This is a genomic window from Companilactobacillus zhachilii (genome assembly GCF_003606365.2).
Taxonomy (GTDB): Bacteria; Bacillota; Bacilli; order Lactobacillales; family Lactobacillaceae; genus Companilactobacillus; species Companilactobacillus zhachilii.
Window position 1 is genome coordinate 1,844,062 of sequence record NZ_CP031933.2, and the last position, 57,671, is coordinate 1,901,732.

54 protein-coding genes, 1 tRNA gene and 2 other annotated features (1 of these 57 running past the window's edge) are annotated in these 57,671 nt (G+C 35.4%); of the genes, 18 read left to right on the forward strand and 37 right to left on the reverse strand.

Annotation, left to right across the window (positions count from 1 at the left end):
• Positions 1-50: 50 nt before the first annotated feature.
• The gene (locus tag D1B17_RS08410; RefSeq protein ID WP_120142115.1) at positions 51-1,091 is read right to left on the reverse strand and encodes an alpha/beta hydrolase fold domain-containing protein; all 1,041 of its coding nucleotides are present in this window, start codon (positions 1,089-1,091) and stop codon (positions 51-53) included.
• A 136-nt stretch (positions 1,092-1,227) separates the two neighbouring features.
• Here D1B17_RS08410 and D1B17_RS08415 point away from each other — a divergent pair, with 136 nt between their 5' ends.
• The 3 genes from D1B17_RS08415 to D1B17_RS08425 all read left to right on the forward strand — a co-directional run bounded on the left by D1B17_RS08415 (position 1,228) and on the right by D1B17_RS08425 (position 3,958).
• Positions 1,228-2,205: an ROK family protein gene (locus D1B17_RS08415; RefSeq protein ID WP_166806653.1), complete on the forward strand. Its 978-nt coding sequence runs from the start codon at positions 1,228-1,230 to the stop codon at positions 2,203-2,205.
• A 66-nt stretch (positions 2,206-2,271) separates the two neighbouring features.
• The gene (locus D1B17_RS08420; RefSeq protein WP_120142113.1) at positions 2,272-3,096 is read left to right on the forward strand and encodes a Cof-type HAD-IIB family hydrolase; all 825 of its coding nucleotides are present in this window, start codon (positions 2,272-2,274) and stop codon (positions 3,094-3,096) included.
• Positions 3,097-3,163: 67 nt separating this feature from the next.
• The gene (locus tag D1B17_RS08425; RefSeq protein ID WP_120142112.1) at positions 3,164-3,958 is read left to right on the forward strand and encodes a Cof-type HAD-IIB family hydrolase; all 795 of its coding nucleotides are present in this window, start codon (positions 3,164-3,166) and stop codon (positions 3,956-3,958) included.
• Between the two features lie 265 nt (positions 3,959-4,223).
• On the opposite strand, the gene D1B17_RS08430 is transcribed toward D1B17_RS08425, so the two are convergent.
• The 3 genes from D1B17_RS08430 to D1B17_RS08440 form a co-directional block, all read right to left on the reverse strand.
• Positions 4,224-4,826 carry a DNA alkylation repair protein gene (locus tag D1B17_RS08430; RefSeq protein WP_120142111.1) on the reverse strand — a complete coding sequence of 201 codons (603 nt, stop codon included), beginning with the start codon at positions 4,824-4,826 and terminating at the stop codon, positions 4,224-4,226.
• A gap of 182 nt (positions 4,827-5,008) precedes the next feature.
• Positions 5,009-5,617, reverse strand: a complete 609-nt coding sequence (locus D1B17_RS08435) for a sugar O-acetyltransferase (RefSeq protein WP_120142110.1) — start codon at positions 5,615-5,617, stop codon at positions 5,009-5,011.
• 11 nt (positions 5,618-5,628) lie between these two features.
• Positions 5,629-6,198: a cob(I)yrinic acid a,c-diamide adenosyltransferase gene (locus D1B17_RS08440; RefSeq protein WP_120142109.1), complete on the reverse strand. Its 570-nt coding sequence runs from the start codon at positions 6,196-6,198 to the stop codon at positions 5,629-5,631.
• A gap of 131 nt (positions 6,199-6,329) precedes the next feature.
• Between D1B17_RS08440 and D1B17_RS08445 the strand changes: the two genes are divergently transcribed.
• Positions 6,330-7,049 (forward strand): MIP/aquaporin family protein, encoded by a 720-nt coding sequence (locus D1B17_RS08445; RefSeq protein WP_120142108.1) that lies wholly within the window; start codon positions 6,330-6,332, stop codon positions 7,047-7,049.
• Between the two features lie 156 nt (positions 7,050-7,205).
• Here the strand turns inward: D1B17_RS08445 and D1B17_RS08450 are convergent, their stop codons facing one another.
• Genes D1B17_RS08450 through D1B17_RS08460 form a run of 4 tightly spaced genes read right to left on the reverse strand, consistent with a single transcriptional unit; the run spans position 7,206 to position 10,309 of the window.
• Complete coding sequence (locus D1B17_RS08450) at positions 7,206-7,877, reverse strand: ECF transporter S component (RefSeq protein WP_120142107.1); 672 nt, start codon at positions 7,875-7,877, stop codon at positions 7,206-7,208.
• Entirely contained in the window at positions 7,867-9,450 is a 1,584-nt protein-coding gene (locus D1B17_RS08455; RefSeq protein WP_120142106.1) for an ABC transporter ATP-binding protein, read from the reverse strand. The genes D1B17_RS08450 and D1B17_RS08455 overlap by 11 nt, the downstream gene beginning before the upstream one ends.
• A complete protein-coding gene (locus tag D1B17_RS12635) occupies positions 9,384-9,632 on the reverse strand; it encodes a hypothetical protein (RefSeq protein WP_166806654.1) in 249 nt (82 codons plus the stop codon). Before D1B17_RS12635 ends, D1B17_RS08455 begins: the two co-directional genes overlap by 67 nt.
• Positions 9,629-10,309, reverse strand: coding sequence for an energy-coupling factor transporter transmembrane component T (locus tag D1B17_RS08460; protein WP_120142105.1), 681 nt, complete (start codon positions 10,307-10,309; stop codon positions 9,629-9,631). The genes D1B17_RS12635 and D1B17_RS08460 overlap by 4 nt, the downstream gene beginning before the upstream one ends.
• Before the next feature lie 126 nt (positions 10,310-10,435).
• Between D1B17_RS08460 and D1B17_RS08465 the strand changes: the two genes are divergently transcribed.
• Complete coding sequence (locus D1B17_RS08465) at positions 10,436-10,816, forward strand: DUF4430 domain-containing protein (RefSeq protein WP_240704393.1); 381 nt, start codon at positions 10,436-10,438, stop codon at positions 10,814-10,816.
• Between the two features lie 198 nt (positions 10,817-11,014).
• Here D1B17_RS08465 and D1B17_RS08470 read toward each other — a convergent pair whose 3' ends face one another.
• The 9 genes from D1B17_RS08470 to D1B17_RS08510 form a co-directional block, all read right to left on the reverse strand.
• Positions 11,015-11,806, reverse strand: a complete 792-nt coding sequence (locus D1B17_RS08470; protein ID WP_120142104.1) for a DUF2238 domain-containing protein — start codon at positions 11,804-11,806, stop codon at positions 11,015-11,017.
• Between the two features lie 82 nt (positions 11,807-11,888).
• Positions 11,889-12,743 carry an AraC family transcriptional regulator gene (locus D1B17_RS08475; RefSeq protein ID WP_120142103.1) on the reverse strand — a complete coding sequence of 285 codons (855 nt, stop codon included), beginning with the start codon at positions 12,741-12,743 and terminating at the stop codon, positions 11,889-11,891.
• A 148-nt stretch (positions 12,744-12,891) separates the two neighbouring features.
• Complete coding sequence (dhaM, locus tag D1B17_RS08480) at positions 12,892-13,260, reverse strand: dihydroxyacetone kinase phosphoryl donor subunit DhaM (RefSeq protein ID WP_120142102.1); 369 nt, start codon at positions 13,258-13,260, stop codon at positions 12,892-12,894.
• Positions 13,261-13,264: 4 nt separating this feature from the next.
• Positions 13,265-13,852: a dihydroxyacetone kinase subunit DhaL gene (gene dhaL, locus D1B17_RS08485; protein WP_120142101.1), complete on the reverse strand. Its 588-nt coding sequence runs from the start codon at positions 13,850-13,852 to the stop codon at positions 13,265-13,267.
• Between the two features lie 13 nt (positions 13,853-13,865).
• The gene (gene dhaK, locus D1B17_RS08490; protein WP_120142100.1) at positions 13,866-14,858 is read right to left on the reverse strand and encodes a dihydroxyacetone kinase subunit DhaK; all 993 of its coding nucleotides are present in this window, start codon (positions 14,856-14,858) and stop codon (positions 13,866-13,868) included.
• A gap of 546 nt (positions 14,859-15,404) precedes the next feature.
• Entirely contained in the window at positions 15,405-16,730 is a 1,326-nt protein-coding gene (locus tag D1B17_RS08495; RefSeq protein ID WP_166806655.1) for an NCS2 family permease, read from the reverse strand.
• Positions 16,731-17,056: 326 nt separating this feature from the next.
• Positions 17,057-17,368 carry a type II toxin-antitoxin system RelB/DinJ family antitoxin gene (locus tag D1B17_RS08500; protein WP_166806656.1) on the reverse strand — a complete coding sequence of 104 codons (312 nt, stop codon included), beginning with the start codon at positions 17,366-17,368 and terminating at the stop codon, positions 17,057-17,059.
• Between the two features lie 130 nt (positions 17,369-17,498).
• Positions 17,499-19,592 carry an ATP-dependent Clp protease ATP-binding subunit gene (locus tag D1B17_RS08505; RefSeq protein ID WP_120142097.1) on the reverse strand — a complete coding sequence of 698 codons (2,094 nt, stop codon included), beginning with the start codon at positions 19,590-19,592 and terminating at the stop codon, positions 17,499-17,501.
• A 12-nt stretch (positions 19,593-19,604) separates the two neighbouring features.
• Positions 19,605-19,826: a hypothetical protein gene (locus tag D1B17_RS08510; RefSeq protein WP_041499243.1), complete on the reverse strand. Its 222-nt coding sequence runs from the start codon at positions 19,824-19,826 to the stop codon at positions 19,605-19,607.
• Positions 19,827-20,453: 627 nt separating this feature from the next.
• Between D1B17_RS08510 and D1B17_RS08515 the strand changes: the two genes are divergently transcribed.
• From D1B17_RS08515 to D1B17_RS08525, 3 genes are all read left to right on the forward strand, one after another.
• Entirely contained in the window at positions 20,454-22,172 is a 1,719-nt protein-coding gene (locus D1B17_RS08515; protein WP_120142095.1) for a DUF6792 domain-containing protein, read from the forward strand.
• Between the two features lie 62 nt (positions 22,173-22,234).
• Positions 22,235-22,466: a binding site (T-box leader), on the forward strand.
• 423 nt (positions 22,467-22,889) lie between these two features.
• A complete protein-coding gene (gene brnQ / locus D1B17_RS08520) occupies positions 22,890-24,287 on the forward strand; it encodes a branched-chain amino acid transport system II carrier protein (RefSeq protein WP_120142094.1) in 1,398 nt (465 codons plus the stop codon).
• A 1-nt stretch (position 24,288) separates the two neighbouring features.
• On the forward strand, positions 24,289-24,780 hold the full coding sequence (locus tag D1B17_RS08525; RefSeq protein WP_166806657.1) for a GNAT family N-acetyltransferase: 492 nt from the start codon (positions 24,289-24,291) through the stop codon (positions 24,778-24,780).
• 49 nt (positions 24,781-24,829) lie between these two features.
• Here D1B17_RS08525 and D1B17_RS08530 read toward each other — a convergent pair whose 3' ends face one another.
• The 3 genes from D1B17_RS08530 to D1B17_RS08540 form a co-directional block, all read right to left on the reverse strand.
• Positions 24,830-25,432 (reverse strand): L,D-transpeptidase, encoded by a 603-nt coding sequence (locus D1B17_RS08530; protein WP_120142092.1) that lies wholly within the window; start codon positions 25,430-25,432, stop codon positions 24,830-24,832.
• A 307-nt stretch (positions 25,433-25,739) separates the two neighbouring features.
• Positions 25,740-27,080 (reverse strand): glucose-6-phosphate isomerase, encoded by a 1,341-nt coding sequence (locus tag D1B17_RS08535; protein ID WP_120142091.1) that lies wholly within the window; start codon positions 27,078-27,080, stop codon positions 25,740-25,742.
• Between the two features lie 57 nt (positions 27,081-27,137).
• The gene (locus tag D1B17_RS08540; RefSeq protein ID WP_166806710.1) at positions 27,138-27,758 is read right to left on the reverse strand and encodes a VanZ family protein; all 621 of its coding nucleotides are present in this window, start codon (positions 27,756-27,758) and stop codon (positions 27,138-27,140) included.
• Positions 27,759-27,871: 113 nt separating this feature from the next.
• On the opposite strand from D1B17_RS08540, the gene D1B17_RS08545 reads away from it, so the two are divergent.
• The 7 genes from D1B17_RS08545 (at position 27,872) to D1B17_RS08575 (ending at position 35,280) form a co-directional block, all read left to right on the forward strand.
• Complete coding sequence (locus tag D1B17_RS08545; protein ID WP_166806658.1) at positions 27,872-30,022, forward strand: LTA synthase family protein; 2,151 nt, start codon at positions 27,872-27,874, stop codon at positions 30,020-30,022.
• Positions 30,023-30,478: 456 nt separating this feature from the next.
• A complete protein-coding gene (locus D1B17_RS08550) occupies positions 30,479-32,461 on the forward strand; it encodes an LTA synthase family protein (protein ID WP_240704394.1) in 1,983 nt (660 codons plus the stop codon).
• A 161-nt stretch (positions 32,462-32,622) separates the two neighbouring features.
• On the forward strand, positions 32,623-33,423 hold the full coding sequence (gene thiD / locus D1B17_RS08555; protein WP_120142089.1) for a bifunctional hydroxymethylpyrimidine kinase/phosphomethylpyrimidine kinase: 801 nt from the start codon (positions 32,623-32,625) through the stop codon (positions 33,421-33,423).
• A gap of 149 nt (positions 33,424-33,572) precedes the next feature.
• Positions 33,573-33,847 (forward strand) — a binding site (T-box leader).
• A gap of 127 nt (positions 33,848-33,974) precedes the next feature.
• Positions 33,975-34,157 (forward strand): hypothetical protein, encoded by a 183-nt coding sequence (locus tag D1B17_RS08560; protein ID WP_120142088.1) that lies wholly within the window; start codon positions 33,975-33,977, stop codon positions 34,155-34,157.
• 152 nt (positions 34,158-34,309) lie between these two features.
• Positions 34,310-34,579: a hypothetical protein gene (locus D1B17_RS08565; protein WP_166806659.1), complete on the forward strand. Its 270-nt coding sequence runs from the start codon at positions 34,310-34,312 to the stop codon at positions 34,577-34,579.
• 178 nt (positions 34,580-34,757) lie between these two features.
• Positions 34,758-35,045, forward strand: a complete 288-nt coding sequence (locus tag D1B17_RS08570; RefSeq protein ID WP_166806660.1) for a hypothetical protein — start codon at positions 34,758-34,760, stop codon at positions 35,043-35,045.
• A 164-nt stretch (positions 35,046-35,209) separates the two neighbouring features.
• Positions 35,210-35,280, forward strand: a tRNA-Trp gene (locus D1B17_RS08575).
• 52 nt (positions 35,281-35,332) lie between these two features.
• Here the strand turns inward: D1B17_RS08575 and D1B17_RS08580 are convergent.
• The 8 genes from D1B17_RS08580 to D1B17_RS08615 form a co-directional block, all read right to left on the reverse strand.
• A complete protein-coding gene (locus D1B17_RS08580; RefSeq protein ID WP_120142085.1) occupies positions 35,333-35,620 on the reverse strand; it encodes a hypothetical protein in 288 nt (95 codons plus the stop codon).
• Between the two features lie 363 nt (positions 35,621-35,983).
• Positions 35,984-36,676 (reverse strand): DUF554 family protein, encoded by a 693-nt coding sequence (locus D1B17_RS08585; RefSeq protein WP_120142084.1) that lies wholly within the window; start codon positions 36,674-36,676, stop codon positions 35,984-35,986.
• A 137-nt stretch (positions 36,677-36,813) separates the two neighbouring features.
• Positions 36,814-38,685: a pyridoxal phosphate-dependent decarboxylase family protein gene (locus D1B17_RS08590; RefSeq protein WP_120142083.1), complete on the reverse strand. Its 1,872-nt coding sequence runs from the start codon at positions 38,683-38,685 to the stop codon at positions 36,814-36,816.
• A gap of 457 nt (positions 38,686-39,142) precedes the next feature.
• Entirely contained in the window at positions 39,143-40,159 is a 1,017-nt protein-coding gene (gene trpS, locus D1B17_RS08595) for a tryptophan--tRNA ligase (protein ID WP_120142082.1), read from the reverse strand.
• Between the two features lie 423 nt (positions 40,160-40,582).
• Positions 40,583-41,530: a sugar-binding transcriptional regulator gene (locus D1B17_RS08600; protein ID WP_120142081.1), complete on the reverse strand. Its 948-nt coding sequence runs from the start codon at positions 41,528-41,530 to the stop codon at positions 40,583-40,585.
• A gap of 431 nt (positions 41,531-41,961) precedes the next feature.
• On the reverse strand, positions 41,962-43,830 hold the full coding sequence (locus D1B17_RS08605; protein ID WP_120142080.1) for an SLAP domain-containing protein: 1,869 nt from the start codon (positions 43,828-43,830) through the stop codon (positions 41,962-41,964).
• A 156-nt stretch (positions 43,831-43,986) separates the two neighbouring features.
• Positions 43,987-45,477, reverse strand: coding sequence for a sensor histidine kinase (locus D1B17_RS08610; protein ID WP_120142079.1), 1,491 nt, complete (start codon positions 45,475-45,477; stop codon positions 43,987-43,989).
• Positions 45,477-46,226, reverse strand: a complete 750-nt coding sequence (locus D1B17_RS08615) for a response regulator transcription factor (RefSeq protein ID WP_120142078.1) — start codon at positions 46,224-46,226, stop codon at positions 45,477-45,479. The genes D1B17_RS08610 and D1B17_RS08615 overlap by 1 nt, the downstream gene beginning before the upstream one ends.
• A gap of 98 nt (positions 46,227-46,324) precedes the next feature.
• Between D1B17_RS08615 and D1B17_RS08620 the strand changes: the two genes are divergently transcribed.
• Complete coding sequence (locus D1B17_RS08620) at positions 46,325-47,101, forward strand: Cof-type HAD-IIB family hydrolase (RefSeq protein WP_120142077.1); 777 nt, start codon at positions 46,325-46,327, stop codon at positions 47,099-47,101.
• A gap of 169 nt (positions 47,102-47,270) precedes the next feature.
• On the opposite strand, the gene D1B17_RS08625 is transcribed toward D1B17_RS08620, so the two are convergent.
• The 5 genes from D1B17_RS08625 to D1B17_RS12695 form a co-directional block, all read right to left on the reverse strand.
• Entirely contained in the window at positions 47,271-48,233 is a 963-nt protein-coding gene (locus D1B17_RS08625; RefSeq protein ID WP_120142076.1) for a 2-hydroxyacid dehydrogenase family protein, read from the reverse strand.
• Positions 48,234-48,256: 23 nt separating this feature from the next.
• Positions 48,257-49,252, reverse strand: coding sequence for a zinc-binding alcohol dehydrogenase family protein (locus D1B17_RS08630; RefSeq protein ID WP_120142075.1), 996 nt, complete (start codon positions 49,250-49,252; stop codon positions 48,257-48,259).
• 192 nt (positions 49,253-49,444) lie between these two features.
• Positions 49,445-49,720, reverse strand: a complete 276-nt coding sequence (locus D1B17_RS08635) for a type II toxin-antitoxin system RelE family toxin (RefSeq protein ID WP_166806661.1) — start codon at positions 49,718-49,720, stop codon at positions 49,445-49,447.
• On the reverse strand, positions 49,717-49,944 hold the full coding sequence (locus tag D1B17_RS08640) for a DUF6290 family protein (protein WP_120142074.1): 228 nt from the start codon (positions 49,942-49,944) through the stop codon (positions 49,717-49,719). Before D1B17_RS08640 ends, D1B17_RS08635 begins: the two co-directional genes overlap by 4 nt.
• Positions 49,945-50,261: 317 nt before the next feature.
• Positions 50,262-50,933, reverse strand: coding sequence for an RlpA-like double-psi beta-barrel domain-containing protein (locus tag D1B17_RS12695; RefSeq protein WP_202239613.1), 672 nt, complete (start codon positions 50,931-50,933; stop codon positions 50,262-50,264).
• Positions 50,934-51,248: 315 nt separating this feature from the next.
• Here D1B17_RS12695 and D1B17_RS08650 point away from each other — a divergent pair, with 315 nt between their 5' ends.
• Positions 51,249-51,797, forward strand: coding sequence for an NADPH-dependent FMN reductase (locus D1B17_RS08650; RefSeq protein ID WP_120142073.1), 549 nt, complete (start codon positions 51,249-51,251; stop codon positions 51,795-51,797).
• 150 nt (positions 51,798-51,947) lie between these two features.
• Here D1B17_RS08650 and D1B17_RS08655 read toward each other — a convergent pair whose 3' ends face one another.
• Positions 51,948-54,578 (reverse strand): glycoside hydrolase family 3 protein, encoded by a 2,631-nt coding sequence (locus D1B17_RS08655; protein WP_120142072.1) that lies wholly within the window; start codon positions 54,576-54,578, stop codon positions 51,948-51,950.
• Between the two features lie 626 nt (positions 54,579-55,204).
• On the opposite strand from D1B17_RS08655, the gene coaBC reads away from it, so the two are divergent.
• Positions 55,205-56,395: a bifunctional phosphopantothenoylcysteine decarboxylase/phosphopantothenate--cysteine ligase CoaBC gene (coaBC, locus tag D1B17_RS08660; protein WP_120142070.1), complete on the forward strand. Its 1,191-nt coding sequence runs from the start codon at positions 55,205-55,207 to the stop codon at positions 56,393-56,395.
• Between the two features lie 32 nt (positions 56,396-56,427).
• On the opposite strand, the gene lpdD is transcribed toward coaBC, so the two are convergent.
• The 3 genes in view from lpdD to D1B17_RS08675 are tightly spaced (at most 12 nt apart) and all read right to left on the reverse strand, a layout consistent with a single transcriptional unit that may run on beyond the window.
• Complete coding sequence (lpdD, locus tag D1B17_RS08665; RefSeq protein WP_120142069.1) at positions 56,428-56,838, reverse strand: prenylated flavin chaperone LpdD; 411 nt, start codon at positions 56,836-56,838, stop codon at positions 56,428-56,430.
• A complete protein-coding gene (locus D1B17_RS08670) occupies positions 56,838-57,410 on the reverse strand; it encodes a UbiX family flavin prenyltransferase (protein ID WP_120142068.1) in 573 nt (190 codons plus the stop codon). Before D1B17_RS08670 ends, lpdD begins: the two co-directional genes overlap by 1 nt.
• A 12-nt stretch (positions 57,411-57,422) precedes the next feature.
• On the reverse strand, positions 57,423-57,671 hold the 3' end of the coding sequence (locus D1B17_RS08675; RefSeq protein WP_120142067.1) for a UbiD family decarboxylase. The gene runs 1,224 nt beyond the window's last position; only the last 249 of its 1,473 coding nucleotides appear in the window; its start codon lies off the right edge, out of view — the gene reads right to left on this strand; it ends in the stop codon at positions 57,423-57,425.

Consider the following 57,671-nt stretch of genomic DNA (forward strand, 5'->3'; position numbering starts at 1 on the left):
CTTTCGTCGGTCCCCATAGCGACCTAATTTCTTTGCTCCTGGAGGCGGCACTAATTCAAAACATTGGCACACTCATTAAGTGCATCCTCAACTGCCGGAATCTTATCGACATAATTGAGAAATGCATGTGCTAGACCACCATAACGGATATACTTGGTTTCACATCCCGCCATACCAATCTTCTGAACGAAGGCTTCATCTTGTAAACGGAATGGATCGAATTCACCCGTCAAAACTAATACATGTTTAAAGTTCAAGGGATCAGCGTAAAGTGGTGACAAAATTGGAGCAGTTAAATCCAATTTTTGATGGTCGGTGTAAAAGTCAGTCATAATCGTATCGAGCGCTTTGAATTGGGTATAATTATTATGCAATGCTCGACGTTGACTTTCATTAATTGATATCGCCCGATCGTTCCAAAGTGAACCTTCATGGTCAGATCCATGAACTACCGTTGGATAAAATAAAACATGTTGATAAACTTCACAAATTCCCATTGAATGACATAATTGACTGACGCTCAAAGCAATTGCTGCACCGGCAGAATCGCCTGATAAGGATAATTGTTGATACTGATCTTTTATAGCAACTACTACTGACAATACATCTTCAATTGCTGCTGGATAGGGATTTTCTGGGGCAATGCCATAATCGACACTATAAATTACTCCAGCAAATTTCGTGGCTAAAAGTTTTAAAAATGGTAAAGTATCTTCTGGTGAACCACCATAATATGCCCCACCGTGCAAATAAATTACGGCTTTAGTGGAATCTATGTTAGCCTTTTGATAAATTTTTAAATAACGAACATGTCTATTTAACGTGTCAGCATATTCATCATCAACAGCTACATCAAAATATTCTCTTTGAGAAATATCGTCGTGGCTGTTACCGCCTCGCAATTGAGTTAAGTCATTTGGCAAACTAGGCTCATCAGATAAACCTTTCAAATGATCATAAATTATTGGTTCATACGAATGGGTATCAATTCGGTCTTTAATTATCATTTGAACATTTTTTAAATTGGGAACATCAGTTGTTCCGATTTGACTTAAACGATTCAATTCTACGTTATAATCATTTTTAATCATAAGCGTCACCATCCTTTTTGGATATTAGACTAATCATCTATCTAAGTTCATTATGAATTATGTTTAAACATATTGTAAAGCAAAAACAAATAAATTTTTTTATCTATCTTGAAATATTCATTTGAGGAGGAACATTTTGAAAACAGATACCAGACTATCCGCCCGCCAACAAAATCTTCAAATCATTTTAAACTTGTTGGACGAAAATGATCAGCTATCAGCCAAAGAATTATCCAATCTGACTGGACTTAGTATTGTCAGTATCAATAAATTGCTCGATATTTTGATTTCTAATACTGAAATTATTACGATTGATTACCTCAATACCCGCGGCCGTCGAGCTAAAATCTATAAATTAAACTACACAGCTTATCACTTAGGCATCGTCCAATTAGTTGAAACTGGTGAAAATATTAAGTCTACTTATTTTTTAACTGACTTAAGTGGCAAAGTTCTTTTTAAGAAGTTCAATGACCGACCAATAACTTCAGTTGAACAATTAACTAAATTCATTAAACAACAAACACTTAACGATCAGCCTGCAAAAATTATTATTGGTGTCCCAGGAGCCGAATTACAAGGTTATTTGCAGATTAGTGACATTGAATCACTCAAGGGAATTAATTTATCCCAAGCCATTGAAACAGCTACAAATATTAAGACGTTAGTTATTAATGACGCCAACGCTAGTACTTTCGGAGCTGCTACCGAGTTAAAAGAAAATCGCAATATTGCTGTTGGAATTTATTTGCCAAACAACTTTGCTCCAGGTGTAGGCATCGTTATTAATAATCGTCTCATTAACGGTGCCGATGGACTTGCTGGTGAAATTGAATATAGTACCATCGACAATCAATTACCCATTACCCAGCAAATAATTCAACATGTCCAAAATATTATTAGTTTTTTGGACCCTAATTTAATTATCGTCTATGCAGAAAAGCTCAATCTGTCTAATCTACAAGTCGACCAAATTAAACAAACGATTCAAAGAAATTTACCGTTACATGAAAAATATCAAATCGATTTCGAGCGTAGCTTTGAACAAGATTATCGAATTGGACTCGCGATAATTGGGCGACATAACATTTTGAAGAATATTATCACCAATTGAAACCGCTTTACCAATTTGATACAATATCCCTAGCTTAATTAATTAAGTTAAAAAAGGGAGACTGCCATGATTAAATTGATTGCTTTAGATATTGATCAAACATTATTAAACTCACAAAGTGAAATTACTGCCGACACTAAAAATTCTTTACAAAAGGCGTTACAACAAGGTATCAAAATAGTTCTATGTTCTGGACGTCCCCTAGCCGGTGTCAGTCCCTATTTAAAAGAAATTGGCATCACAGGTGACGAACAATACGTCATAACTTACAATGGCGCCTTAGTAGAATCTGTCTCTGGAAAAATTTTATCGCGACAAACGTTAGATAACGCTGATTACCGCCGTATCGTTAAATACGTGACTGAACATAACATGCAATATTATGTTTTAGGCGACGATAGCAAAGTCTATACATCTAATCACGATATTAATCGAATCGCAGTCGTTCAAGCTTGGGAAAACAGTGCTGGAATTTACGTCCGAACACCCGATGAATTACCCGCTGACTTTGAAATTCCTAAGGCCGCAATCGTTGGTGAAAAGGAAACTTTGGATAATTATGAAGAACCAGTAAAAAAAGAATTTGCTGATGATTATTATGTCGTCCGTGCTGCTGACAATTTCTTAGAATTAATGCATAAAGATGTCAATAAAGGTAGCGGTCTAACTAAGTTAACAACGATATTAAATATCAAACCTGAAGAAGTCATGGTCTTTGGTGATGAACAAAATGATTTACCGATGTTTGATTTCGCTGGAACTGCCATCTGCATGGGTAATGGTTCTGATCTTGCCAAAGCACACGCTGACTATGTAACAGATACCAACGACAATGACGGCATTGCCAAAGCTTTGGACAAATTTATTTTTTTAGAAACTTATCAAAATTGATTGCTTTAAATGAATATTAATAGATAAAATCATCAATATAACGTATGAACTTTGAGAGGAATTTACTATGACAATAAAGCTAGTTGCAACAGATATGGACGGTACTTTTTTAACTGATGACAAGCATTTCGATAAAGAACGCTTTAGTCATGTTTATGACTATATGACTAAAAATGGTATTACTTTTGTCTCTGCCAGTGGTAATCAATATTATCAATTAAAGGATTTCTTCAAAGACTTCCCTAAGACTCTTTTCGTTGCGGAAAATGGTGCTTTAGTTGGTAGTCATGACAAAATTTATAAGACCGATACTTTTTCTCACGATGTCGTTCAAAAGACTATCAAGGTTTTAAACAGTCTTGACGATGTTCAATCAATCGTCTGTGGTGAAAAGTCCGCTTATATTGCCAAAAATGTAACACCTGAATTTGCTAAAATGAGTAAATTTTATTTTCCTGAAATCACTAGTGTCGATAAACTAGAAGATGTGACTGACAATATTTTGAAATTCTCAATCAACTGTCCTCCTGATGAAACTGAAGCATATATGGAAAAATTAGCCGATATGATTGGACCAACTGTCTCAGTCGTAACAAGCGGTCATGGCGATATCGACGTTATCAGAGCTGACGTAAACAAAGCAACTGGTTTAGATTACTTATCCGATAAATTAAATATTGAACCAGAAGAAATGTGTGCTTTCGGTGACGGTGGTAACGACTTAGAAATGTTACGCTATGTTGGACATGGCGTGGCAATGAAAAATGCTTCCCCAATTGTTCATGAGACTGCTCCTTTTGAAACCGTTGATAATAATCAACAAGGGGTTATCCAACATTTGGAAGAATTATTTGAAATTTAAATATCAATAAAATCACTATTGTCTTTAAACATGCTACATAAACGTGGAACAAACCATAGCTTCTTCCGCTTAAAACAAAAGACACCAGCAATCCCAAGTCGGATTACTGGTGTCTTTTGCCTTAACACTCGGAAACTGAATGTGTTTTGTCCCACTCTCTACAATAAAGAAGTTAATTTATCCTTTTCTGCTTCAGTAGTATGTCGCAAAGATTTTATTCTACGAACAGTTAATTTAGCAACTTTCGATTTAGAATCTTCAGAAATTATTTGATATATTTTTCTTGGTCATACGGAAAAGCCGTGGAGAATAACCAGGCTTGTGCCATTTGGACATAATATTCTTCACTATTTATTGCCGAAGCTAATCTTAACATTTCAGCTCGATATTCATTGATATTATAAAACTTCAGTAGAAAGACTAATCCCGTTCGTTGTAACCAGAAATTATCACTTTGCAAATATTCTTTAACCTTATCCAAAAATTCTGGCAAAAATTTCTTTACTTGCTTAAAATGAACTACCATATCACAAATTGACCAAGCATTAACTTTTGCTAAATAAGCATCACAGTAAGTTTCAAATTCCAATAGCGATAATTTTAAATTACTAATAACAAAACCTTCAACAATGATAACTTCATAGTTCTCTGAGCCAACGACTTTCAAGAATTCTTGCGGATTACCCTGGCTGATTTCTTTTCCAATCGACTTTAGTTGCCCCATAGAAATGCCTAAGAGGTCATATGTTGTTGGAACAATTTTTTGGGCTCGTGCCCGATATTTTTCATCACTTAAACTATCTAATTCTACTAAAAATTTTTGATAATCAGTCTTAGACCAAGCCAAATTCTTTAAATCTAATAACATTGGTAATCATCGCCTTTTAAGATATTTAATCACATGTATTACTAGTTGATTTATTGACTACTACTTTGATTCTTTTTCAATTTTAACTGAAGATTGAAAAACACTTCAACCCACAACTCTATAATTACCAGTAACATAAAATCGACAAAAAAATCGTTGTGATTTCTCACAGCGACTTTTCCTTAATTTTCATAATAACGTTGCTTTTCTGCTTCCCAATACTTCTTATCTTCATCATTGATTTTACGTAAAACTCGACAAGGATTACCGACAGCAATCACATCATCAGGAATATCTTTAGTTACGATAGCGCCTGACCCGATAACAACATTATTACCAATTTTTACACCCGGATTAATTACCACATTGGCACCGATCCAAACGTTATCACCAATCGTAACTGGCTTACCATATTCAAATGCTTCGTTGCGAATAACTGCATCGATCGGATGTCCTGCTGTATAAATACCCACTCGAGGCCCAAACAGCACATTATCGCCAATTGTTACGTTGGCAATGTCTAAAATAATACATTCATAATTAGCATAAAAATTATCACCCACAACGGTATTACAGCCATAGTCGGTATAAAATGGTGGCTCCAAGTAAACACCTTTACCACTCTTTTTAAATAAATTCTTAATGATTCGTTGGCGCTCTTCAGGTTGATGTTCAGTTGTATGATTGAACTCTCGGACTAATTCCTTAGCCTTTTCAAAATCCTTACGTAACTCGGGATCATGAGCAATGTACAAATCTCCAGCTAACATCTTTTCTTTTTCCGTACGCATTAAAAAAGCTCCTATCTAAAGACTGGTCTACTATTACGATATTGAATATCTTCAACACCATCAAGCACATTGCTATACCGAGCTGCGGCGAAGAAGTAGTCCGATAAACGATTGACGAATTTCAAAACAAAATCATTAATAGGTTCTTCTTGCATCAAGCCAACAATTTCACGTTCAGCCCGTCTAGTAACAGTTCGTGCCATATGCAAATTAGCCGCTGTCTTAGAGCCACCTGGCAAAATAAATTTTTGGATCTTAGGCGTCTTTTCAGTATATTCATCGATTTTTTTCTCTAACCAATCAACCGAACCATTGTCAGCTTTGAAAATAAATTCATGCTTTTTATCAGTTGGTGAGATGGCTAAATCTGTCCCACAATCGAATAAAAGTTGTTGGATTTCCTCAAGTTCATCTTTCAAAATACTTGTCTCATCAGATAGATTAGCAATCACGACCCCTACCAATGAATTCAATTCATCAATTGTTCCATAAGAATTGATTCGTGGAGCTGATTTATAAAGTACATCATTTCCAATAATTCTTGTCTGACCTTTATCGCCAGTTCGTGTATAAATCTTCATTTTGAATACTCCTCATACAATATGTCTAGTAAAATCACGCTTTCACAACGTAAATTCATGGTGTTATGCAAAGTAGCTATGTATAATAATAGCATGTAAGCGTAGTCATGCAAATTTATGGAGGGAAGCTTATGCAAGATAGTTTAACATTACAATTGGTCGGTGAGTTCATCGGAACCCTAGTTTTAATTTTATTGGGTGATGGTGTTGTTGCGGCCGTTAGTTTAAAGAAATCAAAAGCCGAGGGTGCTGGCTGGATTGCCATTGCTTTAGGTTGGGGATTAGCTGTTACTTTGGGTATTTATTGTTCTGCTTTTCTAAGTCCAGCACATTTGAATCCAGCTGTAACACTGGGTATGGCAATTGCCGGGGTCTTCCCTTGGTCATCAGTCATCCCTTACATTATTGCTCAAACATTAGGAGCAATCGTCGGTGCTATTATCGTCTGGCTCAACTATTATCCACACTGGCAAGAAACTGATGATCCAGCAGCCATTTTAGGCGTTTTTGCGACTGGACCTGCCATTAGAAATTATTTCTTCAACTTTTTAAGTGAATTTATTGGTACATTTGTCCTTGTCTTTGCCTTATTAGCATTCACACGTGGTAAATTCACCTCAGGATTGAATCCAATTGTTGTTGGTCTCTTGATCACAGCTATCGGTTTCTCACTTGGTGGGACAACCGGTTATGCTATCAATCCAGCCCGGGACTTGGGACCAAGAATCGCTCATCAAATCTTACCAATTGCCAATAAAGGCGACTCTGACTGGTCATACAGTTGGGTACCAGTTTTAGGACCTTTAGCTGGTGGCGCAGTTGCCGCTTTTGCTTACTTATTGATTCCTTAAAGAGTGTAAAACATGGTCAGCTTTCGAGCATTAAGGCAAATAAGACCCGTAATCCGATTTTGGATTGCGGGTCTTGTTTGTTTTAAGCGGAAAAAGCTATGTTTTGTTGCACGTTTATGCTGCATGTTTAAGGTAAAAACAGTTTTGTCGCACTCTCTACTCTTTGAATAAATCGTATTTAATCTTGTAATTATTAAATAATTTTATCCATCGCTTACCAACAAATAGTAACAATACTGCCGTAAACAATGCGTGGACAAAATCAAAGTAAAAACTAGCCAGAATAGACGTTAAAATACTTTTGACCGTTATCGGATTAACAAAACCAATAATATAATAAATATCCATAATCCAACCTAAGATAAAACCACTAGCAAAGCCCCAGATAACTAACAACCACGTGGGAACATTTTTATTCATCATCAATCCTGAAACTAAGCCAATTACACCTAAGCCAAACATCTGCCATGGGGTCCAGACACCTTGACCAAAATACATATTAGAAGTTAAGGCAATAATCGTCCCCATCAAAAAGCCAGTCTCCGGTCCACTGACAATGGCACCCATAATCAAAATAAATAACTCTGGCTTGACCGCTGGCAATCCTGCGAAGATAATTCGACCAACAACCGCCAAAGCACAAATAATGGCAATAAAGACAATTTCTCGCGAATTATGCTGGGACTTTTCAAAACGCCAAAAATATATTCCTAACGTTAAAATTAAAAATCCAAATGAAAATAATAAATAATTTTCACTAGCAAAAATGACCATCAATCCCAAAACAGCCACTGCTAATACTAATAGCGAAACAGATTTACGATTCAAAATATTTAATATCCTTCCATGTTAAAGCTTGTGGGAAAATATCCCGCAAAGATTTGTTGATTTCGGTCGTATAAAAAAACTTATCACTGAAAAATTTAACTGGTGTCGCAAAATCACTCAATTTGCCATCAAACATCATCGCTATTTGGTCAAAATAACTGGCAGCAAATAACAAATCATGACTCGTAGCCAAAATTGTTCCACCCTGCTTTTGAAACTGTTGCAATAATTGTCCCAGAGCTACTCGTTTATTCGGATCAAGACCCTTAGTCGGTTCATCCAAAAATAATATCTCTGGGTCTTTAATAAATCCCAATGCTAAGGCTAAAAACTCTTGCTGACCACCACTTAAATCGTAGGGACTCTGCTTTTCCAAACCTTCAAGTGAGAATTTTTTTAAAATTTCTTCAATCACTAGTGAACTGTGACTCTGTTGCCGTTGATAATCTAATTCTGCTTCAACCGTATCTTTCATAAATAAATTAGCCGGATTTTGGGGAAGTACAAAAACTTTCTGATAAAAATCACTGGTCAATTTTTTATCATGAAATTTTAACTGTCCAGACTGTTTTTTTAACTGCTGGGTCAAAATTTTTAAGAGCGTCGTTTTTCCCATGCCATTCGGTCCAACAATACAGTATGACTGGCCTTGCGCTAACTCTAAATCGACATTGTCAATAATCTGGCGACCATTGAAACTGAATCGAAAGCCTATTTTTTTAGCTTTTAATAAAACAGTTCCCGACGTTTCCGTGATATCTCTATCTCTACTTTGTATTACAGCAATATTATCCGCAATCAATTTATGTAAAGTTTGATTGTTCACTGGTAAAGCGGCATTAAATTTCAATTCTGAAACTAAACGGTCATTCGACGTTAAAAAATTCCGATATTTATCCGACTTGAATAACGCCTTTAATCCTTGAACAATCTTCTCATCTAAAATTAACTGGCCATTCTCCATTACAACCAAACGATGGGTAAATTTGACCGCCTGCTCAAGTTCATGTTCCACCAAAATAATCGTCATATCAAATTCAATATTTACCTTATGAACTAATTGTAATAATTTTTCGGCAGCAATTGGATCAAGTTGCGCTGTTGGCTCATCTAATAACAATACTTCCGGTTTCAAAATCAACGCGCTGGCTAAATTAACTAGTTGCTTTTGCCCACCGGATAGCTGTTCAACGGGCTGGTCTAGCAATCCAATAATACCCAAAAAGCTGGCTATTTCCGTAATCCGCAATTGAATTTCATTGGTTGAGTAACCTCGATTATCCAAAACGAATTTCAGTTCATCCCGTGGCGTTTCCATAATCATTTGGTTATCAACAAATTGAGAGACGTAGGCAAAATTATCAGTCTGTTTAATTAATTCACCCGATAAAACTTTTCCAACAATCAGTTTCGGCAACATTTGTTTTAAAAAGGTACTCTTGCCACTCCCTGTTGCCCCAATCAAAGTCACGAATTCACCCTTTTGTAAGGTAAAGTTCACGTGGTTTAACGATAATTTTTGGCTGTTATTGTATCGGAAACTGTAATCTTTGAACTGTAAAATCTCCACCATAAGTAATTTATGCCTCCCATCAATAACGGCAATAAAATGAACAAACTATCGACAATCAAAATTGCGCTGACACCTTGCGACGATATATGTAAGTTTGCCGAACCAAAGTTGATTTTGCCAAATTTTCTAACTGACATGATTGTGTTAAAGACAATCACCCCAACCGTTAAGCACAAAATCAACCAGTCCCCCGCTTAAATTCAGTCTTGCCAAGTTTAGATTGCCGCTGATCATAACCTTTTAAAATCAACGTGTCTGATACATTCATAAAACTAGCAATCGCTTTATTCAAAACAATTTCATTCAAATCAATTGTCTGTTTAACTTTTTTCAAAAATTTATCGTTATAAACTTGCTTGACTCTAAATTTACTAATGTTTTTAGTTTCAGTATAAATTTTAATAATTTGCGGAATAAATTTGACCGTTAAAATAAAAATGATTGCGATACTCTTAAATACGTTGGCCAACAATTCAAAAATGGTTTTAATTCTAATCAGCGCATCATATAAACTAAATGCCCACAACAAATTAACAAATGACAGCCCCAAAACAGCCGCATTTATTAATGATTCAGTCGTTATTTTCAACCATGGCACTTCTAATAAGACATTGGTCCCCCGCTGATTCAAAATCAAATTAAATATAACAGTTACTAAAAAAATTATACTGGCAAATTTAAGTGACACTTTGATTTTTTCACGTCGAGTTACTACCAGCATAATGAATAACGAGATACTCAATCCTATCAAAATCAGAGGATTATTAAACAGTAATGTTATCAAAATAACTGTGATTAGATAAACAAACATTGCGATGCTATTAATATTTTTCTGGAAATTAACAATTAATTTGTTCATCTCGTCACTCCTTTGATAGTTAATATTCTTATTCTAACTTACTGAGCAAAAAAATCTAATTGATTCAGGTTGTTTTTTCTCTGCTATAATAAAAAACGTTGTTTAAATATTAGGAGGAAAACTATCGTGAAAAAATTTGCCGCATTTCTAGCTTCACTGTTAATGTTGTTGGGCGTATTCGCACCAGCTGCTGCCACAACTGTTCAAGCTAGTTCAACCAAAACTATCAAAGTTACTTACACTTTGAAAAAGAACAAGAAACAAATTGCTAAAAAGACTCTTAAACTTAAAAAAGGTGCCACTGTTACAACTGGCTTGAAAAAAGGCTGGAAAGTAACTGACAAGAAAGGTTTCATCTCTGAAATCGACGGTCACAAACAAAATAATAAGAAAAAAATTTATTGGACTTATACAGTTAACAAGAAACAAGTTAATGTTTCTGCTGACAAGAAAAAATTAAAGAATAAAGATCACGTGGAATTTAAGTTATCCAAGTATAACGGCTAATTCCCGCTTCCGGGTTTGAGTGATTCTACCTGCTGTGGGACCGCTTCGAGCCAAGGTCTCGAAGCGGTCCCACAGCAGGTAGAATCACTCAAACCCTCCAGCTATTTATTAACTTATAAATTTTAAAAAATAACTAAACACAAAAAATCCCAACAACAATCTGAAGTTAAATATTTCTGATTATCGTTAGGATTTTTTTTAATGCTCTTCTTTAGTAACCATAAAGTTTCGAATGAATTTGTACCGCCGACTATGACTGGCCGAATAGAAATATCCAAAGATACTGAAAAAAATAGCTCCGATTAGATTAACGAATAAATCTTTCATTGTATCTATCAATCCAATATCTAAATAACCACCTTTTACCACTATATTCTTCTTATCCTTTGTATGAATGGTTGTACGGTCAATCTTCTTCACATGCTCAACTGTATTAGCTTTGTCCGCTAGTTCTACACTATTAACTTTCTGGACGATTCTGTCTTTTTGCATATCGGTATTCAACCACTGATCAGCTGTAAACTCACCAAACTCCCACATCACACCAATTGTCATGGAAAAGCAAAATGATGTTAATGCAATAAATATCGGTGTCAAACGTATTGAGGTCATCCCTTCATTTAGTAAATAAATTGATGAATAACCGACACCGGCGGCCAAAAAGCCATTGAGGACGTGTAATCCTGTATCCCACAATGGTAAATGTCCATAAAAATCACTCAATTCACCAAGAATAGTTGAACTAAATATAAACGATATAATCACAAATTCTAGGATGTCAGGTATCATGATTTTAAATTTATTTTCAATAATAGCCGGGATTTCAAACAAAACTAAAGTTAATAAAACAATTAGTATATTATTGCCACGGCCTAACCAGGCTTGACTTACTAGCATTCCTAAAGCTATAACCCGATACAAAAGATAGATAAATTTAACAAATTTACTGGCATCGTTCGTTGAATGGGTCAAATATTTAACTATTATCATTTTGTCCCCCAGTGACTACGGTATTTATTTATAATAATAGTCTCAACTTGCTTAATTCACCAGTTCAAAATTAGGTATTCACTTATTGTACCGGTATCCAAATTTCCGAATAAACATCTTGCTGGCTGTCCTTCAAATCTGTAAATGAAAAATTAGGTAGATCCCTCAACTGATATTCTGAAGATGGAAGCCATTCTGAGTAAATTCTTGCGGTCGTTTCCTGCATTGCTTGCGGAAAATCTCCTGTGACTGAAAATACGGCCCAAGTACTGGCTGGAATTGCTAGTGTTTCTAGGTCATTAAAGTCATTTTCACTCGTGGTTGCCATACCTATCATATGAGTCAGCATTCCTTTTTCCTGCAAATATCCCTCGTCAAAATCATATGACACATTTAATGGCTGATTTGGTTCCATATTAGCCAGTTCGTGCATCTCCTTTCGTTGCTCTGGAGTAATTGTTTTTGCTAAAGCAACGATTTCTTCATTTACGCCTTCAACTTGAATCGGTATTCGCTTAGAAACACCAACAATATTAAATTTTGGTAATCGCTTAATTTTGTAATCCAAAGTAGTTCCTCCTCTAACATCGATGAAAAAATTAAATTTAGGCAACATTTTTTGAGCCTGATTTTTCATCACTTCGGAAGGTAAAAAGCCACTCCAATCTTTGAAAGCTCTCGTAAAACCATCAATCGATTGGTAATTATATTTGAAAGCCACATCAGTTACTCGTTGGCCTTGCGCCAAATCAACATTTGCTGATGATAAGCGCCGACATTTGATATATTCATTTAACGTCATCCCAGCTAAATATGAAAACATTCGCTTAAATTGATAACTTGAAATACCGGTAATTTGCGTAATTTTCTCATCAGAAATATTTTCAGTAATGTGTGCTTCAATATAATCCATCAATAAGTTGAATTCTTTTAGCATTTGCTTACCCTCCGTGATTCCTATGTTAGAAGAGATTGCTCTATCTCACTCGACATTTTCGATACGAATTTAGTCGAATTGATTTGTTGATTTAGAAGTCTATTAAAAAATGCCTTATAATCGTTAAATTATAAAGCATTTTGATTAACTATTTAATTTTTAAACTCTTCAAATTATCTTCAATCGTTGCTAACGGAGAATCAACTTCTGCCAAAGTGGCTGCTGTATAAGCTCCTTCAACTAAAGCAACATCATACTTATGAATTGTCTTGTCTGTCATTTCTAGTAACATTTCCAAATTCATCTTGGAACTGCCAAGGTCATAAAAGGCTAAAATTTCATCACCTTTATTATCATCAACTGCTTGCTGAATCTTTTCCAGTGATGAACCAATGCCGCCATCTTCAGTTCCGCCGGCAGTTGTAATCGACAAATCAGGTGCAGCTTGGGAAATCAAAGCTTTGACACCTTTGGCAATGTCTGCTGAATGTGAAACAATTAAAATTCCATATTTCATAAACTTATTCTCCTAAAACTTCAATTAATGATTCAAACAAATAAGCACTTGATTGGGCACCCGGGTCAATGTGTCCTTTAGATTTTTCTTCCAAATAACTTGCACGTCCCTTAGTAGCGACCAATCCTTTGACATTTTCCAAAGCCGAATCAATGACACTTTGGTCAAATTTATCAGCCTTCAACGCATCGCTCACTGGTTGCCAGACATCAATCATAGTCTTCATACCAGTATCGGATTCACCACGGCGCTTGAGTCCATCCGTTCCAATTTGAATCAAGTCGGCCAATTCCAGATTATCCGTCTTAACTGCTTTTGACATATCAAGAAAAGCTGTTCCGTACAAAGGACCAGAAGCTCCCCCAACTTTTTGAATCATTGCAAAAGCTGTAGCCTTGTATAAATCAGCCAATGTTTCTGGATCTTTTTTCTCAAAAGCGGCGGTTACAGCTTCGGCACCACGTTTCATATTTGTACCGTGATCACCGTCACCAATCGCTGTATCCAATTCGTTCAAAGTTGTTTGATTATTCTCTAATTTTTCAACAAATAAAGTAATCCATTTTTTAGCATCTACTAATTCTAATTTCATCAAATTTTCCTCTCTACCAAGCAATTGTTGTAACTGGTTCCTTCAAATATTTAATCCAATCGGCATCTGCCTTCATAATAGTCAAAGAAATTCCTTGCATATCCAATGATGTTACTAAATTACCAACTTTACTGAAGGATACCTTGATTTTCTTATCAGCCAATTCATTCAAAACATCATTAGCAAAAATATATTGTTCCATCAAAGGTGTGCCACCCATACCGTTAACTAGAATGGCAAAGTCACCACTTTGATCAGAGAATTCCTTGAGAATCTTTTCAATTAATTCATTAGCTAGTTTTTTAGAAGGTTGAATTTTTTCTACCGCATAACCACGTTCGTTATGAATACCAATACCATATTCAATTTCATCATCGCCTAGTTCAAAGCCGGGATGACCAACAGCAGGTACAGTAGCCGCATGTAAGGCAATTCCGATTGTCTTAGTATTATCGATCACCTTTTGACCAAGCGTTGCCAAATCGGCTAAATTCATTCCTGAACGAGCAGCAGCACCGACAATTTTTTCAACTAAAGCAGTTCCGGCAACCCCACGTTTACCTTGTGTAAATTCACTGTTTTTCACTGAAATATCATCATCAACGACAATTGTTTTAATTTCGATATCATCAGCTTCAGCCATTTCTTTAGCCATATCAAAATTCATAACATCGCCAGAATAGTTCTTCACAATCAACAAGACACCTTTACCTTGATCAACTGCCGTGATTGCTTCATAAATTTGGTCCGGAGTTGGAGATGTGAAAACTTCCCCAGCAACAGCAGCACTAAGCATCCCATCACCAACGTAACCAGCATGTAATGGCTCATGACCACTACCACCGCCGGAAACAATGCCGACTTGCTTATTTGCTTTGAATTTTGAATCATTTCTAACAACAGCAGTTGTCCCATCAATCTGCTTAACTAGATCCGTATTAGTTCTCACGAGACCAGAAATCATTTCTGGTACGATATCCTCGACGTTATTAATAATTTTCTTCATTCCTCATTGCCCTCCTTGTAAGCGATTACCCATATATTATATACCATTAAAGTAGTTGTTTAAATTTATAAAGTTGGTTATTGAAAAATTCCGTCTCCAGAGTTGGACAGTGGTTACTGGCAATGCGGAACGGCTCGAGCCAAGGTCTCGAACCTCGGTTGAAGCCTTGCAAGTTCGGCAAGTCTTCAACACGCCCGGTGCTGTAAGAACGACAAGACCAGTCGTCCTAACACCACTTTCACTGCCAGTAACCACTGTCCAACTCTTCCGACTAGTCCTTCGTTCATTCGATAATAATTTTCAGACGGATTCTTGCTTATGATTTACTTAAAAAAAAGTCAACATGTTATTGTCTAGTCTTGTTACTTTGGTTCAAAACCGACCCAAATACCAGAGATTCAAGCATGTTTTTTGAATCTTTAATCACTCAGATATTTAGACAAAAAAATCTCTTTCTAGAGAGAAATGAAATCTGATTGACTTCACTTTCTCTCTAAAAAGAGATTACGTAAGATTCTTACTATTTAAAATTTAAAAGCAGAATAATTATGCCAAACTGGCTTTTGGCAAGATATTAATAATGTAAAGCAAGATAACAAAGACTACAAACAATCCATACATAATTGGATTGATTTCTTTTCTCTTACCTGCTGCTAGCATTGTGATTGGATAAACTAAGAATCCAAAGGCAATACCGTATGAAATGTTATAAGTTAGTGGCATACCAACGATTGTTAAGAATGCTGGAAGCGCAATTTCAAATCTATCCCATTGTATACCTTTCATTGATTGAGCCATTAAGGTTCCAACAATGATTAAAACTGGTGCGGTAACGTTGCTTGTTACGACTGTCAATAATGGTGAGAAAAACATTGATAATGCAAACAACACACCAACAGTGATGGAAGTTAAACCGGTTCTACCACCCACAGCAATACCGGCTGATGATTCAACGTAAGCAGTTGGGGGTGTTGTTCCAAAAACTGCTCCACTGACCATTGAAATGGAATCGGCCATTAAAGCATGACCAATTCTTGGCATTTTACCATCTTTATCTTGCATGATATCGACTTGTTCTGCCAATCCGATTAAAGTACCGGCTGTATCAAAAAATGCAACTAATAAGAAGATAATCACAACTGCCCAAAGTTGTGGTTCCTTGATATCAGCAATATGTGCAACACCAACACCAAAGGTTGGCTTCAAACTAGGAATACCTGACACGATATGTGCTGGTGCTGGAATTAATTTAGTAACTAGACCAGCAATTGTTGTAAAGACCATTCCGATAAAAATAGCACCTGGAATTTTACGAGCCATCAAAATAGCTGTAACTAATAATCCGGTAATTGTTAACCAAGTTGTTGGGTTTGCGAATGAACCGATGGCAACAAGTGATGATTTACTTGCTGTGATCAAACCCCCGCCTTGCAAACCAACAAACGCAATAAAAATACCTAACCCAGCGGCCACCGCCAATTTCAAATCTTTCGGAATCGCATTGATGACGATTTCACGAATTTTCATTAATGAGAGCACTAAGAAAATTAAACTGGCTACGAAAACACCAGCCATCGCTGTTTGCCAAGGAATACCCATGGCGATAACAACTGAATAACTGAAAAAGGCATTATCACCTAATCCTGGAGCAATTGCAATTGGGTAATTAGCTAAAATACCCATCAACACTGAACCAACTACGGCAGTCAAAGCTGTAGCTGTGAACAGTGAACCTTTGTTCATCCCTGAGTCTCCCAAAACCTGCGGATTAACAAACAAAATGTAAGCCATTGAAACAAATGTCGTCAAACCAGCTAAGATTTCACGTTTTACATTTGTTTGAGCTTCTTCTAGATGGAATAAACGTTCCATAAAACTTAAATTCCCTCTATTATCTAATGAATTCACTATAAACGCCCCTTAGAAAAAATAATCTCTTTTTTTGACTTATCTAGTATTACAAATAATTCGGATTTTGACAAGTGTTTTAGAAACATTTATGTGTTTTAATATAAATATAGTTCGTGTTTTGCTATAATTTTATTAATTTAAATAGCTAAACAGGTACATAAAAGCACATGAAGATATCTAAAGTTCGGTTTTTGCTATCTTCTAATGATTTATATTTATGAAATATTCATTCTTGAATTTTCTGAAATTTTTACTAAATGGACTAAAAAGAATCAACAACATCATTCTTATTCATCATCTTCAGACGTCTCCTTTAACCAATCTTCAACATCCTTTTGATTATTTAAATTTTTCACTGGAATATCTTGAGTTGCTTTTAGCAATCTTTGGTTGGCTTTTTCTAGATTCGTTAATTGAAGACTGACTGGGAAGGAATCTGTTGCGACGATTCGTTTAAATAACATGGTAACTGCATCGGTAAGGGTCATTCCAAGATTACTTAATACTTTTTCGGCATCTTGTTTTAAAGTCTTATCAACTTGAATTCTAACTTTAGACTTAGAACTGTCTTTTTTAGCTAAATTATTTTGAGTAATCAATTTTCCTCCATGCTTATTTGTGCATAACATACTATATATCAAATCACACTGTAAAATGCACAAAAAAAGGTTCAAATACAATTAAAAATTCCAACTGTATTTGAACCTTTTGCAAGCTTATAATCTCTTTTTATTCACTTGTAACAGCCGATTTCTCAGAAATTTTAATAGTTCCATCAACTAAATCAGCTTTCAAACTCTTAACATCAATATGATCAAGATAGAATTCAGCAACTTTATCTCTAATTTGTTGTTCAATCACACGACGTAATGGTCTTGCACCCATCGCTTCATCGTAACCTTCATCAATCAACCACTCTTTAGCTTCAGGAGTTACTTCCAAAGTAATACCCTTTTTAGCTAAGTTACGGTTAACATCATTCAACATAAGTTCAACGATTTGATTCAAGTCATCCTTTGATAGATGGGTAAATTCAACAATTCCATTGAATCTATTCAAAAACTCAGGGCTGAAGTATGGTGCTAATTTGTCCATTAACTTCTCATCTTTACTACCATTGCTAAATCCAGCATTAGAAGTTGCGATGATAATTGTGTTCTTAAAGTCAACCACGTTACCTTGACCGTCTGTTAAACGACCATCGTCCATTACTTGAAGCAATAAGGTCAACACTTGAGGGTTAGCTTTTTCAATTTCATCAAGTAAAACAATGGAATAAGGATTACGACGAACTTTTTCAGTCAACGTATTACCGTTATCCTCATAGCCAACATAACCTGCTGACGTACCAATCAACTTAGAAACAGCCGTTAAATCAGAATACTCACTCATATCCAAACGAATGATTGATTCCTTAGAGCCAAACATATCTTGAGCCAATTGTTTTACTAATTCAGTTTTACCGACACCAGTTGGACCAACGAATAAGAAACTGCCAATTGGGCGATTTCCTTCATCAAAGCCAGCACGGTTACGACGAATAGCTCTGACAACCATATCAACAGCTTCGTCTTGACCGATAACCTTGCCTTTCAAACGCTTGCCCATACCTTTAAGTCTTTCAATATCACTAGCACCCATTTGTGAAACAGGTACACCAGTTAATCTTTGGACTGAATCGGCAATATCATTGACTTTTGCTACAGGTTCATCACTCGACTTGTCATCTTGATTCAACTTGGTTTGAATATCGTCAATTTGTTTCTTCAGACTAGCAGCTTTTTCATAATCTTCCTTTGCAGCAGCAGTTTCCTTGTCTTTTTCAGCTTGCTTCAAATCCTTTTCCAAACTTACTTTATCGGTTACTGGATTCTTAGCGGCCAAATGAGCAGCTGTCATATCAATTAAGTCAATTGCCTTATCTGGCAATGATCTTTGTGGAATATATTGAACTGAATAATCCACCGCAGCCTTCAAAACATCATCAGGTAATTCAACATGATGGTGATTTTCGTATGCCTTACGCAAACCTTTCAGAATAGCGAAGGTGGTTTCCTTGCTAGGTTCATTGATCGTAACATCATTAAATCTTCTAGCTAAAGCAGCATCTTTCATAATGGTATTACGATACTCATCTTGCGTTGTCGCACCGATAATGGAAATTTCACCACGACTCAATGCAGGTTTGATGATATCAGCTAAACCTTTACTACCAGAATCTGAACCAGATGAACCAGCGCCAATAATTTGGTGGATTTCGTCGAAGAATAATACTACATTGCCTGCTTTTTTAACTTCTTTTAGCAAGTTTTGAATATTTTCTTCAAAAGAACCACGATATTGGGTACCAGCTTCAAGTGACGATAAATCAATGGAAATAATCTGTTTATCTTTAATTGCTTCTGGTACGTTACCTTTAACGATTGCTTGTGCTAAGCCTTCAACAACCGCAGTCTTACCAACACCAGCGTCACCTACAAGGATAGGATTGTTCTTTGTTCTACGGCTTAAAACTTCTGCCGTTTCTTGAATCTCTTTATCACGTCCGATAACTGGATCAAGTAGGCCATCCTTTGCCTCTTGAGTTAAGTTACGTCCGAGTTTCTCTAACATAGTGCCATTTTTTTTATTGCTATCACTAACCGGAATATTTTGACCAGCAGTTCTAGCTTCTTGATATTTTGCTAATTCTTCAGGAGTCAATTCCTTGCCATTCACATAATACTTGGCTTGTGAATCACCGTTTTGTTGACTCATTAATCTTCTAAACATTTCGTCCATATTGCTGTTAAATGGATCGTCATCCCAAAATGATCTTGCCATATAAAGACCTCCTCACTTTAGATAATGCAATTCCAATTCACGCAGAACTCTCCACATTTCGATATCCTGCGCTTTGGCAATTGCCTCTATATCGCGCAAATTGATAGATGTGGCGGAAGATTGTTTTTTGTTGAAAGATTTATGTAGCGTCGTATAACCATACCCGCTCTTCTTTGCTATAACATATATCGTTAAACCGTTATCTTCTAAGTATGATTTAATATCTATTCTCATCTTTCTCCAACCTCCACACTTATAGTATAGCACAAATGTGACATAGCACAAGCGTGAAGTACCACAAATGTGCTATATTGTCAAAAAACATTCTAAATTACTTATATATCAACAATTTGTTAAAATGAAAGTGAAAGTAAAAAAGCTGAAGGTTTTCTGTAACTGCCGTCTTCGGGGTCAAGCGACAAAGCCTGCTGTGGGACCGGCTCGAGCCAAGGTCTCGACCCTCGGTTTTGAACTTCGCACAACCCGCGAATTTCAAAACACGTCCTGTAATGTAAGGACTAAAGTCCTAACATTACTGTCACTGCTGGCTTTGTCGCTTGAACCCGAAGACTAAACTATTAATTGTCATAAATAATAATTATGTCTATTTTTTTATTATTGAAAGATAAATAAAAATTAGTTGGAAGAGCTGAGAGTATTCATCTGCTGTGAGAGTGTTGTTAGGACGGCGGCTTTTGCCGTTCTTACAACACCGGGCGTGTTTGGAGACTTGCTGAACTTTGCAAGGCTTCAAACCGAGAAGCGAGACCTTGGCTCGGTCCGGTCCGCATAGCAGATGAATACTCTCAGCTCTGGAAACGGCAGTTATAGAAATACCTTCAGCAGATGAGAGGTGATCAAATGAGGGAACTTTTAAATAACTTAAACCGCTTAAATCATGTTTATGATCAACTCGACTTGCTAAATTTTCGAGCCCATAAAAATCTTCCTTTAACATTTAACAAAGAAGACAGCAAAAAACTGTTGCCCCAGAACAAACGACTTTATTTCAGTTATTCATATCTAAATAAAGAAAAAAAGCGCCTAACTAATTTGGTTTTAAACCAAGTAATCGATTTACGTGCCCCACAATTTATTAAAGATTCAACAATTCATCCACAATTAATTGACAAGGCACTTCGACTGAAAAACCTTGATCAAACACACCAAAATAATAATTTTGAACTCCCTTCACGGAATCGTAAAATCAATAAATTAAAACAATTGATTGCAATGATTGAAGATGAACACATCAATCCTTGTCGTGGTTATTTGAATCAAATTTACGTCATTTTATTACTAAATAATCTGATGCCATTAGATATTCGTCATGAACCATATCAGGCTGGTGAACTGTTACATAATGCTGATTTTCGAACAAAGCTTTTACAATTTGATTATGATCGTTATCTTTATCAAGAATTTCGTCCAGAAAATTATTTAAAGTTTTTGATTTATAGTTTAATACACCGTTTACCAACTTATATTCGTTCATATGATGTTCGTGATATCATCCCTGAGGCTGCTGAATGTGGTTTTTCAAGTATTGCCTACGAAATAGTTATCGATGGTGTGAAAGAATGTTACATCACTTTTAAAGGCACTGAAGCTAATGTGGATAAGTCGATTAAATCAAGAAGTAAGCGGTTTGAAAAATCTGTTCTTGAAAATTATAAAGATTGGAACTACAACGTTAACTCAATTTTAATCGGCAGCACTAAAGATGACCGCCAGTTACTCGTTGCTCGTGAATTTATCCGTTATCTGAATAGCCAAATCGCCTCGCAATCCCTGATCTATGGGATTGGTCATTCGTTAGGTGGACACTTTGTGCAAACTTTGCAATTGATGGATTACTGTTTTGACGCCGGCTATACTTTAAATTCAGCTCCAATTAATTTGAATTTAGTAAAAAATGTCAAACCGGAGTTATTCAGTCCCGAAACTTGGAAAAAGCTCTTCGATCTGACTGGCGATTCAGACGGTACCAAGTTCATCACACCTGCTTTAAACAACGAAATTAAACGACTTTTGCCTCATGACTATTCAGAAATTATCAACGAATGTTTTGAACAAGACATGACACAAGTCTTTTACGAATTGCCACAGACTATTTGGATTGGTCAAAAATGGGAATACAATCTTAGCAATTGGAAATATCCATTCAAAAATCATCCTCGAGCTTATTTGAGTAGCGGTGAAATTCATGCCTATCAGCATTTTTTTGAAGAATTATTTGCTTACTTATCAAGTTCCGACAATAGTCGCCAAGTTGTTCGAAATAGCCTTAGTTTTATCAATGCTCGGACAAAGATTTTACGAGAAACGATTGGCGAACAAAAGACGGCCAAATACTTTTTCGACTATTCTAATTATCTTTATCAATCCGGTGTCTTCGCTGATCGGCCACAAATGGTCAGTAAAAAATTTATCGAACAAAATAATTCTCTTTTCCGTGGATCATTACGCGAGTGGCCATTTCTTAAGAGTATAAACTTTGATATGTTCGGCTTAGCAACCTATTTCCACGTTATTGACGGCGCTAAACATTTTCTCAATCGAACACCTAACAAATTATAAAAATTGTAATTTTATTAAAAAAATACTTGCTATTTATTTTTTAGGTGCCTATAATACGAACCAACAAAACGTTGAAGAAAAAAGTAGAAATCTCAAGTACGCTTAGTGAGTCATGTTGAGTGCAAAGTGACCGTCAAGAGACTATCGAAAATCATTTCTGAGTTTGGTACCGACAAGTAGGTTACCATGGTTGCCACCATTACCTGGCTAGCAGATAGATTTATTGTCCGTTAAAAAAGTGAGTATTTTTGAAATACCCAAAAAAGGTGGTACCGTTCAACTTGAGCCCTTTTCCTTAGCTGGAAGAGGGCTTTTTTTGTACCAAAATCAACGTGAGTTATATAGGATTGTTGACTTACCTAGCTATTTACGTCTATTGATTGAACAAATTAACCATTAATTTTGAAAAAATAATGAGTTATTCTTCAAGGACTTAGCTGGAGGTTGTACGTGATGATATTGTGCCGTGAAGGTGGCGTTAGGACAACGAAGTTGTTCTTACACCACGGACGAGTTTTGAAATTCGCGTATTTTGCGAAGTTCAAAACCGAGCCTGGAGACCTCGGCTCCAGGCGGTCCCACAGCACAATATCATCACGTACAACCGGAAGCGGCAGCCCATCATAAAAAATAAAGAGGTGGTAAAAATGGATTCTGATATTAGTGGCATTAAAAGCCCAGCCCAGATTAGAAACAACATTTTTAGGAGGATTACTTATGAAAGACGATTTAGATTTAACAGGAGAAAAAAATAATAAAAAGAAAGTTCTACACTTACTTGTAGTCAGTTCCCTAATCTTTGGAATGTTCTTTGGCTCAGGTAACTTGATTTTCCCAGTTCACTTAGGACAATTAGCTGGTAACAATTGGTTCTCAGCCGCCTTGGGATTTGCAATTTCCGGTTCCCTCTTCCCATTACTAGCAATCATGGCGGTTGTTGTCACAAAAAGTGATGGCCTATACGACCTCGCTCGTCCCGTTGGCAAATTTTATGCCGCTTTATTCCTAGTTTTGGTCCACCTCACGATCGGACCTCTGTTTGGTACACCACGTACCGCTGCAACAGCTTTCCAAATGGCCGTTCAACCATTTCTTCCAGCTAAATTTGACACCGTCGGGATGTTACTATTTACTGCCGCTTTCTTCGGCCTTGCATATACTTTAACTGTTCATCAAAGCAAATTATTGAAATACGTTGGAAAGTACCTCAACACTATCTTTTTGGTATTATTAGCCGTAATCTTTGTTGTCGCATTCTTACATCCAATGGGTGGTTTGAATCATATGCCAACACAGGCTTATCAAACTAATTCAACTGTCAGTGGGTTACTTGAAGGTTATAACACAGTCGATGCCGTTGCTTTACTTGCTTTAAGTGTTACTTTTGTCCACGCTGTTAAAGGACTTGGTTACAAAGATCGTGAATTATCTGTTTTAACTGCTAAAGCTGGTTCACTAAGTATCGCTGTCGAAGTTCTAGTCTACTTTGGATTAGTTTTATTAGGTGCCTTCAGTTTAAGCAAATTGACACTATCAGCTAACGGTGGTATTGCTCTTTCACAAATCGTTGCTAACTATTTCGGTCGATTTGGAGCTGCCTTCCTAGGTGTCTTAGTTACCTTAGGAGTTTTCACAACTGCCATGGGATTAGTTGCTTCATTCTCACAAGATTTCCACAAATTGTTCCCTAAAGTTAGTTACTTAGCTTGGTTAAGAACCACTACTATCTTGTCTTTCGTTGTTGCTAATGCTGGACTCGATAACATCATCGCATGGTCATTGCCAGTTCTAATGCTACTTTATCCACTATCACTTGCTTTAATCCTTGTTTCTTTAACTGTTCACGCAAAACCTTACGCTGGAGTCGTTTATAAGATGACCATCGCTTTCACCGTCTTGCCTGCCGTCTTTGATATGTTGAATGCTTCTCCTGCTGCCGTTACTAACATGAACTTGGTCAAAACTGTTTTAGCCACTTACCATCAATACGTACCTTTCGCCAGTTTGGGACTTGGTTGGGTCGTTCCCACCTTTGCCGGTTTCTTCTTAGGATTAGTTTTAGGAAAATTAGGCGTCTTTGCTAGTGCCGATGAAGCAGTCGAAAGTCGTAACTAAAATGAAAAATTATCAAATTGTTAAAACCAATCAATCTACTGATTTTGACAGTATTAGGCAAGTCTATTATCAAACTTGGACGTACTCTTATGCCGGTCTAGTACCACAAGCTCTCTTGGATAATCTCGATACCAAAAAAAATTGGAATCCAGAAACAAGAGTCGATAACACATTAGTTGCCTTAACTAATGACCAACAAATCGTTGGTGTCTGTACTTATGGACCTGCTCGTCGTCAAAAATATACTGGTTTAGGTGAAATATATTCACTCTATGTTTTGCCACAATTTCAACATCAAGGTATCGGTCAAAAATTATTTCAATCAGCTTTGGATATTCTCCAAAAAGATTTTGATGATTTATATCTCTTAGTGCTAAAGAATAACTTAATTGCTCGAGCATTTTATGAAATGTTCGGCTTTGAAGCCAGTGGTGAATGTATTGCTGATCAAACAAAATATGGAATTTTGCATGAGATGGTTTACGTTAAATAATTAAAAAAAGTCGTTTCTTAACCTAAAAAATAGATTAAGAAACGACTTTTTATTTAACGACAACTTTCATCCCATCAGGAACAGAAGAATTGATCCATTTAGCATCTGGAATTGTTAAACGAACACAGCCATGACTAGAAGGTGTTCCTAATTTATGAGCTTCACTTTCAACATACTTACCATCTGCATCGGTTGGTACAGAATGGAACAAATAAACGCCCCAATCTTTGAATGATGTCCAATAATTAGCACCCTCCTTAGATTCTTCATTGTAAAATGAATCGCCACGATTTTGAATTTCAAAATTACCCTTAGGCGTTGGTGATTTTTTCTCACCAGTAGCGGCTTTCATCGTGTACAAAGTATCTTTACCATCTTTAACATAAACTCTTTGCTTAGGAATCGAAACTTCTAAATAAGCAGTTTTGTGCTTATTTAAATCTGGATAAGATTTTGCTTCTGAAGGTTTTTTCCACGCATTAAAAGACTTTTTCTCTTTAGCGGCTTGTTTGGCTTTCTTAGCCACCTTAGCAGCTCTTTGTTCTGCCTCAACCTTTTGTGTATTATTACTATTTACCGCAAACGCTGCAATTACAATCATCACAATTCCAACAAGTGCAATAACTGCTGCAATTATTTTCTTATTTTTCATCAATAAATTCCCCACATGTATTTAATAATAATACATATGTTTAAAGTGAACAACGGATTTTTGACTATAATTAGGAATTTATTCTATTTGAGCGAGTTTTATATTTATTGTTATAAGCTTAAAAAAATCTCTTAATAAGATATATGAAAAAAGGGGTTGTGACATAACTATTTTTGTCTTAAACGTGCAACAAAACATAGCTTTTTCCGCTTAAAACAAAATGACTCCAATAATCCGATTTTGGATTGCTGGAGTCATTTTCCTTAATGTTCGAAAGCTGAACATGTTTTGTTCCACTCTCTAAAAATTATAGACGTTTGTTTAATTCTTCGCCTAGTTCTTCATAGCCAGGACGACCTAGAAGACCAAACATGTTCTTCTTGTATGCTTCAACACCTGGTTGGTTGAATGGGTTAATACCGTTCAAATAACCAGAAATACCAACAGCAATTTCAAAGAAGTACATCAAGTAACCTAAGTTAAAGGCATCTTGTTTTTCAATGTGTACTGACATAACAGGAACGCCACCGTCAGTATGTGCAAGAACAACACCTTCGTAAGCCTTCTTATTAACAAAGTCCATTGACTTGTTTTCCAAGTATTTCAAACCATCAAGGTTATCTTTTTCAGCAGGAATCTTAACATCATGTCTTGGTGTATCAATTAGGACAACTGTTTCCATAAGGTTACGACGACCTTCTTGGATATATTGACCTAATGAGTGCAAGTCAGTTGAGAAGTTAGCTGATGATGGGTAGATACCCTTTTGATCTTTACCTTCAGATTCACCCATCAATTGCTTCCACCATTCACCAAAGTATTGAACGTTTGGTTCGTAGTTTTCTAGCAATTCTGTTGTGTAACCTTTACGGTACAAGATATTTCTCAAAGCAGCATACTTGTAAGCATCGTTCTTTGTAAGGTCAGCTGATGAATAGTCTTCACGTGATTGTGCAGCACCTTCCATCAACTTGTCGATGTCGATACCAGCAACGGCAATTGGCAATAGACCAACAGCTGTAAGAACTGAGAAACGACCACCGATATCATCAGGAACAACGAATTCTTCATAGCCTTCAGCGTCTGATTCAGTCTTCAAAGCACCCTTAGCACGATCAGTTGTAGCATAGATACGGCCCTTAGCACCTTCAACACCATACTTTTCAATCAACTTAGCTTTCAAAATACGGAAAGCAATTGAAGGTTCTGTTGTTGTACCAGATTTTGAAATAACATTGATACTGAAGTCACGGTCACCAATAACTTCAATCAAATCAGCAATGTAATTTGGAGAAATTGAGTTACCACAGAAGTAAACTTCTGGGACATCTTTATCATTCTTAACGTTATAGAATGATGAGCTTAGGAAGTCAATTGCAGCACGGGCACCTAAGTATGATCCACCAATACCAATTCCGATAAATACTTCTGAATCAGATTGGATCTTTTTAGCAGCTTTCTTAATGCGAGCGAATTCATCCTTGTCATAATCAACAGGCAAGTCGATGAAACCACGGAAGTCAGCACCAGCACCGGTACCCTTACGTAATTCGTCATCAGCAGCTGTAACAAGAGCTTGCATTTCGCCAAGTTCGTTTTCATGAACAAACTTGCTTAATTTTGAATCATCAAATTTAATTTGTGACATTTTCTCTCTCCTCCATATATATCGTCAAAACTAGATTAATCATTTTCGAAGAAAATTTCAAATTTTTATCAACTTTTTTATCCATTTTCCAACAAAATATAATAAATATCCGACCGCAGCTCCAAGAGTATTGAATATTACATCATCAATATCAGTGACTCCGGTGTTCAAAATGAACTGCAAAGTCTCAATTGACGTTGAAATCAAGGCACCAAGCAAGACAACTTGGAAAAATCCAAGATGTCTTTTCGTCAGCGCGGGAATAAATACTCCCATTGGTACGAACCACACAATGTTACCATATAAATTATAAAAGAAGTCAACTAATGACTGACCTTTTGACAATTTAAATGTTTCAATGAGCGGAATAATGTTAATTTGGGATAATGGTCGATGAAAATAAAACTTGAATTGCCATAGAAAATAGCCATCCCGAAAAACTGTCAAAGCAAAAAGTAGGAAAATATAAAAGGCGAAAACGGTCAAACCAAACTCCCGACCAAAATTCGTCTTCTTTTTCTTAAGTTTTACCCAAATAAATCTCAAAACGATAAAAAATAAGGTGTACAATATTGCTTTATCAACAGCATAAAAGGAAAGCCGAATCAATGGAAAATGATTAATTTTCATTGCATATAACCTGTATATATAATCATATAACGGTCCTAAAAATATCATTTTGCTCATTCTTTCCCACTTTTCACTTATAACGTATTATACTAACAATTAAGTCTTTTATTTAGACTTTAACTATAATTATTAAAGAATTTTTATAAACAAAGGATTTATTTATGAATAAATTAAAAAACATTTTGGATAAAAGACTAGGCTTCATGGGACTTCTAATCTTTTTCCTATGGATCAAAACAGTCATTGCCTATTATGCAGATTTCTCATTAGGCGTTTCAGACCCGTTACAACATCTAATTCTAATAATCAATCCAATCGCTACAGCTGTTATTTTACTCAGTATAGCGTTATACATCAACCGCCCCAAAATTTCTTATATCGTTATGGGCGTTATCTACGTTCTAGAGTCAGCTTTGCTTTACGGTAACATTCTGTACTACCGTGAATTTAGCGATTTTCTATCATTTAACACCATTGCCGGCGTTTCAAAAGTTTCCAAAGGGCTTGGTGGCAGTGCCGCTAATATGATGCAGGCACATGATTTTATTTATGGATTAGATTTCATTATTATCGCTATACTGTTACTTACTCATTATATCAAAATTGACGACCGACCAATGAGAAAATTAACAGCAATTGCAACAACTTTTTTAGGAATCTTTTTCTTTGCTTTCAATTTAACTATCGCTGAAAGTAATCGTCCCCAATTGCTTGGTCGAACTTTTGATCGAGCATACATCGTGAAATACTTGGGACTCAACACTTTCTTAGCCTATGATTCAATTAAGACAGTTCAGAATAATCAAGTTCGTTCCGAAGCAGTAGGAACTGACATGGATGATGTACTTTCGTATACAAAGCAAAATTATGCCAAACCCAATCCCAAGTATTTTGGAAAAGCTAAGGGCAAAAATATTATCATTATTCATTTGGAAAGTTTCCAACAATTTTTGATTAACGATAAAGTCAATGGTCAAGAAGTTACACCATTTTTAAATAGTCTTTATAACGATAAAAATACCATGTCCTTTGATAATTTTTATCATGAAGTTGGCCAAGGTAAAACTAGTGATGCTGAAAACATGCTAGAAACTGGACTTTTCGGTTTACCAGAAGGTTCCCTCTTCTCAAAACTTGGTAGTGACAACACCTTCCAAGCTGCTCCAGCTATTTTGGGTCAAAAAGAAGGTTACACGAGTGCCGTTTTCCACGGTAATATCGGTAGCTTTTGGAATCGTGACGATGTTTACAAAAACATGGGTTACAATTACTTCTTTGATTCTAGTTATTTCAATAAAACTAATGATTCCAGTTTGGAATACGGTATGAAAGATAAATTGATGCTGTCCGAAAGTGTTAAGTATCTGGAACAGCTTCAACAGCCTTTTTATGCTAAGTTTATTACCGTTACCAACCACTATCCTTTCCAATTACCGGATGAGGATAACGATGGATTTCAAGCTCCTAACACCGATAGTAGTGCGGTTAATAACTACTTTGTCACTGCTCACTATCTTGATAACGCGCTAAAGGAATTCTTTGATTATTTGAAAGCTAGCGGTATTTACGATAATTCAATGATTGTCCTCTATGGTGATCATTATGGCCTTTCAAATAGCCAAAATCCTGATTTAGCACCGTTATTAGGGATTGATAGTAATGATTGGACTGACTTCAATAATTCACAAATGCAAAAAGTTCCGTTTATGGTCCATATGAAGGGTCTAAAAGGTGGCATCAACCATACCTACGGCGGTGAAATTGATGTCTTACCAACTATTTTGCATTTAGCTGGTATCAACACTAAGCAATACGTTCAATTAGGAACTGATTTACTATCCAATCAACATAATCCAATTGTAATTTTCCGAAATAAAAACTTTATCACACCCCATTACACTGTTCTCAAGGATAGTGATGGTAATCCTGAAGTCTTCAAAAATAACACTGGTGAACAAGTTGATTTGGATCAAGACCCCGAATTGAAACAAAAAGTTGCTAAATGGCAAAACTATGTCAATACAAAATTAAAATTATCAGATACCATCAATAATAAAAACTTATTGCGTTTCTATACACCAACTGGATTTATGCCAATCGACCCCAAAACTGAAAGTTATCAAAACGAGATTCAAAAACTCGTCCAAACCCGTGATGACTTAGGATTGAAATCAACGAGTGTTTACTCCAAGAATGGCAATAAATCAACCACTGATCTTTATAATACAAATGCTCCAGAATTAAATGGCGACCGTTCAGTAATTGACAGTTGGTCTACCATTCTCAAAGGCAACAACGATACTACCAAGTAAGTCAGCGTAAGCTGGCTTTTTTTCTTTTCCCAAATAACGTATTATTAAACCAGTGAACACGCGTGGTGCTAGTTGATTTTTTGATAATGAGTTTGAAATTGTTTTTAATCCAAAGTTTCAAATATGCTCTATATCCTATCGCTCTTGTCATTAATGACATAATAATACTTATAATTATTCATTATTGATTAAACGAACTAGCCGGAAAGAGCAAGAAATCTTGGAGGTGGAACATTTAACTAGCGCCACGTGTCATTGAACTAATTTAGTTATGAGGAAAATCATGAAAAAAATTCAATCCATCCTAAACACCAGAATCGGTTTTATGAGTTTGCTGATTCTTTGTTTATGGTTAAAAACAATCACAGCGTATTACGTTGATTTTTCGTTGGGATTAGAAAATTTACTACAACATTTTTTGCTTTGGTTAATCCCTTCGCTACGATTGTTTTATTAATGAGTTTAGCTTTATACATTAATCGTGCTAAATTTTCCTATTTAGTTATGGGCATAATTTACTTGGCTGACTCTATTTTCATCTACAGTAATGTTTTATATTATCGACAGTTTTCGGACTTTATTTCTTTTGGATCAATCACTGGTGTCAGTAAGGTTGCTAAAGGCCTGGGCACCACAACTATGGGGATGATTCAAGCTCGCGATGCAATTTATTTGATTGATTTTATTTTAATCATTGCCTTATTTACAATCCATTTCATCAAAATTGATAAACGACCCTTTCGAAAGATCAATGCTGTGGCAACAACATGTTTAGGCTTAATGCTCTTTTCAGCTGATTTAGCAGGTTCTGAAGCTAATCGGCCGCAATTGCTTGGGCGAACTTTTGACCACTCTTATATCGTTAAATATCTTGGTATCAATAGTTTTTTGCCCTACGATTCAATTCGTTCGCTACAAAATGATCAGGTCCGTTCCAATGCCACCGAAACGGAAATTGACAATGTTCTAGATTACAACAAAAAAAATTACGCGGCTCCAAATCCTGCTTACTTTGGCAAAGCTAACGGCAAAAATATCATTATTATTCATCTTGAGAGTTTTGAACAATTTTTAATCAATTTTAAATTACCTAATGGTGAAGAAGTTACACCGTTTTTGAATAGTCTCTATGGCGACAAGAATACTATCTCGTTCGACAATTTCTTCCATGAAGTCGGAACAGGACGAACTAGTGATGCTGAAACAATGTTAGAGTCAGGACTATTTGGACTGCCATCGGGAACTTCGTTTTTCACCAAACTGGGAACTGAAAATACTTTCCAAGGAGCTCCGGCCATCTTAGCTCAGAAAAAGGGTTATACCAGCGCCGTCTTTCATGGGAATACTGGTGGTTTCTGGAGTCGTAATATTGTTTACAAGAATCTTGGTTATAATTATTTCTTTGATCAAAGTTATTACGACCATACAACTCCTGACACTCAGTCGCTCAATACATACGGCATCAAGGATAAGATACTTTTCTCTGAAGGCGTTAAGTATCTTGAACAAATGCAACAACCGTTTTACGTTAAATTTCTAACGGTTACTAATCACGAATCTTATCAATTTTCCGATGAAGATAATGGTGATTTTCAATCGACTGATAATCCTGATTCTAAGGTTAATCAATATTTCAAAACAGCACATTACTTGGATAAATCAGTTGAAGAATTTTTCAACTATTTGAAAGCTACTGGTCTTGATAAAAACAGTATGGTTGTTCTTTACGGTGACCATTATGGACTAGGAAATGGTCAAGATAGTAAGGATCGAAAGCCAGCTTCAGTGCTTTTTGGTAAAACTCCCGAGACTTGGACCAAATTTGATACAACTCAAAAGCAACGTGTTCCCTTTATGATTCACATGAACGGACTAAAAGGTGGTATTAAACATACTTATGGCGGTGAAATTGACGTCTTACCAACCTTATTACATTTAGCCGGCATCAATACTGATCAGTATATCCAAATGGGAACCGACCTCTTCTCTAAGAATCACAGTCAACTCGTCGCTTTCAGAAATAAAGATTTCGTTACACCAAACTACACTGTTTATCGAAACGGTGATACAGCACAAGTCTATTCGAATAAAACTGGCGAAGAAATTGATATGCGTAATAATCCAGAATTATTAACCAAAGTCGACAATTGGGAAAAACGAGTGGATTTGAAGCTAAAGACTTCTGATAATGTCAATAACAAGAATTTACTACGTTTCTATACCCCACTTGGATTTATACCGGTCAATCCAACTAATTACTCCTATCAGGATCAAGTCCAACAAATGGAAAAGTTACGTGATGACTTAGGTGATAAATCAACCAGTCTCTATTCTCAAAATGGAAACAAATCAACGACTGATCTCTACACCACTGATTCGGTTCAATTGCAAGATGATCGCACACCGATTGATAGTTGGTCATATTTAAATAAAAAGTAGATATTAAAGAAGAATCAATCATTAATTTAACTTTATATTAACGATTGAGCCCTCAGAAATTATGTTAAGTATATAATGAAATTATTTTCGTTGGAGTAAACCTTTTCATCCACATTGTTGGTACAATTAGTATATGAAACTAAGTAGATGAGGTGACCAAAGTGAATAATTTTACTCAAGTATTAACAATCGCCGGATCAGATTCCGATGGAAGTGCCGGAGCACAAGCTGATCTAAAAACATTCATGGCTCGTGGTGTATATGGAATGTCCGTTTTAACTGCAGCCGTCGCAGGTAACTCCTATGGAATTCATGATAGTGTGAACATGCCTGTTGAATTTATAAAAAATGAAATTAACGATATAAAAAAGGATTTCAAGGTGACTGCTTTTAAAACAGGTATGTTATCAGATTCAGAAATAATTCACACAATAGCTGAGGAGATTAAAGACAAACCATTTGGTATATTTGTACTGGACCCTGTCATTATCACTAAGCATGGCGCAATGTTACTCGAAAAAGATGCATATCAAAGTTTGATTAATGAATTATTTCCACTTGCAGATTTAATAACACCAAACTTTTACGAGGCAAAAAAATTAACCGGTCTAGAATTAAAAGATAAAAGTGAAATCATAAAGTCCGCACAAATTTTACAAAAACTTGGACCTAAAAACATTTTGATCAAAGGTAAGCATTCTGCTAATACTACAAACAATGTAGAGGATTATGTACTACTGGAGAATGGTAATTCTTTTTGGGTATCTAAACCATTTGTCAAAACAACTCATATAAATGGTTCTGGTGACACACTTTCCTCTTGCATCGTGGCAGAGATAGCTAAAGGAAAAAGTATGGAGCAATCAATCCATATTGCCAAATCCTTTACTTACAAAGCAATTAAAAATGAAATTGATGTTGGGCATAAATTTGGTCCTGTAAATCATTTTGTAAAATATTAAAAAGAAATAATCTGATTAATCACTGTCATATCAGCGATTAATCAGATTATTTCTTTTTAATATACGCACTGTAATTAATTATTATGATTTATTTTGTTGACAAAAGGTTATTAAGGAATTAGTATAAGACTCAACAAAATAAATTCGTCCATAAACCAATGAGATGGAAGTCAAGATTATCGTGCACGCCCAGAGAGTTGCCGGTGCTGAGAATGGCAATCGAACGCAGATAGTTAAATGGACCATCGAGGGTCTCTCCGAAAAGTTATGAGTACGAGAGAACGTTAGGCATACGTAAGTTGTCGGAGAGATGTTTGTCTCTCGCTAAGAGTAATGGATTGATAGGATATGAGTATTTCTTTAGTGTACTCTCAAGCTATTAATTCATTAAAATAAGGTGGCACCGCGGTTATCCGTCCTTAAACGTTGTATATACGTTTATGGGCGGATTTTTTTATTCTCAGGAGGTCCCTTATTATGACAGAAAAACGATGGCAAATTTCAAATTAATATATACATAAACACCAAAAATTAATTTGGAGGAACTAAAAATGAACAAATTAAAAAATGAAACAACAAATCTAAACGAATTGAATTTGGCTACGGAATTGAAAAATTTGGCAAAGAATTACGACGAATATAAGAATGATGCAACATTTGTCTCAGAATTACATGATTTAATTAACAAACATGCGGACCACTCTTCCCTTATTTATTATGTTTTACATAGATGAAGATCGTTAAATGCTAAATGCTTATTACGGAGGACTTCCTTATGACAGATATTAAACGATGGCAAAATATAAGTTAATTAAACTTACGAAACAATTTTTCTAACTTAAACTTTTCACAAGTAAAAATATAAATGGATTTGGAGAAAACTATTATGATTAAATATACTATTAAAAAACTTAACGAAAACACAAATTTGAACTACAAGGAAACAAAGCAAACATTTGATGAAATATTTAGTGGAAATGCTTCTACGGATCAAATAAATGATTTTATCACCTTATTAGGACAAAAACGGGAAACTCCATCCGAAATTGCTGGTACTGCTGATTCTTTAAGAACTCATTCATTATCCACCCCTAAAAAGGTTGTCCTAAACAGACTGGGACTACGCAAAGATTACTCAAATTCATTGAATTTCTAAAAAAATCTATTATTCATATTAAACTGGAGAAATCATTATGAAAAATTATAACAATAAAAACACTACCAAAGATATTAATTTACATAGAGACGCTGTTAATAAAGATGGATTACGTTCCAACTCCTTGAACTTCTAAATGGCAGCTATTAAATACCACATATAATAAAATAAAGAAAAATTGGAGGAACCAACTATGGTCGAAATGATTTTAAACAAATTAAATAAAAATGAAAATCTAACATATGATGAAGCTAAACAGTTATTTACAGATATTTTTAACAACAAAGTAACCTCTGATCAATTGGATGATATTATATCCACATTGGGATTAAAGAAAGAAACCCCTTCTGAAATTGCGGGTATAATTGATGCTATCAGTGAATATGCTTCAAAATCAAATAATAATGAAACAACTTTGAACAACAAAGGGTTACGTAAAGACTATTCAAACTCATTAAACTTTTAATAAAAATTGAACACTGAATCCAATTACATAATGATTGAATTCAGTGTTTTTATGTTTACCCAAATTAATTTTATATTGGACTTGCAAATAATTTAATGAATGGATAGAATGAAACTATGTTCATAAATGGTTGAGCATTATTTCCATACAATATATCCAAACATAGGGATATAGTTTAAAGGTAGAACTACGGTCTCCAAAACCGTCAGTGTGGGTTCAATTCCTACTATCCCTGTCAATTATAAAAAGAGTATTCAGAATCATAAGAGGATTCTGAATACTCTTTTTTAGTTTCGCCACTTATCTAATGAAATTTCGTTAATTTTTTCAAATAAATTTAATGAAATTCCAACCCTATTTCCTGCAATATCTAGAAATCTTAGAACACCATCACTATTCAAATTTATTTCTGGTGAATCAGATATTTCAAATGTCACCTTTCTGTTCCAATAATGATTTTTTCCATTTTCTTTAACTATAAAATTAAGTTCGTTTATTTTAACTTCACTGGACTTTCTAATTTTTAATACTAAGTCAGTATCATATACTATCATTTTAGGGCTAATTTCAGACATCGTAATTCCCCCTTAATTGGATAAAATTATTATTATTTTAACCTACTATCAGTGTAAAAAAGATACACGTCAGGTAATGCAAATTCTCTTATTCTCTCGCTATTTTGTTTAGCGCTTATCTTATGATTATCACATATAAAAAGGAATCATATAACTCAGACATGATTCCTCATAAAGTTCAATCTAAAAGTTGAATATATTATACGTATAGCTGATTTTTAATTAAATGTTTAAAAATAATAACAATTATATCTATTTAAATAATATATCTCGAAGGAAGAATTTGTACTTTTCTACTATTGTATATAAACCGTTACCTATTAACATTCACTGAACAACTATACCTAACTAAATATTCAAGCACTAAAAATGTAATAACGCTTTAGCCGCGAAAAAGATAATTGGAATTAAAAGAGCTGGCATCATATTCGCAGCTTTTAAATCCTTTAGCTGTAATAAGCTAAGCCCTGATGCTGCAACCATAAATCCACCAAGAATTGCAATTTCTGTAATAAATGGATCTGATAAAGCACCTCTTGCAAAGGTAGCAACTAGAATAATAACAAATTGATAGATGAAGATAATAGGAGCACAAATCATCATACCCATACCATCAGCAGCCGCCAAAATTGTTACCATAACAAAATCCAACGAAGCATTAACAAACAAAAATGTGAAATCATGCGATGTGGCCGCCATGATACATCCAACAATTGGAAGAGCACCAAGTGTCGACAGAATCACTTCGGTTGTTATTGACTTACCTAGTCCCGCTGATTTACCAGCTGTCAATCCATTTATACGATCTTCCAAGTCCCAATGTGTACCTAGAGCAGTACCTAAAACCAATGCAACAATAAACAGAATTGCGTATTTTGATTTAGGCATATATACAGCTAAACTTTCAAATCCTACACCGAAAGCAATAAATCCCAGTATGGCAAGCAGGATTCCTTTGTACTTGTCATTCATTTTCTTTCCTATTAGACTACCTAAAATTGAGGCAATGATAACGCCCCCGGCATCTACAAATGTACCAGTTAAACTAGCTAACATAATTATCCCCAACCTTTGTATTTAAGATTTAAATAAACCAAAATTAATACTAAAAAAGGAGAACTCCACATTAAGAGCTCTCCTAAATTATTTATTCTGAGCTACTATTCAATATTAATAATTATTTTTCATGTAAATTAAAGAATGTTTTCATGCTCTGAAATCAATTCAAATTTACCTTGAATAGCTTTAGTAATTCTTGGTGCCCAGTAATCAAATGATTTATCATCATAAATCCAAGGGGACATCATAGAAGCACGCAAGATTTCCATCTTACCTTCTGTATGATATTCAGATCCATCGATTCCTAATGATTCGATAAATTTAACAGGAGCATCACCATATGTTTCGGGACTAAAGTTACTATCTGAAGTCAATAAATCAAGGTTATATAGGTCTCCACCCTTTGATGATGAAGTATATTCAAACAAGGCTTGCGTCAAATCATTCATTGATTTGAGACTATTATTACCTTCTTCTTTATATACCCAATCAATCATATTGTAATCAGGCTCATATACTACATGAGAAACAATTGTCTTTCCTTTGACTTCAAATTTTTGTCCATCAAATAAATCTGCAAATCTACGTGCAGCAAATAAAGTTCGAGCCACTAAACGACCATAACCTGAAATATTAAGTGGAATCATACGATTTACTGTCCAAACGGCAGCAGCAGAACCTGCAGCCTTAGAACCTTCAAGAGTAAATTGACCAATTGAAGCTGGCACAGCAACTCCTTCTTGAAATGCATAAGGTGCGTAGTATGTAAGAGTATCTTTCATTCTCGTATCTGCAATTGCCAATCCACCAGCATCATATGGTACATATCCCATCTTATGAGGATCGATAGTAACAGAGTCAGTTTCTCCGATTGCCTTATAGGCGTTATATACATCTTTCTTCAAGAATTGGTTATTTTCAGTAAAGATTCCGTATTTCTTGAATGCATCTTCCAATTGATCATATGGCATGAATTCACCGTTTTCATCAATATAAACAGTTCTACCATATCCACCATAAGCAGCATCAACGTGAACAACAAAATCCACACCCTGTTTACGGAACTTATCTCTAATTTTCAAGAACTTGTCAACATGATCCACAGCTCCTTCTTCAGTGGAACCAACAACAGCTACTACACCCAAGATAGGAATATGCTTATCTACATTCTCTTGAATAATGCTTTCTAATTTATCTGTATCAACTCGGTAATGATCATCTACAGGTAATACGATAAGGTTGTCTTCACCAACCCCAGTAATATCTAGTGCTTTTTGCCATGAATAGTGCATTGTTGACGGTACTAACCATTTACCCAATTTTTGTAGGTTTTGGCCACTACGTGCAGAACGTGATTTAACATCATTCTTCTTATCGCCAGTCTTATCTAATAAATCAAGACACTCTTTAACAGACATGTTCTGAAGTTCCCATTCAGACTTACCTTCAACAAGTTCCGGACAAACTTCCTTAACAGCAAATGGAATTGAAGCAACGTTTCTAGCCATCCATAAGGCACTAACATTAGCAATTGAACCATCAGTTGCAACGTAACCCCAACCATTTTTCTTATATCCATTTAATTTAGCAAGATCTTGACCAACTTCCTCTTCCATAAGAGTTGATGCAGGACTACCTGCCCAGGCAACTCCGTTACCATTCCATAAAATCGCAAAATTGTAAGCTAAAATAGCGGGCATCAATGTTTCATTATCCATTTGTGCTAAGTAACGACCAGCAGTTGTCCAAGGAATTGAACCACCACGCATTTTTCTGGATAATTCACTCAAGGTTTCTTTCATATTTACAACAGCGTTATTGAATTCTGGTGTAATCTTTTCGGATTCACTAATTGAATTTTCATCGTCAGAATTAAAGTTTTGACGATAACCAACATGTTCATTAATTAACTTTTCAGTAAGTTCTTTGAAAAGATCTGCATTTTCCCCTTTTGGACCAATGAAGTAAGCAGATAAATCCATATCTTTATAATCTTTTTTTTCCATAATACAATCTCCTCTTTTTAAACTTCTCTCTGAAATCGCTTACGAGTAGAATATTATCACTTTTATTACATTAGTCAATGCCACTGATGAAAATAATTTCTTAAGTAATAATAACAAAAAACATTCTTACCTATATATGTCCATAAATTTGCTCATAAAATTTTTATTAAAAAAATCAAAAAAGAACCATACCAGTTTATTGGTATGGTTCTTTTGTTAATCCTACAATTCCAACGCAATTATGATTTTATCTAACAATTACTCATAAAGTGCGTATAACAGAAGGTTGGTGAAGACAACCTTCATATTGTGCTTACCTGTAGATGATCATTACCGAATTGATACACATAAGGCTGAAAGCATTATTCAGGAGAATATAGATAAACTATTTTAACTGTGATATCATATTAAACGTTGGAATTATCCATGTAGAATCACTTATTACTTCACTTATTTTTTATTTTTTGAAGTAATTAATACCCATCGCTTCCTTTACTTCTTGTAAAGTTTTATTAGCAATCACATTAGCTTGGGCGCTACCCTTCTCTAACATTTCATATACGGCAGTGGGGTCCTTAGCATACTCGGCACGTCTGTTACGAATTGGCGTTAATTCTTCGTTTATTACGTCAAACAAATAATTTTTGATTTTAACATCACCAAGACCACCGTGGCGATATTCATCTTTCATTTCTTGAATCTTTTCCTTATCCTTACCAAAGATATCTAAATAAGTAAAAACAACGTTTCCTTCAACTTTTCCTGGATCCTCAGCATGAACGTGATCAGGATCAGTGTAAATTGACATAACCTTTTGTCTTAACGTATCTTCATCATCAGAAAGATAAATAGTATTTCCAAGTGATTTACTCATCTTAGCATTACCATCAATACCAGGAATTCTGCCTTGTCCTTTTGGTGGAAATACTCCTTCAGGTTCAACAAGAACATCACCATACGTACTATTAAACGTTCTCACAATTTCACGAGCTTGTTCCATCATTGGTTCTTGATCATCACCAACTGGAATTAGACTTGCTTTAAATGCTGTAATGTCCGCTGTCTGACTAACAGGATATGTTAAAAAGCCTGCTGGAATAGAACGTTCAAAATTCTTTTGTTGAATTTCAGATTTAACGGTAGGATTTCTCTCGAGCCTAGAAACTGTGACTAAATTCATGTAATACATATCTAATTCTGAAAGTGCAGGAATTTGAGATTGAATATAAATGGTTGTTTTCTCTGGGTCAAGACCTACCCCTAAGTAATCTAAGGCAATTTGTAATACACTTTTTCTTACTTTTTCAGGGTTTTTAGCATTATCTGTAAGTGCCTGAACATCAGCAATCATTACAAACATATTATAATTTCCGTCATTCTGCATTCTAACACGATTACGAAGTGAACCAACATAATGTCCAATATGTAGTTTTCCTGTGGGACGATCCCCTGTTAAAACAATCTTTTTATCCATAATTCTCTCTCCCTTTTTAGTTAATAAAAAAGCCATCCTACTCTTACACAAGAATAGGACGGCTTAACCGCGGTACCACCTAAATTGTAATTATTGGATTTACATCCACCAATTACCACTTAATTATTTTATATTAATAAATCTTTTAAGTAAGAGAATGACCCAATTCATTCCTGATTTCCTTTTCAGTTACCGGAAACTTCCTGTGCTGAACTACTAATATCATTCATTAGCCACATTATAATCACTAACCATTTATTTAGTCAAGAGTTTTTTGAAATAAATTTCAATACTAAGTGAATTTTATTTCAAAGGTTGAAACATATTTCGTATGCTAAAAGATTATTCCTTGATTCAGCTGATATACTACACACTATATTTTTATAAGTCAATACTTCATTTTTGTCTTATATTACATAATGATTAAAGCAATGCTAATGCCGTAAAATTGTCAGTTATCAAATCCGTTACAAAACCACCTGCTAGTGCTGCTTTAATGGGAGCAACTTTATGCTCCCCTCCAGCAATTAAAATTGAATGTTCTTTATGTTTTAAATTATCAAGAGAGATACCTATTGTTCTATCATTTATTTCTTTACTGGCAATTTCCCCATTTGAATTTATAAACCTAGAACTGATATCACCAACAGCATCTTCTTTTAAACTTGAGATTTCATTGTCACTTAAATAACCCAGGTTAAACATCATATTGTCATCCCTTACAGTTCCCACAGTAAAGACAACAATATTAGTTTGTAACACTTCATTCATAATAGTTTTTGTCTGTGTATCCCTTTGAACTAATTCACTTGTTTCAACGGTATCAAAAATTATTGGTAATGGTAAAATTTCAGAAACTGTGTGAAATGAATCTGAAAACTTAGAAATAACCTCGAGAGCAAAGTTACTCATTTTTGAATGGGCGACCCCACCTTTAATCTGAACGATCTTGACGTTTTCCTGTGGATTATTATTTGGTGAAAGGTTTTTCGCCACTTCACTTAACGTTCTTCCCCAGGAAACTCCTATTGAGTCATTATCTTTTACAATACTTTCTAAATATTTTGCTCCAGCTTTACCAATATTCTGAATTATTGTCTGATACTCATTCGATGGTGTATTAGTAACGATCACCTTTTTCAACGAGTATTTCTCTTTAAGTTGTTTTTCGAGAGATCCGACATTGCTAAAAGGATCTATTATCTTAATCTGTACATATCCGTTGTCCTTAGCATATTGAAGAAGTCTTGATACAGTGGGTCGAGATAACCCCATCTCCTTAGCAATCCTACTTTGATCATAATTATTTTCGTAATAATAACGTGATGCTTTTAATGCATTTTTCATACGTCTTGATTCAAAATCTTCCATAAAAAAAACTCCCTTCTTTTCCAATATCAGCTCCCTATACACAGTTATACGCAAATTTATCCATATTCATTCCTATACTGTAATATATTAAATCATATGTCAAAAGACAAGATAGTAAAAATTCCACAGTTAAATAATAATTGTGGAATTTTTTAAGTTTAATCTATTTTAAATTAGTTTTCATTTTATATGTAATTTTTTTAAAATTTTCAAGAATAATTCAAATTTGCAATTATTTCATAGTGCAAAACCATTTTCAACTTATAAGGTTCTTTCCTCCAAACATAGAATAAATACATTTCTCAATAAATCATTGAAAAGGGTCAATTATTACTATCCGCAACTAATCCATCAATTTTCTGAAAACTAGCTAGTTCATCATTATATTTACTAACGTGTAAAATCTTTGCAATCACTAAGCCTATTAATTATTACAAAAGTGCAATATCAGCTGCACTGACAAATTCATCGGTTGCAACACGATAATACTTTTGTCCATTGATAATCGTGTATCTATCGCTATACCACTCACTATTAGGACCTAGAGCACGATTGGTTACCTTATGACCATTTGAATCAACCATGAAGACAATTGACTTGCCTTTGACATCGATAATATGATTTTCGGCAGTATAAATATAAACATCACTAGCTTTAACATACTCACCATTAGCGACACGATAATACGACGTACCATTTAAATCATATGTCTGATCACTAAACCAAGCTGAATTCTCAGCTAAAACCCTATCAGTAATCAATTTACCATCTTTATCATACAAGTTAACATCTTTATTTGTTGTAGAAATTGTTTGTTTTACTTCCGTTGTGGTTCCACCCTTATCTTCGGTATTGCTTTCGTTGTTGTTATTGCTGTTGTGATGGCTTCCGCTACTACTGCTACTGCCACCTGTACTCTTCTTTGTATAAACAGCATTTACGGTTATTGGAGTTGTACCAGCTGAATCATCTCCAAAAACATTAGACTTATTATACTGACTAGTGATTGCGGCAGATAAGATTGAATTCAAATCCTTGGAAGTAGAAGAATATTTTGCAAAGGGTTCAGCATCTTTATCACCAATTTTTATCGTCGATTTATTCAAATCAATTGTTGCATTTGCTGGATCGGCAATGTCTGCATACTTATAACTAGTATCATTTACAGGAACCTTAAATGAATGATCTATTGGCTTATCAGAACCTACCGTTTGAGAAACAGAAATATTAACTGGATCCAATTTCTTAATCTTGGCTTTAACTACATACCCGTCATTGCCATCATCTTCAATAACTCCGGTTTTATTTTCAACAGAATCTGCCGAATACCCTGGTTGTAATTGAATTATTTGACCAAGTGTTAATTTATCATTTGTTATTGTCGCTAAATCAACAGGTTTATCATCAGTAACTCCATCATATGTTTGGTCCGATTTAACTGGCAAAACTTCCCCAGTACTACTATCAACATACTGAACATGATATTTAATATTTTCAAGTATTCTATTTGGAACCCATGTTGTTTGAGTTCTACTGTCACTACCCAATGTATACCTAGACATCAAACCTTGTGTTGAGATGACTTGAGGACTGCTAGAAGTGTCAGCTACATCCTTCCAGCCATTAGCCATGTATGTTTTTCCGTTTAAATTATAACTAAACGGGTCAGTTGATTCTGGTGTCAATGTCGAATTTCTAATAACACTATTTGGCCCTAAAGTAAGTGAAGATAAATGCGTCCCCACAAACATGTCGTTTGTATATTTCGCAGCAGACATATCCCAACTCGAAATATCCAATGACTCCAATTTTGCATCATCTTTAAACATATTTTGAAAATAAGATGTATCTGATGTTTGAAATAAGCTAAGCCCTGAAATTGTTTTCGCATTATCTAAGCCTTCGAACACAGACTCCTGATAAATATTGGCTTTTATTTTACCAACTATTACAACTGAAGTTATTCTACTTGCATATTTCATCCAATCAAAATCGGCAGTACCCTGAGATTGACCTAGTTTTTCCACAGTTGTTGCATCTGGATTACCCAATCTCAATTGTAAATCACCGTTATTTTCATCTTTATATACTGCCCAAGACATTCCAGTCCAATTATTACCATTACTTGCAGTTTCACCATCAACATATCCATCTTCTTTAGATTGATCTTTGTTGACTGCAATAGTGCTACCAGCTCCATCACCGGCAGCCTGAACATTAACACTATTAGTACCAAACAAAACCGCACTGCTTAAAACCACAGCGCAAACCATTGTAAATTTATTCATTCTAAGTTTCATAATCTTTTCCCCCAGTTCTATAGGTTCCAATGATTCTGAAAAACAAAAAAAGAGCCTTAAACAAAGCTCTCAGATTGAAGACAAACTTGCCTTACTTATTAAAAAATTTTTTGGTTTAGTCTTGAGTCTGAATACGTTTTGTAACTATATTCTAACTCAATTTTCTTTATTTGGCTTGTGTTCGAATCCCTCATCAAATAAAGTTACGATAAAGGTCGTTCCTTCGTTTAACTTACTCTTAACTTCGATTTCACCACCATGATTTTCAACCAATTGATGAACAATGGAAAGTCCCAAACCTGACTCGCCATATTTACGATTCTTACGTGACGGATCAGCCTTATAATAACGATCCCAAATGTTCTTAACTTGATCTTCGGACATCCCAATACCAGTATCAGAAACGGTAAAGACGGATGCGTGACGTTCTTCATTTCGAACACCACTAATAAAAATTTGACCATTATTAGTAAACTGAATAGCATTTTGCATGATATTGAAAATCACTTGCACAAAACGATCATAGTCAGCGTATGTTTGTAGCTCACCATCAAATGGTTTGAGAATTAATTCATCGCCAGCAGTCTGTGCCTTTTTCTCCAATTGTGAAGTAATATCATGTAATGGTTTATTGGCATCAAAGACCCGTTTTGCCATTGTAATTTGGTTGGTCCGAATTTTTTCATAATCAAGGTTTTCGTTAACTAGTCGAATCAAACGCTTAGTTTCATTACGCATCAATTGAATACTTTGACCCTTAGACTCTTCCGGAATAGCATCATAAGCTAATCCTTCCAAAAGGCCATTGATTGTCGTAAGCGGCGTTCTCATTTCGTGAGATGCATCGGCCATGAATTCCTTACGGCGTTGCTCCTGACGCTTAATTTCAGTATCAGAAGCTTCTAGTGATTTAACCATTTGGTTGAAATCATCGGCCAAATCATCTAGCTCATCCCGACCTTTACTTTCAATTTGAACGGAAAAGTCATTATTAGCAACTCGTTTTGTCGCACCACGTAAACGATTAATTCGGTTGACTTGATATCTTGATAACAAGAAACTCAAAATAATCGCTGCCAACAAGGAAATCAATAGTGCAAAATACAAACGACTGTTAATTTCACCGATATTTGTCTGTAGTTCAGAAACATCTGATCCTGCCCAAACCGCCGCAATCAGTTTACCATTTTGGAACCACGGCGTTAGAACATAGACATAACTACGATTATCATCTTTTCTAAGTCGCGGATTACCTTCAGTATTTTGTGGCTTTTGAATATTGCGAATCGTTTTACCTTGTTTTAATTTCTTCCAATAAGACTGTTTTAAATGGAGCTTAACATTAGTTGGAGGTGTTGGATAAACTTGGTTATTATTGTAGTCAAAAATCGCAAATTGAACATTTCTTTCCGACAAAACTTGTTCAACTGTACGAATATTGTCACCTGTAATATTATGAATTTGCCCAGTTTTCGGATCAGTCTTTAAGGCAATCTTCTCGAGATTACCGGCATAACTTTCCAAACTTTTGTATGTCCGGTTATATTCCCAACTCGTTGAGGCACTAGTTACGGAATACAAAATAATCCCCAGAGTCGTTAAAATAACGATCAAAAAACTCAGCATATTTTGATAAATTAATTTCATTATGCCTTAGTTTTTACTCCTGAATCATCAAATTTGTAGCCGACACCCCAAACTGTTTCGATAACTTGTGGTCCAACTTTTTCAATCTTTTGACGAAGTTTTTTGATGTGCGCATCAACGGTTCTCTCTTCACCAAAATAGTCGTAATCCCAAACTTGTTCTAGCAATTGTTCACGTGAGAAAACTTGTTTTGGTTTGCTTGCCAAAGTCTTCAACAAGTCGAATTCCTTCGGTGTTAAATCTGGAATCTCTTTACCATCTAGGTAGGCTTCACGTGTATTAGAATTTAACTTGAAAAAGCCAGTATTAATATCAAATCCATCATCAGCTTCTTCAACTTCAGCGTTGACAGGAGTGCTTTCAGCTAACTTTTCAGCCAAGTTTTCATCACGTCTATGAATGGCTTTCATACGTGCAATCAAAGTAATTGGGCTAAATGGTTTCGTTACATAATCATCAGCTCCAAATTCAAGGCCTAAGACTTGATCACTTTCGGTATCTCGAGCTGTTAACATAATAATAGGAACAGTTTTGGAAACTTTACGGATTTCTTTTGCGACTTCCATACCATCTTTGCCCGGTAAATTAAGGTCTAATGTGATCATATCCCACTTATTGGGGTCCTCATTGAACATATCGACCGCTTCATTACCATCATATGCGAAACTTGCCTCCCACTTTTCTTTTTGGAAAAACATACCCATCATTTCCGAGACAGATTTGTTATCCTCTATCATTAAAATCTTCATAAATATCACTCCAAGTTTTTAAGAATTTGACTATCTCATTACATTGATAATTGTTACCATATTGTAAGTATACAAAATAAAATTAAGTTGGTGATCTTTTGAAAAAGAATTATCGTGGAACTGTCTTTTTTGATTTAGACGGAACCCTATTAAATGCTCAATCTCAAGTTGATGACTCTGTTACAAAAGCAGTTCATCAAGTCGAACAAAACAATTATTTACCTGTTATTTGTACTGGTCGTTCGCCAATTGAAATTGACGCTGTCACAAGTACAACCGGTATTGATACTTATATTACTTTAAATGGGGCATTTGTCCAATCTCAAGACAACGTTGTCTACCAAAAAAATATTGCTCCTGAGCTAGTAAAAGATGTTATGGAACTAGCTCATAAATCTGGCGATACAGTCTATATGCATACACCGGACCGAACTTTCTTGAGCGGAGACACACCATATATCAAGGAATTCTTCCATAAATTACGACTCGACGTTCCAGAAATTGATGCCGATTTTTATAAAAAAGATGATATCCCTATGTTTGTTATTTTAACAGATGGTGACGGCTCAAGTTACGAAACAAAATTCCCCGAATTGCAATTTTACAATACTGGCTATTACTCAATCGATACTGTAGCTAAAGGTGTTTCCAAAATGAGCGGAATTCAACACTTGTTGAAAGCTTTGGATTTGGAAGACAAGCCTACTTATGCGTTTGGTGATGGCACAAATGACTTACCAATGATCAAATTTGCTGATTACAGTATTGCCATGGGTAATGGTATAGATTCAGTTAAAGATGCCGCTACTTATGTTACCACTGAAAACGTTAACGGTGGTATTGTTAAGGGACTAAAGCATTTTGATTTAATTTAGATTTTTGTTCTTGTGAACAAAACGATTTCATCCTTAAACAAAAACTTTGAACTCAAAAAACGTAATCCTCAGTACACAAAACTGGAGATTACGTTTTTTTGTTATTCATCTAATAAAAGTTGAAAGTTTCAAAATAGGCTTTAAATTATGATACTCTAACTTCCTTTAGTTAATCATTAACTACATATAATGGTGCCTTGCCTTGATTCATCAAAGCAACATTATTTGCCACGATATTTGCCATTGCATCTCTAGCCTCTACTGTAGCGTTACCGATATGCGGCGTCAAAATGACATTATCTAATTTCTTAAAACCAGCTGCCACTTCGGGCTCTTTTTCGTAAACATCCAAAGCTGCTCCAGCTAATTCGTGATTTTGCAAGGCAGTTAATAAAGCTCCTTCATCAATCACTGGACCCCTGGAAGCGTTGATTAAATAGGCTGAATTTTTCATTTGTTTGAATTGCTCAGTCCCTAAAATGTGCTTGGTCTCCGGAGTTAAAGGTGCATGCAATGTCAAAACGTCACTTTGCTTAATCAATTCTTCCATTGATACAAATTTGGCATTCAATTTTTGTTCAATTTCCGGTGTTAATTGATGACGTTGGGTATAAATAATTTTCATATCAAAAGCAGCCATTCTCTTGGCTACCGCTTGACCAATTTGACCCATTCCAAAAATACCTAATGTTTTTCCAGCCAATTCATGACCTAAGAAAAACAATGGTGCCCAACCAGCAAAACCAGTTGTCCGCATCAATTTATCTCCTTCAACAATGCGGTGTGCCAAGGAAATAATTAAACCAGTCGTTACTTCTGCCGTCGAAGTTGTTGAAACTTTTGGTGTGTTGGTTACAGGAATATTTTTTTCACGAGCATATTTAACATCAATATTATTAAAACCAGCTCCATAATTCGCAATCAATTTCAATTGTGGATCAGCGTCGATCACATCTTGGTCTACTTGAGTTGAAAGAGGTGTGATCAAATAATCTTTCCCAGCAACCTTTTTGATCAACTCATCTTTCGTTATCAAATCACTGCCAGTATAACTTTCCACATTTAAGCCTGCATTTTGCAAAACTTTTAAAGCTGCCTGTGGAATTGCGGCTGTTATGAAAACATTTGCCATAATTTTTCTCCTCAATTGATTATCTAAGCTTTAACAACAACTTTCCCCATCATATGACCAGCTTCAACTAATTCAGTAGCCTTCTTAATATTCTCCAAGTTAAACCCATGGAAAACTTTTGTCACAGTTGAATGAATCATACCACTATCCAAACCAGCAGCTAATTTTTCTAAATAAGCTCCTTGGTCTGACATGGAATCAAGTCTGAACTTAGCTTTGGTAAACATCCACTCCCAAGCAAAGTTAACCGACTTTTCCTTCAAATCAGCAATCTTTGATTCATTCAAATTAGTGATTGTCGCAAAGGTCCCAAATGGCTTAATCAATTCAACAATTTCCTTCCAGTGCGGATCATTATCACTCAAACCAATAATATAATCGACATTTTCAATTCCTAAATCATGAACTTGTTTGATTAAATCTTTATGATGATTGACTACAAGGTCCGCTCCGAGGTCTTTGACCCATTCTACTTTCTCTGGTGTCGAGGCAGTTGCAATTACTCTTAAACCGGCTAAGTGAGCCAATTGAGTAGCAATAGAACCAACGCCACCCGCTCCATTGATAATTAAAATGGTTTTAGCCCGATTATCAACAGCGGGATTGATTTGTAATTTCTCAAAAAGTAGCTCGCTTGCCGTCAGAGCTACTAAAGGCATAGCCACACTTTTTTCAATCGAAGTTTCCTTAGGTGCATGGGCAACTATTCGTTCATCAATAACTTCAAATTCTTGATATGAACCATCACGTGTATAATCTCCAGCGAAGAAAACTTTGTCACCAGCTTTGAAATTCTTGACGTTGGAACCGATCTCCTCAACAACACCATAGCCATCATAGCCCAAAATCTTTGGACTTGATAATTCTCCAGCAATCTTCCTACGAGTTGCAATATCAACCGGATTAATCGAAATACCCTCAATTTTAACTAGCAAATCGCGCCCAGTTGGTGCTTCTTTAGTTTTATCAAATTCTACTAAACTATCTATTTTATCGTTAGTAACACCAAATGCTTTCATTTATCCAACCTTCTTTTCACGTTAACTTCATTCTATAACAAATACGTTACTAACAAAATTTTTATCCCCCGGTAAAGGATTTGAAAATTAAACAAATAAAAAAGCGTTACTAGATAATCGTTTTGATTATCCAATAACACTTTAGAATATGGAACAATTATCAATTAATAGTAATTAACAGAACCAGGCTTTTCATCTTTTTTCTTTATAAACATGATTTCTCAAACCTACTTTAATTATTTCAATAATTATTTTATCATCATCAATTTTACTTAATATTCTGTACTTACCAACCCGATAACGCCACTCACTAGAGCGATTAGCCACCAGACCTTTACCATGTTCTCTAGGATTAGTTGTTCCTTCTAGATTCTTATCTATCCAAAGTAACAATACTCTTGACACACTTCTATCAAGTTTTTTAAGTTCTTTTAAAGCACTTTTTGTAAATTCTACCTTATAAATCATAAATCAATATTCAATTCTTTAGCTACTTCGTCAATAGTAAAATGTGTACCATCATCTGATTTAATAGCTTCTTTATAGTCTTTAAGGTCCAAGAGATTTTCCATTTTGTCTGCCATAGCGGATTCAGCAAAACTATTAAAACTTTCACCCGTAACTTTTAAGTAATCATTAATTGCATTATTCAAATCCGAACTAATCCGTAATGATTTAGTTTTAGTTGTCATTTTACTACCTCACTTTCAGCATTTTTATTGTAGCACCAAAGTGCTACTAAAACAATAAAAGGCAATTAAACTTCTAAAGAAATTTTTCAATATTATTCTTTGGATTAAGAATAACGAATAACCCCGCCCGAATGTACCAAAAAGACTTTAGCACAAAACCACTATTGTCTTTAAACATATAGCATAACCGTGCAACAAAGCATAGTTTTTTTCGCCTAAAGCAAATGGCGCTAGCAATCCAAAAACGGATTACTAACGCCATTATTTTATGCTCGAAAGCTGAACATGTTTTGTCCAGCTCTCAATATTCAAATGTATTAACCAATAATCTCAACAGTAGCGCTAGTAATTCCGTATGAAGGAATCATACTATTTGGCATTGCCATATCGATTTGGTATGGATTGTCATAGGCAAATGTACCCGTATCATTAACGGTACGGTAGTAGACATCCCCTTGAGCTGTAGTAATCTTCAAACGTGACCAACGTGGGATCACACTTAGATTTGTGGCAACTCCTGAATAACCCATGTCTGATCCTAAAACAGCTGGATCATAAAAACTGATTTTAAATGTACCAACATTTCTACCTGTTGATTGCATTTCGACTGGTGGCTCTGCGGCCGCTTGTGTAATAGCTTGTTGTGACTCTTCGATTTGTTCAGGTTGTGAAGTTTGGACTGGTGCGTGGTCAACATCTTGATCATTTGATTGTGATGTGACGTCCCCCATATTTGGATCCTTTTCACTATGACTGATACCAGGCATAAATTCCTTATTGTCTGATAACGATACTTTTTTATTTAGTGTATAAGCATCGCCACTGACTGCTTGCTTTGTTTCCAAGTTAGTCAATGTCTTTTGAAAATCTGTTGTATTACTTACTTGGCTTGATGATGAATCTGCAGCATAGGCAACTGAATATCCCATACCCCCTGTAATTATCAAACTAATGATAAGTAGTGCATCTAATTTAATTTGCTTTAGCAACTAATCTCTCCCCGGTTTTATGTTTACCAGAGGCAACTATACAAGATGAATATAACAAACATATTACAGGAATAATAAGAAAAATCTGTTAAGTCCATATTTTGTAATACTTTCGTAATAAGGGTCAAATAATTCTAAATATTTTATTGATAAATACACAAAGTGACGAATTTTAACATATTGTGAGTTATTTATCAATATTTTTGTAACCGATTACGTTAAAATAAAAAAATGTTTGTTTGCGAGAACAAATATTTGTTGAATAAATTTTTTTGTGATAATTTAGAAATATCGAAAGTGATGGAGGTATTTTATATGTCAAAGAAAATTGCTGTTGTTGTTGGTAGTTTACGTAAAGGATCATATTCAAAACAAATTGCTAAGAATATGATGAAACTATTCCCTAGTGACTACGATCTCGAATTTTTGGAATTCGGTAACTTGCCACTATATAGTGAGGATATTGATACACCAGAAACAGTTCCTGCTGAATATACAGAATTTAGAAACCAAATCAAAGCTGCTGACGGTGTCTTGTTCGTAACACCTGAATACAACCGTTCAATTCCTGGTGGTTTAAAGAATGCTATTGATGTTGGTTCACGCCCTTATGGTGAAAATGCTTGGGACAATAAGCCAGCTGCTGTTGTCAGCGTTTCACCAGGTGCTATCAGTGGCTTCGGTGCTAACCATGCCCTACGTCAATCATTGGTATTCTTGAACATGCCTACATTGCAACAACCAGAAGCTTACATCGGAAACGTTACAAAGATTCTTGATGAAGATGGTAACGTGGCTGAAGGTACTGTTGGTTTCTTACAAAGTATCGTTGATGCTTATGTTGCTTTACTAAATAGATACTAAAATTAAATTTTTATACATAAAAAGGAACTCCAATTTAAAAATCGGAGTTCCTTTTTCATATACTCAAAAACTTACAGTTTCAATGTAGATTTTATTGTAAGGAAACAAATAAACGAGTCGAAATGAACTTCTTTTAAGCGACACTACAATTTAAAACTTAAGTTGTAATACTAACTTCAAAACATTAATCGCTGACTTCTGCAAATCACCAAGATATAAATCATTATTATCTTCCCATTTACCAGTTAACAAAATATGTTCATCATCAATTACTTGTGCTTCGCCACCATAAATCCAGTTCTTAACTCGATCATTTAATCTGGAGTCACTGCCAACATGGACTTTAACGATTACTTCTCCATCAGGATCGACGATGAAATCATTCCACATCTCTGTTTCAACAAATTGCTTTTTCAATAAGTCATAATCTTTTTTAATCTTAATATTGCCTTGAGCATCAAATTCAGGGCCAAAATCAGTGACCGCACTCATCAATTCTGACTTAGAACTACCGGGCATAATCAAATCATTACCAGCGTGCATACTCTCTTTAGGATTGGCTGCACTGAACCAATCTGTCATCACGGCCCCTTTGAAGTGCCATTCATCACGTAAAATATTTGTCAACAAACCAAAATTAGCCGCTGAGAAAATACCGTTAACTCGATTATACGATGACATTATTGCCATTGGTTGGCCAAGTTTAATTGCTATTTCAAAGTTACGCAAATAAATTTCTCGTAATGCTTGTTCGCCAATTACACTATTTCCAAAATTACGGAAGCTTTCCTGATTGTTTCCTATAAAGTGTTTGAGTGTTACGCCAATTTTATCGTGGGCTTGCACACCTCTAGTTTCAAAAGCCGCCATTGTTCCTGAAAGATATGGGTCTTCCGCAAAATACTCAAAGTTTCGACCACCAAGTGGATCGCGATGAATATTCATCCCCGGCGCTAACCATAAATCAACGCCAAATTCTTTCATTTCGGTACCAACAGCGAAACCAACTTTTTCAACTAGATCCTTATTCCACGTTTGTGCCAAGGCAGTGCCAATTGGAAATGCCGTCGCATAGTGAGTAATCGTCTGTTGATTTCTTTCGTAAACGGGGTCCACTCGAATACCAGCCGGACCATCAGCCATCACTACTGCCGGAATACGTTTAGAATTGATTTTTCCAGTTTGACCGGCCGCACCTGGTACCAAATCAGATGAAATACCAACCATATTATTTTCACTTGAAGACATTTGACCTTCAACTAAATCAACCAACTCTCTTTCGGACAAGCTAGCGATAAATTCGGCTAATTCAACATCACCATTAGCGACATCTTTTAAAGTTTTACCTTCAGCATTACGAACGTGTTCAATTACTTGATCTAAACCTTTACCTGGCAAATTCTCACGTTCAGCTACAAAAGTTGTCACATCAGATTTTTCTTGGTATTGAATAAATTCAGTTTCTGGAAAATTGACTGCCTTCAAAATAAAGAATGGCACGCCACTGACCTGTTTCAAAGGTACCAAGCCTTTCAATAAAGTAGTAGGGTCAACTCTAGGCTTGAGAACGTCTTCCACTTTTTCCAAAATAACTTTCTCATCTAGCTTGAAACTAGCAACAACATCCGTTTTTCGAGAACTACTACCAACTCTGACCAAATAAGTTCCAGGAACCATCACATAAGCGCCTAATTTTGTATCAAACACTCGCAAATCATTGATTGGAACTTCAAACTCTAATGTTTGTTGGGCATGAGGACGTAAATTGGTTGTTTTACTATATTCAACTAAATCTTGATATGGTACTGGAATATCAGTCTGCGGTTTGGAAACATAAACTTGAACACTCTCTTGACCAGAAAATTGTTCACTTGTATTTTCCACATTAACTTGGAGACGAATACGCTTTTCATTGACATTAACTTTGGCAGTTTTAATGAAGAAATTGGCATAACTTAAGCCATAGCCAAATTCAAATCTTGGTTTTACGTTGAAACTATCAAAGTACCGATAGCCCACAAAAATACCTTCAACGTATTCGGGATTAGACATTCCAAAATTCTCAGAGGTTGGATAATCTTGATATGAATAAGCCCAAGTATCACTCAACTTTCCTGAGGGACTCTTGGTGCCATCCAAAATATCAGCAACGGCATCACCAGTTGTCATCCCTAATTGTGAAACTAGTACAACACTATCAAGCATCGGACACTTATCTATAAAACTCGTATCCATCACGCCACCGACATTCAGCAACACGATACTGTTAGTATAATATTCACTCATTCGTTGAATATTGGATAATTCATTATCAGTTAAACGGAAATCACCTTTATGATTACGACGGTCATAATTTTCACCTGAGCTACGTGAAATGACATAAATACCAGTAGTAGCATCTTCAAATTCAGCAACTTCTGGATCCTTAAAATTAAAAGCTGGCGCTAGTAGGGCCATGGGATCATCTTTTAACTTATCATCATGAGCACTTTTCTCTTGTTGATAAAAACGTTGCAGACGGGCTAACCACGATTTTGACGTGATGGTAAAACCCTTATTTTCCAGTCCTTGCATAATATTAACCACACTACGTTGATTAACATCACCGGACCCGGTACCACCCTTAACAGTGGCAAAAGCACCATGTCCATACAGAGCAACAGTTTTATTACGTAATGGCAATACTTGTTTTTTATTTTGTAGCAAAACAATGGCTTCTTCAGCGGCTGTCTTAGCTAACTCTTGATTTTCTAATTCTCGTTGTGAAATATCGTTTTCCATCTGTACTTCTCCTTTGGTGGAAATGTAGTTACCTTAATTTTACACTTTTTATAATTAACGCGTGGTATCAGTCTATTTTTCTATAATTTAATAAATATCTATCTGTATAAGAATAGATTCTTATCAGACTAATTTGAAGATAGACCTTAGCCGAAATAGCAAGAAATTTTGGTCGCTATGGGGACCAAAATTTCTTGCTATTGGAGACGGCACAACTAACTAGCACCACTATCGTTTATTTTTTCTTAAAAATATACTTTCTCAGAACGAACTTATGCAATATAAATAAAATAACAACAAGGATTATTCCAATAAAGGTCTCACTGAACAAAAAACTCCAACCTATAGCCTGAAAAACGTTTAATAATGGATTATTGAAAATCGAAATTAATAATAGTAACAAAATTATATCTGCAGTATAAATATTCATTGGTTTCCTCCTAATACTTGAATAGTATCATATAATTATAGAAGACAAATGTGCGTATTGTTCCCCCCAAACTTTACTTCTTTGTCTAATCTAAAAATTACCTACTACTTTTAGTATTTTATTCTAAAATAATCTACACTTTAAGTAAGCGCTTAAATTAAAATTGAAACATTTATATACTTTTTGAGGTGAAATAATGCTTAAAGATAAACACATCGCAGTTTACGTTACAGGTGGCATTGCTGCTTATAAATCATTAAACATCGTTCGTGAATTAATTAAACAAGAAGCTCAAGTTCAAGTCGTAATGACAGCGGCTGCCCAAAAATTTGTTACACCATTAACCTTTGCTACTTTGAGCCAGCGTCCCGTCATTACTGATAACTTTACACCACAAACTAGTTCTGATGATTTTATTCCTCATATTAAATTAGCTTTGTGGACTGACTTAGCTATTGTTGTGCCGGCAACTGCCAACATTATTGGAAAGATGGCTAATGGTTTAGCGGATGATATTGTCTCGACTAGTTTATTGGCTACGACAGCTCCAAAATTAGTCTTTCCAGCAATGAATACTGACATGCTCGACAATCCCGCTGTTCAACGTAATTTAGAAACATTGAAAACAATGGGAATCCGCGTGATTGAACCTACAACAGGCTTTTTGGCCGAAGGTATGACTGGTAAGGGGCGTCTACCTGAACTTCCTGTTATTATGGAAGCTATAAAAAAAGTCTTCCAACCTAAGCCCTTAGTTGGTAAAAATGTTATCGTTACCGCTGGCGGCACTAAAGAAACGATTGATCCTGTTCGCTTTATTGGAAACCGTTCTTCCGGCAAAATGGGCTTGGCAATGGCAAAAATTGCCCGTGATCTCGGTGCTGAAGTGACCCTAATTACAACTGTCGCAACTAATCTTGGTGGTATCAATATTATTCATGTTCAAACCGCTGACGAGTTGATGACACATTTACAAGATACTTTCCCTGATACCGACGTCTTAGTTATGGCAGCAGCAGTCGCTGATTTCAAACCAATTAACGTGGCTGACCAGAAAATTAAGAAGAACGCCGATAATGACGTCTTTACTATAAAATTAACTAAGAATCCTGACATTCTAAAAACCGTCGCTGCAACTAAAAAGAACCAATTTGTTGTAGGATTTGCGGCCGAAACTCAAAATCTATTAGCTAATGCCGAGAAAAAATTAGCCAGCAAAAATGCTGATGTAATTTTAGCTAATAACGTTTCTCAAATGGGTGCTGGATTTAATGTTGACACTAACCGCATTACTTTATTACAAAAAAATAAACAACCAGAGACTTGGCCTCTGATGTCAAAAGTTGATGTTGCTAAAAAGTTCTGGGACTTTTATTTACATAGATAACAAAAAAACATTCCCGCTAAAGGAATGTTTTTTTATTGTGGCTTTTCATTATCACTATAATAAATTGGTTTAGGACTATTACTAAAATCAGTTTCTTCTAACCAAGTTCTAATTTGCTCGCCTAAATTTTTCGACATCATTGCCGAAACCATAATTTGTTTCTTAGAGATATGATTTACATGAACCCCAGCTGTAATCGTGCAGCTGCCTGGCAAATAATCTTGAATAATTTTACCAACACGCACAGCCAATACATCATCTTTATGCAAACGACCGTCATGACTTGGATAACGAATCGTTTCTAAATCAGTTTCCTTTGTTAAAGTCGTAACTGAACCAATATGAGGGGTATCTCCGCCCGTAATTTTAATCAATAAATCTTTTCCAATTACTTCAACATCAGCTATCATTGTGTAATTTTCTTGTGTCACTGAAAATTTCATTAAATTCCCTCCCAACGGCCACTGATATCATTTTCAATTCCTAAGGCATCTAATTCTTTCATTGTTTGATGGTCAACCAAATCTTGAATCGTCTTAGGTTGATTGTAAAAGGCCGGAATCGGCGGAATCATCTGAACGCCCATTCGAGATAATTTAGTCATATTTTCCAAATGAATCGTACTTAGCGGTGTCTCTCGGGGAGCAATAATTAATTTGCGTTGCTCTTTTAATGTCACATCGGCAGCACGAGAAATTAAATTGTCACCAATACCAACAGCGATACTAGCAACTGTTTTCATACTAGCAGGCACAATAATCATTCCATCAGTTAAAAATGAACCACTGGCAATCGTTGCTCCAAGGTCACTATCACTATAAAAGTAGTCGGCTAAATCCTTGATTTCTTTTAATGATAAATTCGTCTCTAACTGGAGATTTTTCTTCGCCCAAGCACTGAAAACAACGTGTGTTTCAACATTTTCAATTGAATTTAACTTTTTCATCAAATCAATTGCATAAATTGTCCCTGAAGCTCCCGTTACACCAATAACAATTTTTCTCGTCCGTGACATTTCAACACTTCCCTAATCTAAATATTTTTGCCAATCCTTAACTTCTTTAAATTGCGCACGTTCAAATTGATCTTTCATATCAAATGGCACCGTTCCGTCCAAAATTGTCTTTGAACTCATCCCACGAAAACGAATTGATTTAGGATCATACTCCGGACGTTCTGACGGATCAAGTGGATGATTTCGCATCCCAGAAAGCACCATGATATCTTTATCACCTTGAAAACGAGTATTCAAGGTCCACATAACGTCATTCATATC

Bases quoted from the DNA above. Each gene is read 5' to 3' on its own strand.
- brnQ (WP_120142094.1), top strand. From the start codon at position 22,890: ATGAAAGACGATTTAGATTTAACAGGAGAAAAAAATAATAAAAAGAAA.
- D1B17_RS08425 (WP_120142112.1), top strand. From the start codon at position 3,164: ATGACAATAAAGCTAGTTGCAACAGATATGGACGGTACTTTTTTAACT.
- D1B17_RS08420 (WP_120142113.1), top strand. From the start codon at position 2,272: ATGATTAAATTGATTGCTTTAGATATTGATCAAACATTATTAAACTCA.
- D1B17_RS08540 (WP_166806710.1), bottom strand. From the start codon at position 27,758: ATGATATTTTTAGGACCGTTATATGATTATATATACAGGTTATATGCA.
- D1B17_RS08550 (WP_240704394.1), top strand. From the start codon at position 30,479: ATGAGTTTAGCTTTATACATTAATCGTGCTAAATTTTCCTATTTAGTT.
- D1B17_RS08640 (WP_120142074.1), bottom strand. From the start codon at position 49,944: ATGACAACTAAAACTAAATCATTACGGATTAGTTCGGATTTGAATAAT.
- D1B17_RS08470 (WP_120142104.1), bottom strand. From the start codon at position 11,806: ATGATAATAGTTAAATATTTGACCCATTCAACGAACGATGCCAGTAAA.
- D1B17_RS08605 (WP_120142080.1), bottom strand. From the start codon at position 43,830: ATGAAACTTAGAATGAATAAATTTACAATGGTTTGCGCTGTGGTTTTA.
- D1B17_RS08600 (WP_120142081.1), bottom strand. From the start codon at position 41,530: ATGGAAGATTTTGAATCAAGACGTATGAAAAATGCATTAAAAGCATCA.
- D1B17_RS08535 (WP_120142091.1), bottom strand. From the start codon at position 27,080: ATGTCACAAATTAAATTTGATGATTCAAAATTAAGCAAGTTTGTTCAT.
- lpdD (WP_120142069.1), bottom strand. From the start codon at position 56,838: ATGAAATTTTCAGTGACACAAGAAAATTACACAATGATAGCTGATGTT.
- D1B17_RS08505 (WP_120142097.1), bottom strand. From the start codon at position 19,592: ATGGCAAGATCATTTTGGGATGACGATCCATTTAACAGCAATATGGAC.
- D1B17_RS08625 (WP_120142076.1), bottom strand. From the start codon at position 48,233: ATGGCAAATGTTTTCATAACAGCCGCAATTCCACAGGCAGCTTTAAAA.
- D1B17_RS08580 (WP_120142085.1), bottom strand. From the start codon at position 35,620: ATGTCTGAAATTAGCCCTAAAATGATAGTATATGATACTGACTTAGTA.
- D1B17_RS08525 (WP_166806657.1), top strand. From the start codon at position 24,289: ATGAAAAATTATCAAATTGTTAAAACCAATCAATCTACTGATTTTGAC.
- D1B17_RS08530 (WP_120142092.1), bottom strand. From the start codon at position 25,432: ATGAAAAATAAGAAAATAATTGCAGCAGTTATTGCACTTGTTGGAATT.
- D1B17_RS08430 (WP_120142111.1), bottom strand. From the start codon at position 4,826: ATGTTATTAGATTTAAAGAATTTGGCTTGGTCTAAGACTGATTATCAA.
- D1B17_RS08515 (WP_120142095.1), top strand. From the start codon at position 20,454: ATGAGGGAACTTTTAAATAACTTAAACCGCTTAAATCATGTTTATGAT.
- D1B17_RS08590 (WP_120142083.1), bottom strand. From the start codon at position 38,685: ATGGAAAAAAAAGATTATAAAGATATGGATTTATCTGCTTACTTCATT.
- D1B17_RS08435 (WP_120142110.1), bottom strand. From the start codon at position 5,617: ATGCGTACGGAAAAAGAAAAGATGTTAGCTGGAGATTTGTACATTGCT.
- D1B17_RS08670 (WP_120142068.1), bottom strand. From the start codon at position 57,410: ATGTCACGGACGAGAAAAATTGTTATTGGTGTAACGGGAGCTTCAGGG.
- D1B17_RS08565 (WP_166806659.1), top strand. From the start codon at position 34,310: ATGATTAAATATACTATTAAAAAACTTAACGAAAACACAAATTTGAAC.
- D1B17_RS08560 (WP_120142088.1), top strand. From the start codon at position 33,975: ATGAACAAATTAAAAAATGAAACAACAAATCTAAACGAATTGAATTTG.
- D1B17_RS08460 (WP_120142105.1), bottom strand. From the start codon at position 10,309: ATGAACAAATTAATTGTTAATTTCCAGAAAAATATTAATAGCATCGCA.
- D1B17_RS08655 (WP_120142072.1), bottom strand. From the start codon at position 54,578: ATGGAAAACGATATTTCACAACGAGAATTAGAAAATCAAGAGTTAGCT.
- D1B17_RS08630 (WP_120142075.1), bottom strand. From the start codon at position 49,252: ATGAAAGCATTTGGTGTTACTAACGATAAAATAGATAGTTTAGTAGAA.
- D1B17_RS08410 (WP_120142115.1), bottom strand. From the start codon at position 1,091: ATGATTAAAAATGATTATAACGTAGAATTGAATCGTTTAAGTCAAATC.
- D1B17_RS08445 (WP_120142108.1), top strand. From the start codon at position 6,330: ATGCAAGATAGTTTAACATTACAATTGGTCGGTGAGTTCATCGGAACC.
- D1B17_RS08475 (WP_120142103.1), bottom strand. From the start codon at position 12,743: ATGCTAAAAGAATTCAACTTATTGATGGATTATATTGAAGCACACATT.
- D1B17_RS08440 (WP_120142109.1), bottom strand. From the start codon at position 6,198: ATGAAGATTTATACACGAACTGGCGATAAAGGTCAGACAAGAATTATT.
- dhaK (WP_120142100.1), bottom strand. From the start codon at position 14,858: ATGAAGAAAATTATTAATAACGTCGAGGATATCGTACCAGAAATGATT.
- D1B17_RS08615 (WP_120142078.1), bottom strand. From the start codon at position 46,226: ATGAAGATTTTAATGATAGAGGATAACAAATCTGTCTCGGAAATGATG.
- dhaL (WP_120142101.1), bottom strand. From the start codon at position 13,852: ATGAAATTAGAATTAGTAGATGCTAAAAAATGGATTACTTTATTTGTT.
- D1B17_RS08455 (WP_120142106.1), bottom strand. From the start codon at position 9,450: ATGGTGGAGATTTTACAGTTCAAAGATTACAGTTTCCGATACAATAAC.
- D1B17_RS08610 (WP_120142079.1), bottom strand. From the start codon at position 45,477: ATGAAATTAATTTATCAAAATATGCTGAGTTTTTTGATCGTTATTTTA.
- D1B17_RS08510 (WP_041499243.1), bottom strand. From the start codon at position 19,826: ATGAGAATAGATATTAAATCATACTTAGAAGATAACGGTTTAACGATA.
- D1B17_RS08650 (WP_120142073.1), top strand. From the start codon at position 51,249: ATGTCAAAGAAAATTGCTGTTGTTGTTGGTAGTTTACGTAAAGGATCA.
- trpS (WP_120142082.1), bottom strand. From the start codon at position 40,159: ATGGATAAAAAGATTGTTTTAACAGGGGATCGTCCCACAGGAAAACTA.
- D1B17_RS08585 (WP_120142084.1), bottom strand. From the start codon at position 36,676: ATGTTAGCTAGTTTAACTGGTACATTTGTAGATGCCGGGGGCGTTATC.
- D1B17_RS08495 (WP_166806655.1), bottom strand. From the start codon at position 16,730: ATGGAACGTTTATTCCATCTAGAAGAAGCTCAAACAAATGTAAAACGT.
- coaBC (WP_120142070.1), top strand. From the start codon at position 55,205: ATGCTTAAAGATAAACACATCGCAGTTTACGTTACAGGTGGCATTGCT.
- D1B17_RS08545 (WP_166806658.1), top strand. From the start codon at position 27,872: ATGAATAAATTAAAAAACATTTTGGATAAAAGACTAGGCTTCATGGGA.
- D1B17_RS08635 (WP_166806661.1), bottom strand. From the start codon at position 49,720: ATGATTTATAAGGTAGAATTTACAAAAAGTGCTTTAAAAGAACTTAAA.
- dhaM (WP_120142102.1), bottom strand. From the start codon at position 13,260: ATGAAATATGGAATTTTAATTGTTTCACATTCAGCAGACATTGCCAAA.